Raw genomic sequence first — 56,702 nt, 5'->3', positions numbered from 1 at the left:
GCCGCCAGGGCTTCCTGGACGGCCGTCACGTCGTACACCTTGGTCCGGTGCAGGGTCTCGAGCGCGTCCTCGGCGCTCAGCGCGCACCGGATCGCGCCCGGCACCGCCGATGCGGGCAGCTGCCGCCGGTCCAGGTAGGCGTCGTTCGCGTCCATCTGGCGGCGCAGCATCTCGGCGCGGTAGTCGTCGTCGAGGTATTCGTTCGAGGGCCGGACCAGCGGCCCGTCACTGGCCGGCGTGGCCACCTCGGCGGCCTTCGCGCTGCGGCCCGCACCGATCTCGGCCTTGGTGCACGGCAGAACGTCGACCGCCGGCGGCAGCGAGACAGCCACGGCCGCGGTGGGCTCGGGCTTCGGACCACCGGGCGCCGTGCCCGGAGCGGCGCACGCTGCCAGAAGGAACGGCGCCACGATCGGAAGGTATCGCCCGGAACGCATGGATCCGCACCCTACCGGACATGATCAAGTGCGGCCGGCGTCAGGACTGCCGGCCCGGGGCTCACCGCGGGGGTGCACCGCCGTGTCGTCCAGCGGGCCGCGCGGCTGGATGGCGACACGCGTCCGGCCCGGGAAGACCTCCTCCGTCACGCTGCGCCATTGCGGCTCGGGAATCACCTGCGCTTTCGTGTCACCGAAGGACGTCCAGGCGAGCAGTTCCACACCCAGAATCGGGCGGTCGCCATAATTGCAGACAAGGACGTGAAGCTCGTTCTGAGCGTCCCCTTTCACCGTGGGGGTCGCGTCGAAAAGCTTCACCGACTTCACCCTGACGAGCCTCGCGTGCGCGGTGAGGCGAGAAAGATCGTCGGCCCTGCGCTGCTTGCCGTCCCGATGGGAAATCCACAGCGCGACAATGACCGCGGCCGCGGTGAACAAAGCTCCGAGGGCCTGCCCCACCGAGCTTATCCAGTCGGCGATATTCGGCTCGTCCGCCAGAATCACGCACGACATAGTAAGAGCTAGCACCAAAAGCGAACAGAATTCCCAAAAGAATGCGAGAACGATACAGTCGGTCGCATGATGCATGGCGTGGTCGTGCCGGGCCGGCTCTACGGCACGCAGGCGCCCCTGCTGAGCCTCGCCACCGAGGCGCTGGCCGACCGCGGCGCCGCCCGCAACCCGGCGCCGGCGCTGCTCGTCGGCGGAACGCGCGATCCGAGCTGGCTGCCCGAGATCGCCGCGGCGTCGGGCAAGACGATCGTCACGATCGAGGGCGGCGATCACGGGCTGCGGCCGCCGGGACCGTTGCGGGCCTACACGGACGCGCTCGGGGTCGTCGGCACGGCGATGGAGCGATTCCTCGCCGAGATCGGGTAGCCGAGGGTCAGCGGCGCCCGCCGAAGGTCCACGGGTGCACCTCGACCCGGTCGTACGCCCCGGTCGCGGCGAAGACGTCGCGGATCGCGTACGGATCGTCGAACTGGCCGATCACGGCCGCCCCCTCCCAGTCCTCCGTGTTCTCCGACAGCAACCGCCCGTAGGCGATCAGCCGGTCCCGGTCGAGGGCGGGCTCGGTGCCCGGCCAGTCCGCGAGCGGCTTGGCGTGGGCGAGGATCAGATGACGTTCACGCGGCTCCCCGCGACCCGGGAAGTCCCACATCGTGCGCCCCAGCAGGTCGACGTACCGCCGCACCATGACGGACCGATAGACCCCCGCAAGATAATTCGGTTCCTCGTACGCGAAAACGCGCGCGGCCTCGGCGCCCGCCAGCTCGACGATGTGGACGCTGCCGGTGGCCCCTTCGAGGTCGCCGGTGAGCGTGGGCCCCCGGGCGATCATCCCGTCGGCGTACCGGTCCATGAACGCCCAATGCTCCTTGACGAGCCGCTCCCGCAGCTCCCCGGCGCCGTCCCGGTCCCGGCAGTAGAAGAAGAAATCCACCGGAGCAGGATCGCACGCCGCCGATACCGCATCGAGGGTGCGCTGTCCGCCGATCATGTAGGCGGAATCCACCGACCGAGGCAATGATTCTCCCTCGGTCCTCGCCGAGCATTGGCCCATGACGTTCGACGTGGTCGCGGCCCCGGCCGATCAGGTGCCCTCCTGGCTCACGGCGGTCATCGCCGGTGCGGCGGCGGTTCTCGGGGCCGCGGTGACAGCCACGGCCTCCGTCATCGCCGCGAACAGGAAAGTGCGCGAGATCGAGGTCGCGTATCGGCAGAAGCTGCGCGAGAGCTACCTGGAGAACGCGCGCAAATACACCGAGAGCGTGTACGTCCCGATCGCTGTCGCGCTGACGAAGCTCACGGGCGCCTTCGACCAGTACCGGGTGCACCGCGACGCCAAGAGTCACGACGCGGAGGCCCTGACCGCGTTCAAGGAAGCGATGGCCGACTTCGGCTCCACGATCGACGACCTGCAGCGGCGAGGCGCCACGGCCTTCCTGACGAGCGCCCTGGAAGTCGACCTCCAGGAATTCGTGGCCTTCATCAGCAACTCCCTGACCGCCACCTCCACCGCGCGGCAAGCGATCGTCTACTTCAACATATTCGGGCTCGGCGCGGAGGGCGTTCTCCGGTCACACTTCTGGATCCGGCACGCCCGCCTGATGGACAGCTGGAACATCCTGCCTTTCACGCCGGCGAGCGTGCACGTGGTGCGGGACCGAGTGCTCGCCGCCGACCCGGCGGCCGTCGACTTCGAGACCGAGCTCGTGGCGAGCACGGGCCGCCTGAGGACGCTGGTCAAGGAGGTGACCCTGGGCGCCCAAGCACGCATGTGATCAGGCCACGCCGGCGGCGTCAGTCCTCGCGCCGGGCTTGCCGCCATGCCTGCTCGAACTCGTCGGCGCTGATCTCCCACTGCGGCAGGCCCGGATCGTGGAGGTCGGTCGGCGGGTTGATCGGCCAATCGCCGGCGCCGGTCCTGATCGCGGTGCCGTCGCGGTACACCTCGACCTGGCGCAGCCGGCGGCCGTCGGATCCGAGCTCCTCGAAGTAGATGTTCGGCGGGGTTCCGTCGACCTCGTCCCAGGGGCGCCGCAGGTGCACGACGTCTCGTCCGGCCAAGGCGCCGAAACCGGGCAGGCCGCGTTGCGCGTCGCGCTGGTCGCGCAGGCCGTCCAGGCCCGGCGGCATGACGAGGGCGTCGATGTCCACCTCGTCCAGGCCGTCGTCCGCGAACTGCGCCACGACGTTCGGGTCCTCGACGACCTCCACCTCGGCGAACGTCTCCACGATCCGGGCCGGAGAATCGGCGTGGATCCACCACCACAAGCCGCCCATGCCGTAGTCGTGCACGACCAGGAACCGCGTCTTCACGCCCAAGATTGTGCCGTGCCGGGGTCTGGGCACGCAGTCGGGGCGAATGGAGAAGGTCTTGCGATAGATGGTCGCCCGCGACGTCCTCAGCGCAGCCGCCCCAGCGCGCATGTGATCACGCCGCGCGGGGCGGAAGGAGTCCGCCGAATGTGCTTTGGTGAACGAACGCACCCGGGCGACGAGGAGCTGAGCGTGTTCGACGAAGTGTTTCCGATCCTGACCACTCCGGACCTGGGGCGGTCGCTGGGGTTCTACCGTGATCTGCTCGGCGGCAAGGTGACCTACCAGTTCCCGCCGGAGGGCGAGCCCGCCTACGCCGGCCTGGAGATCGGGTGATCGTGGCGTCCCCGGGCGCCCGGTGAACAGCCCTAGAGGACGAACGTCTCCAGCAGCAGGAACGCGTTCAGGCCGATGATCAGAACCGCCACCGTGGCGGCGCTCGCGGTGGTTGCCGGGTGGTTGACGAAGACGCCCATGATGTCGCGGCGGCGGGTCAGCAGCAGGAGCGGGATCAGCGCGAACGGGATGCCGAACGACAGCACCACCTGCGAGATCACCAGGCTGTCCGTGGGCGGCAGGCCCAGCCCGAGCACCAGCAGGGCCGGCGCCATCGTCACCGCGCGGCGGGCGAAGAGCGGGATCCGGCGGCGGATGAAGCCCTGCATGACGACCTGGCCGGCGTACGTGCCGACGCTCGACGACGAGAGCCCGGAGGCCAGCAGCGCCACCGCGAAGGCGAGCGCCGCCGCGCCGCCCACCATGGTGGCGAGCCCTCGGTGGGCCTCCTGGATCGCGTCGCCCTCGTGGAAGGTCAGTCCGCCTTCGTGGAAGAGCGACGCCGCGACCACCAGCATCGAGAGGTTGATCAGGCCGGCCGCGCCGAGGCCGATCATCACGTCGAGGCGCTGGAAGCGCAGCAGTTCGGCTCGTTCCGCGTCGTCCTTGCAGGCGACCCGCGACTTGGTCAGCGCCGAGTGCAGGTAGACGACGTGGGGCATCACCGTCGCGCCGATGATGCCGCAGACCAGGAGCACGCTGTCGCCGCCGGCGAGCCGGGGCACCAGGCCCGCGGCCACGGCCGCCGGGTCCGCGCCGACGACGAGCAGGTCGTACAGGAAACCCAGCAGGACGATGCCGAGCAGGCCCGCGATGGCCAGCTCGAAGCGGCGGTAGCCGCGCTGCTCCAGGGCGAGGATGCCGAACGCCACCACCGCCGTGATCAGGCCGGCGGCGAACAGCGGCACGCCGAAGAGCAGGTAGAGGCCGATCGCCGCGCCCACGAACTCGGCCAGGTCGGTGGCCATCGCGACGATCTCGGCCTGCACCCAGAGGCTCCGCGAGACCGGCTTCGGGAAGTGCGCGCGGCACAGTTCGGGCAGGTCCCGGCCGGTGGCCACGCCCGCCTTCGCGGACAGGTACTGCACCAGCATCGCCGTGAGGTTCGCGACGACGATGACCCAGACGAGCGTGTAGCCGTACTGGGCGCCCGCGGTGAAGTTGGTGGCGAAGTTGCCCGGGTCCACGTAGGCCACCGCGGCGACGAACGCGGGCCCGAGCAGCGCGACCGTCCCGCGCACCCGGCCGCGGGAGAGCAACCCGCGCAGGTCGGAGGGGGCGACGGCCAGGCCGTCGCCCTTCACCGGGCCCATCTATCCGACCGAGGGGCCGAGGCCGAGCGACTGCGGGGTGCTCGAGTCGGGTGACGGCTGCCGCAGGCCCTCGTCGAGCTCGCCGATCTCGGTCATCAGCGCGCGGCTGCCGCCCCACGGGGTCTGCTCCTCGGCGACCAGGGTGTTGGTGGTGAGCAGCAGGCCGGCCACCGAGGCGCCGTTCTCCAGCGCCGAGCGCACGACGCGCAGCGGGTCCACCACGCCCATCTCGATCATGTTGCCGTAGCGGCCCTGGAGCGCCTCGAAGCCGTCGTCGCGCCCGAGCTCCGCCATCCGGGCGACGGTCTCGGGGCCGGAGTAACCGGCGTTCGTCGCGATCAGGAACGCCGGTTCGGGCAGCGCCCGCCGGACGATCTCGACGCCGATGCCGTAGTCGTCCTTGAGGTCCATGCCGTCCAGGGCGTCCTGGGCGTGCAGCAGGGCCGCGCCCCCGCCGGCCACGACGCCCTCGGCCATGGCGGCGCGGGTGGCCGACAGGGCGTCCTCGACCCGGTGCTGGAGCTCCTTGAGCTCGCTGCTGGTCGGCGCGCCGACCCGGATGACCGCGACCTTGCCGGAGAGCGCGCCGATGCGTTCGGTGAGCACGTCCTCGTCCGCGCCGAAGGTGGCCCGTTCGAGCTCGGCCCGCATCTGGGTGAGCCGGAACGCGATCGCCTCGGGTGATCCGCCGCCGCCGATGACGGCCGTGTGCTCGGCGTCGACGCGCACCTGCGAGGCGCGGCCGAGCTGGTCGAGCGTCATCGTCTCGAGCGTGAAGCCGGAGTGCCGGCTGTGCACGGCGCCGCCGGTGATGGCGGCGATGTCCTCGAGCTTGTGCAACCGGCGGTCGCCGAAGCCGGGCGCGCGCACGGCCACACACTGGAACACGCCGTTGACGTGGTTGTGGGTGAGCATCGACAGCGCGGTGCCCTCGACGTTCTCGGCGATGATGATCAGCGGTCGCGGCGCTCGCATGATCTTGTCGAGCAGCGGCATGAGCTGCTGCACCTTGGTGATCTTCTCGCTGCTCAGCAGGATGTACGGGTCGTCCACGACCGCGGTGAGCCGCGCCGGATCGGTCACCATGTAGGGCGACAGGTAGCCGTTGCCGAACTCGAAGCCCTCGACGAAGTCGACGCTCATCCCGTTCAGCGCCGACTCCTCGACCGTGACGATGCCCTCGTCGCCGACCGTGTGCAGCGCCTTCGCGATCACCGCGCCGACCGCGTCGTCGTCGTTGGCCGAGATCGCCGCCACCCGCGCCAGCTCCTGCTCCGTGGTCACCTCGCGCGCCACCGTCCGCAGCCGCTCCACGAGCCGGTCCACAGCAAGATCAACACCCCGCTTGACGAGTACGGGGTTGGCACCCGCCCCGATCGCCGACATGCCCTCGCGGACGATCGCCTGAGCCAGCACCGTGGCCGTCGTGGTCCCGTCGCCGACCACGTCGTTGGTCTTGATGGCCGCCTCCTTGACCAGCTGGGCGCCCATGTTCTCGAACTGGTTCTTCAGATGGATCTCGCGCGCGATGGTCACGCCGTCGTTGGTGACCACGGGCGAGCCGGTGATCTTCTCGAGGATGACGTTGCGGCCCTTGGGGCCCAGCGTCGACTTGACCGCCTCGGCCAGCTTGTCGACGCCGGTGAGCAGCAGGGTCCGCGCGTCCGCGCCGAATCGGAGTTCCTTGGCCATGAGGGCCTCCTTACAAGCTGTCCGTGGGGTAGCGGTGCCGCAGCATGCCGCGGCAGATACTGGTGTTCGCGTCGAGGCTGGTGCGGGTCAGCCGGGCCTTGCGCAGATGCAGCGGTACGCCGTCGGCGCCGACCGCTTCGCCGGTCCGCGGGTCGATGAGCAGCGGCGCGCCGTCGCCCGCGGGCAGCCCCAGCTCGCGTCGCCGTCGCCGCAACCGCGCCAGCGCCGGCGACGGCGGCAGGCCGCCGAGCACCGCGCCGGCCAGGTCCACGGGGGTCGCGCCCGCGGCGACCAGCGGCCGGCACACCACGTCGGTGCCGGCCAGCACGCTCTTGCGCAGGAAGTCGGCGCGCAGCCGGTCGAGCTCGTCCACCGCCTCGTCGCCGAAGGAGCCGACGAATCCGGCGCGGGCCGCGACCCCCTCGTTGATCGCCTCGGACGCGAAGTGATCGTCCAGGACGATCGTCACAAGGTAGACCTCGTTCAGGGCCGAGACCTGGTCGTACGCGTCCGCCACCATGAGATACGCGAAGTTCGGCGCGCAGAAGTACGTGGGCAGTCGCAGGTGCACCTCGGCGGCGCCGTGCTCGTCGACGGCGGCGGACGCCACGAAGCCCAGCTCGGTGATCGGCTCGTCCAGCTCGGGATCGCGCACCTCCGCCAGCGCGGCGAGGATGCGCGACTCCGTGACAGCGGCGGTCATCCGCCGTCATCCGCCGAGCGAGGACGCCGGCGAGGCTGCCGGCGACGCGGAGCTCACCCCGACCGAGGCGTCCCGGGCGGCCGGTGCCTCGTCGTGGAGCTGGAGCTCCGGCGGCACCTCGATCCCGTACAGCCGGGCGGCGTTGAGCCCGAGGATCTTCTTCTTGGTCGCCGTGGTCACCCGCGGGTAGTCGGAGAACTCGTCACTCGGGTAGTCCCAGTCGACGAAGCCCTCGATCTGCCACTTCGGCTCCCAGATGGCGTAGTCGCTGCCGAAGGTCATCTTGTCCTCGCCGACCCAGAACAGCAGCTCGCCCATCACCTTGGCGAAGAACCGCGGGCGCGCGTGCATGAGCCCGCCGATCACGACGCTCAGGCCGGCGTACACGTTGGGCTCCTGGGTCGCCATGAAGCAGAAGTCCTCGATGCGCGGCAGGCCGACGTGCTCCACGATGAAGTTGAGGTCCGGGAAGTCGGTGGCCGCGCGGTCGACGTCCGACACGTCGAAGGCGTCCTTGTCCAGCGGCCAGATCGTCGGGCCCTTGTGCACGTGGATGTTCTTGATGCCCAGCTCCTGGCACTTCTCCAGATAGCGGTACGCGCCGGGGTCCTTCAGCGTCCAGCCGCGCGAGCCGTTGTTCCACTCGGCGGTGTAGAGCTTCACCCCTATGCTGCCGAAGCGCTCGACGTTCTCGGCGAGCCGCTTGAGGCCGTCGTCGCCGTCGCGCGGGTCCCAGCGGGTGTTCGCGATGAACTTGCCGGGGTGCCTGGCGCCGAGGGCGGCGTTGCGCTCGGTGGTGTTGAAGCCCTCCCGGTACCACTCGGTCAGGTACGTGGGCTGGAAGATCGCCACGTCGACGTACCCGTCGGTGAAGACGTCCCTCATCAGGTCGTCCTCGGTGTAGCTCATGAACTTCTCGATGGGCCAGTGCGTCGATTCCGGCGCCAGGCTCTGGTACGCGTGGAAGCACTCGATCCAGCCCTTGGCGTACTTCTCGGCCCCGGGCACCCAGTTGTCCGGCCCGGCGCTCCAGTAGTGCATGTGGCTGTCGACGACGAAGTACTTCTCCCCGTCCTTCTCGTACACGATTACCTCCCCGGCCGGAGGTCGAAGCCGAGGTACTCGGCGGCGTCCTCGGGGTTGGCGAACATGATGGTGCGGTCGTCCTCGTGGATCATGCGGCCGTAGTGGGTGGACATGCTCTCCTCGAACTGGGCCATGTCGAAGAAGCCGGGCTCCTCGCCGAGCGCCTCGGAGACCTCGTCGTAGACCACGTCCATCCGGTTGGTGGCGTCCACGCGGATCATCGACGGCAGCGGCGTCACCCGCACCCCCGGCTTGGTCTTCATGACCTCGGCGACCACCACGCCGATCTGGTTGTTCATCAGCGTGAAGCCGCACATGTTGGAGGGGCTGCTGTCCGGCTTGAACGGGCTCTGCGCGACCTTGAACTGCGTCATCGCTCCAGCTCCTTCGGGAGGTCCAGGCTGAGGTCCTCGACGATGCCGGCGAAGCGGCTCTTGACCCGGTCCAGCGCGTCCTCGAAGCGGATCGGCTTCGCGTCCGGCTGCGACCACAGCGGCTGGAGGGCCCGGGCCGCGGGGATCGTCCGGCCGACCCACTCGGCCAGCCACCCGTTCATGATCCGCAGGTTGTGCTCGGCGAACTCGCGGTCGTTGGTGAGCAGGTCGAACAGCGCCAGGGTGTAGCGCAGGTCGCGCTCGGAGAAGTCGAACTCCTCGGCGCCCACGATGGTCGGGGTGACGAAGTCGCCGTTGCGCGGCGCCGCCTGCATCACCAGCTGGCTGCGGAACAGCTCGCCGACCAGCGGCTGGAAGACGACGTTGGCGGCGAAGACCGCCTCGGCCCAGTCGTCGATCGCGGTCAGGCGCTCGGCCAGGTCACGCACGCCCTGCCAGGTGGGGTCGGAGTTCCACGTCTCGAGGTGGGCCGCGCCGAAGAAGCTCTCGATCTCCTCGTCGAGGGTGAGCTGATAGAGCGCCAGGTCCTGGGCGGCCCGGATCAGGTGCATGCTGTTCACGGCGATCGCGGTGTTGTGCATGTTGGTCGGGCCGCGGCGGTTGGCGTTCGCGAACAGGTAGAGGCCGAGACCGTGGTCGACGTGCATCCACGCGCCCACGTGCTGCGCCACGAACCGGATCCAGTTGGGGTTCCACTGGTCGAACGCCTTGGCCCGCTTGGCCGCCTCCACGTTCGCGTTCACCTGGCGTACGACGTTGGCGTTGTAGCGGTAGAGCGACAGCTCCCATTCCTCGTTGGGGTCGCGGAACTCGTGCCAGCCGTGCGCCGGCCACTCGTAGCCCCGCCCGCCCGAGCCGGGGCCCCGCTGCGGCTCGGGGCGGTCGCTGCCCCAGGCCTTGAGGACGGTCCAGTCCAGCGGGTAGCCGCCTTGGCCGTCGGCGAACCCGTACAGCCAGCCCTGGGCGAGGTAGTGCCGTGGGTCCGGCTGCACCTCGACCGTGACGTCCTCGTAGTGGGTCTGCTTGCGCTTCTGCGGGACGAAGTAATTGAACTTTCGCGCGGTCGAGTCCGGGAACTGTTTGGCACCGGCCTCGGCGTCGGTGAAGACGGGCTTGGGAACACTACGTTCCGGCGCGGTCGTCATCAGTCCTCCCCACCTGTGGTCGTGAACTTGTCGTAGTAGATGTGCTTCTCGGGCGTTCCCAGCGAGGCGAGCAGCGGCATGGCCGCCTCGACCATCGGGGGCGGGCCGCAGAGGTACGCGTGCGCGCCGCTCAAATCGGCCTCGTGCCGCGCGAGCACGTCGGTGATGAACCCGACCTCGCCGTCCCAGTCCTCGCCGTCGGCGGGCTCGGAGAGCGCGGGCACGAAGCGGAAGTCCGTCAGCTTGTCGCGCAGCGCCTCGATCTCGGCGACAAAGCACAGATCCTTCGCCGTACGGGCGCCGTAGTAGAAAACGGCTCTGCGCTGGACGCCGCGCTCAGCCATCGACCGCAGCAGCGCGAGGATCGGGGCGAGCCCGGCCCCGCCGCCGACGAAGACCAGATCACGGTCCGGGGCGTCGCGCAGCGTGAAGACGCCGAACGGGCCGGTCAGCTCGAGCCGGTCCGCCACTCGCAGCTTCTGGTCGAGGAACGACGAGAAGACCCCGTCCGGATAGACCTTGATGACGAACTCGAGCTCCTTGCCGGACGTGGCGGCCATCGAGAACGACCGGGTGATGCCGGTTCCCGGAACCTTGATGTCGACGTACTGCCCGGGGAAGAACGTCATCTCGGCCGGCTCGATCAGCTTGAGCACGAGGTGCCGGAGGTCGTGCGTCACGTGCGTGATCGACACGACCTCGGCCACCGCGTTCACGATGGGCAGCCCCGAGCGGATCATCTCCTCGTCGAAGTTGAGCAGCTCGATCGTCACGTCCTCGTACACGTGCGCCCGGCACAGCAGCGTGAAGCCCTCCTCCCTCTCGTAGTCGGGCAGCGCGAACGTGGAGTACCGGTCGAGCTCGATGTCGTCGCCGTCGAGCACGAACGACTTGCAGGCGGCGCACTGGCCCTCCTTGCACCCGTGCATGAGCATCAGCCCCTGCTCGGACGCCTGGCGCAGCACGGTGCGCTCCTCGTCGACCTCGATCTCGATGCCGACCGGCTCGAACCTCACCCGGTGCTTGTCGCCCATCTGCTATTCCGGGCGCGCGAAACGTCCGGCGGGCCCGCCCCGCACATAGGAGGCGTGGAACGCGGCGCGCTCCTCGTCCGTCATCTCGTTGAGCAGCACGTTCGGGCTCTGCAGGTGAGGCATCCTGCGCAGGTGCTCGAGCGTCCACATCTTCTTCGGGTCGTCGAGGTGCAGGTGCGGCTGCGCGACCATGGTCGTGCCGTCGTCGCGGACGAACCCCATGTCCTGCACGACGTCCGCCCAGTTCCAGCCGTGGTAGAGCGTCTCCCACTCGCGGGCGCCGATCAGCCGGCCCATGTTCGGGGTGTTGCGCCCCTGGTAGACCGGGCGGAACGCCTCGGCGTCGGTCCAGCGGCAGGTCTCGTGGCAGTAGGTGCGCCACTGGCCGTCGACCTCGGCCATCACCATGTCCTCACGGACCAGGCACGGCACCATGCAGGTCCAGCAGCGGTGCGGGTACTGGTAGTCGACGTCCTCGGCGACGATCGGGTGGTGGCCGTTCGGCGTGCTCAGGCGGTTGTAGTTCTCCCACCACTTGCCGTAGCGGTCGTACCAGCCCGGGTACTTGTGCTCGAACCACTCGAAGTCCTTGTCGGTCATCGGGTCGATCCGCCAGTAGTTGGCCAGCCAGCCGGTCGCGAAGAACTGGGCCACCTCGTGCACGTAGCCCTTGTTCCAGATCTGGTTCCACGCCTCCTCGATCAGATCGTGCGGGATGACCAGGCCGTACTTCTCCAGCGGCACGAGGTAGCTGCGGTAGTAGTCGTCGTAGATCCAGCGGCGCCACATCTCGGCGTACGACTCGCGGTCCTTGCGGCGGTCCTTGGTGCCGTACTCGATGAAGGTGCCGATCGCGGCGTCGACGACCCGGTGGTTGTTCCACCACGCGTACCGGAGATCCCGTTCGAGAAGCTGGTGGTTGCCCTCGTCGGCGAGCGCCATGAGCAGGGTCGCGTACCCGTTGCTGATGTGCCGCGACTCGTCCGACTGCACCGAGTGGAAGACGGTCGGCAACAGGTAGTCGCCGTTCGCGGCGGCCTCGGCCGGCATCGCGACGAACAGCGTGTTGGTGAACGCCGTCTCGGCCACGATGGTCAGGTAGATACTGGCCGCGGTGATCGCGTCGCCGGTGATGAAGCCCTCGGCGAACTGGCGGCCGATCGTGCCGCAGTAGTCGTTCTGGAAGTTGCGCAGGCTCGAGTTGAAGCCGGCCGGGTCGATGTAGTTGTTCATGTACAGGCGCTTGAGGTTCTGCTGGATCGTCGAGTGCCGTACCTCGTCGATCATCTGGATGGCCTGGCCGTTGTGCAGCTCGGGGTTGGGCACGTTGCGGAACAGCAGCGGCATGGCCCGGGCCGCCGAGATCTCCGGCAGCGGGATGATCGAGAGGAACAGCTTCTGCCACTCCAGCCAGCGCTCCTGCACCTGGCGGAACATGTTGCCGCGGATCGCGCCGTCGGAGGCGCCGTAGACCCGGTGGTCCTTCTCCTCCTGCATCGGGAAGTACGACCGCAGCACCTGCTTGAGCGGGTCCTTCTTCTGTGCCTTGCGGAACGTGTAGTCCGTTCCGTAGTGCGAGACCGGCGTGTGGTACATCGGTTCCCAGGACAGCTCCTGGATCTTCTGATGAGCCCTCGCCACGCTCTGCCGACTCATGAGTCAACTCCTCACCTGTGGCTTCGTCCTCTTCAGGGTTTTGTCACAGCTCCGCGCCCGCGGCGGTCTCACATTGAGTCAGGCGGGTCCCCGAGCACCGCGGCGCGCAGCTCGGCCAGGTGGGCTCTGGACCGCTCACCGACCTGACGATCTCCCTCCGCCGCGGGCTCGATGCCCAGCGCGCGCAGCAACGCGGCGGCGGGCGCGCCCGGATCGGCGCCGCCGAGCGTCGGGTGAAGCCCGCTCTCCGCCAGGTGGTGAAAAACGACGTTCACGACAGTCCACGGGTTGAACGTCTCCTCCATCACCCGAGTCCATCGCGCGATCGGGGAATCGGGGTCTCAACATGAGACAGGTGGGGCGGACCGCTCGCGTAACGTGTAACCAGCTCGTAACTCACGTGTCTCCCCTTGGGGGACCCATGACGCAGAATCCCGACCCCAGCCAGCTGGCCAAGACCCGCGAACGGTTCCTCTCCGCCGACGAGATCGACACTCACCACGTACGCGATGCGATCCTCGCCTCGTGGTGGCGGTCCCGGCGGTTCAACGTGGCCGCCGACCGGATAGCCCTGCCCTACCAGCGCGACCCCGACCTGGACACCCCGCTGACCCGCAGTGCCCTGCCGGTGCTGCGGCACCTGCGCGAACACCTCGACGGCCAGCCGGTGAGCATCATCCTGACAGACCCGGCCGGGCTCGTGCTGACCCGGCTCGACGCCGGGCGCGACCTCGACGCCCACCTCGACACGGTCAACCTGGCGCCCGGTTTCAGCTACGCCGAGGAGTACGTGGGCACGAACGGCATCGGCACCGCGCTGGAGGGCGGCCGCCCGATGCACGTGTTCGGCCACGAGCACTACGCCGAGCACCTGGAGGACCTGGCCTGCGCCGGCGTGCCGATCCACCACCCGATCACCGGCAAGACAGTCGGCGCGGTCGACCTCACGTGCTGGCGCCGCGACGCCGACCCGCTGCTGCTGGCCCTCGCCAAGTCGACCGCCGGCCAGATCCAGCAGGCGATGCTGGCCGACAGCGGCGTCCGCGAGATCGCGCTGCTCCAGGAATACCTGCGGACGTGCCGCCGTACCGCGGGAATCGTCTTCGCCCTCAACAACGACGTGGTGATGATGAACGACGCCGCCCGGCACGCCCTCGACCCCGCCGAACAGGCGGTGCTGCTCGCCGAGGCGGCCGAGGCCCTGGCCGGCCGCAACCCGTCCACGTCCCCGATGGTCGAGCTCCCCAGCGGCGTGCGGGCCCGCCTGTTCTGCCGCCCCGTGCACGGCGGCGGTGTGGTCCACGTCAAACTGGCCGAGCACCACCCCGCGACGGCGGCGCCGGCCCCGATCCGCTTCCTGCCCAACCTGGTCGGTTCCGGCGGCCTCTGGCTACGCAGCTGCCACCAGGTGCGAGCCGCCTACACGGCCGGCGAATGGCTGGCCCTGGAGGGCGAGCCCGGCGTGGGAAAACTCGCCCTCGTGCGAGCCATCCACCAGCACGACAGCGCCGGCACCCACTTCGCCGTCATCGACGCCGCCACCGGCGGCCGCACCTGGCTGACAGACCTCCGCCGCGAACTGGAGGCCGGCGAGGGCACCCTGGTCATCCAGCACGCCGACCGAGCCGGCCGCACCGGCCTGCGCGCGCTGTGCCACCTGGCCGCGCAGGCCCCGGCGTCGCTGTGGATCGCCGTGACCTTCCACCGGGCACAGCCCGAGCAGGCCGACCTGCTGCGCTTCTTCCCGACCACGGTGGAGCTGCCGCCGCTGCGCTATCACCTGGAGGACGTGCCGGCGCTGGTCCACTTCTTCCTGGCCAAGCTGGCGCCCGACGGCCGGCTGGTCTGCTCACCCGAGGCTCTGCAGATGTTGAGCCGCTCCAGCTGGCCGGGCAACGTCGGACAGCTCTGGCAAGTCCTGCGCAACATCGTCCAGCATCGCCGCAGCGGGATCATCCTGCCGGCGGACCTGCCGCCGGAGTGCCGCACGGTGAGCCGGCGCTTGCTGAGCCCGTTGGAGGCCATGGAACGCGACGCGATCGTCCGGAGCCTGCTGGACTGGAACGGGAACAAGGTGAAGGCTGCGGCGGCACTGGGGATGTCGCGGGCCACCATCTATCGCAAGATCCATGATTACGGGATTGTGGCCCCGCCAAGTGGGCGAGCGGAGGCGCCGCCGTGACGTTCGGCTAGGCCATAGATGCGTAGGCCGACCGTGTGGAAACCGGTCTGCCCTCGCGCCTGGCACTGGTGCCGTCTCCCAACGTCATCCCCGCGTACACGGGGAGCAGCGGCTGACGACCAGCTGCAGAACGTCGTAGCTGGGATCATCCCCGCATGCGCGGGGAGCGGCTAACGGTAACGGTGCCGCCGTTCATGGCGAACGGGTATACCCCGGTGCGCCGGGAGCAGGTGCGCCAGTGCGTCCGCGACTGGGAGGCCGGTATGGATCATCCAGCGTGCACGGGTAGCAGAGGCAGGCCGACGGGAGCTCGTCGATGTAGCTGGGATCATCCCCGCGTGCGCGGGGAGCAGTCAGTGATGAACGTTTCGTGCTTGCGGATCGCGGGATCACCCCCGCGTGCGCGGGGAGCGGCGATCACGTATCGTGGGCCTCCGACCACAGAGCGGATCATCCCGGCGTGCGCGGGGAGCGGGCCCGCTCGGCTCGGGCCCACCAGTCGGGCATGGGATCATCCCCGCGTGCGCGGGAAGCGGGCCGTCGGGCCTTAGATCATGGGATCATCGCCGCGTGCGCGGGAAGCGGCACTGGCGGCCCTGAGCCGTGACTAATCCCCTGGGATCATCCCCGCGCACGCGGGGTGTTCCCTGGATCGAACTGATCCGGGAGAAACGGGGCGTCCTGCTCCCCGCGCACGCGGGGGTGTTCCCGGCTTGCCGCGGTCGTCCCGATCGGGGATGACCTGCTCCCCGCGCACGCGGGGGTATTCCGGGGATCGACTCCGATTCGATCTCAGCCCCGGCACTGCTCCCCGCGCACGCGGGGGTTTTCCGACGACAAGCAGCATGATGGCGGAACGAAGGTCGCTGCTCCCCGCGCACGCAGGGGTGTTCCGCCGATCCCGAAGCGCGAGGCCAAGAAGATCGTCTGCTCCCCGCGCACGTGGGGGTGTTCCAAGGGCTGATCGTTCCGCGCGCACCCCCGGGGATCTGCTCCCCGCGCACGCACGCGGGGTGTTCCCGTGACGGCATCGTCACCGTTGACGTTCCCGATCATCCCCGCGTGCGTGGGGAGTGGGCGGTGTGGACGTCGAGCGAGTCCTTGTTCTTCGGATCATCCCCGCGTGCCCGGGGAGCGGACGGAGCCCGTGCAGGCCGCCAACGTCTCTACCGGATCATCCCCGCGTGCGGGGAGCGATCCGCGAGGTTGAACCGTGCCGCGTTGGCGTAGGGATCATCCCCGCGCACGCGGGGAGCGGGGGGGCAGCTCCATGCGCTGGGTGTTCGTGAGGGAGGGATCATCCCCGCGTGCGCGCTGAGCGGTTCTTCACGGCGGCCGTGCGCTTCTCGTGCTTCGGATCATCCCTGCGTCCGCGGGGAGCGGTCGACATCCGCCGGAAGCGGTGATCGCCGGACTCCGGATCATCCCCGCGTGCGCGGCGAGCGGGCCTTGGGGGTGGCGGCCGGGCGACGGCCAGCGCGGATCATCCCCGCGTGCGCGGGGAGCGGTCCTTGATCAGCACGCCGCCGGTGTACTTCGGGGGATCATCCCCGCGTGCGCGGGGAGCGGTCCGTCCGGGTCGCCGAGCGTCGCGGCTTCCCGGGATCATCCCCGCGTGCGCGGGGAGCGGTCCACGTGTGGGGTGGCACCTACCAGTACGGCAGGATCATCCCCGCGTGCGCGGGGAGCGGGCGGCGAGGAAGCGGCGAAAGCGCGGTGGTCGGGGATCATCCCCGCGTGCGCGGGGAGCGGGCAGCGGGCCGGACGGCCATGGTGTTCGCCGCCGGATCATCCCCGCGTGCGCGGGGAGCGGGCTAATTGACCTGCAGGAATGAAGATCAATAGTCCGCGTTTTGTTCACTTCCGTTGGCTGCGATCAGTCTACGCTTGTCTTCTTCTACGCCGAAGTGGCGGCACACGCACAGCCTGGTCCGGCACATCGTCTCGATGCCTCGGACCGTAGACGTAGCGACGCTGGGACCCGGTTCAATCGGGGGCCAGCGCGCGGTGTTCTTGACCATCGCGGCGATCTCCCACCGCACTGGCGCGAGATGACGAAGAGGCCCCGTCCACGGTCTCATCGCTCGTCTCGGGTGGTCAGGGATCCCCAGGCGAGGCCATCGTTGATCTCGCGGGCGAGAGTTTCGCCTGTTGCGGTCACCTCGCGGAGCTTCGCCTCAAACACGGCGAGGCGGCGGAACGCCTGCCCGTACACGCGTTGTTGAGCGAGCGAAAGCACGGGAATGGCGAGGCGTCTCACGTCGATGCGGCGCATGCCGCTGCCGGCGCTGGACGCGCGGCCGGCGACGCGCACGTTCTCGGTGCGAGACAGGACGCCGGCCACGAACCAGGGGTCGAACTGCGTGCCGTCGACGCGCACGAGTTGCAGGCCGGGCCCGAGTTCCTCGCCGACCTGCTCGGTGGTGGCCACCCGGGCGACGATCTCGTGACCCGTGACCGGGACGAGGATGTCGTCATGACGGACCACGGGGACGACGTCGCCGTTCGCCGAGGTTCGGGCAAGGCCACTGGCTGGGACGTCGATGGTGCTCCCCCGCGATGCTGGGTCTGATCGCGGTCGTGAACCGGCGCGCTGATGCACGATGACGCTGCCGGACCGGATCAGGTCGGCGAGGCTGGCCTGGGGCGCTCGCGCGAAGGCGGTTGTCTGCGCTTCCTGGATGGCGGGCAGGCTCTCTCGCGTCTGCTCGATGAGCATCTCGAACTCCCTGGCTTTCTCGAGAGTTCGAACGGGGTCGACCGCCAGCGGGCCCGCCTGCGGCAGGTATCGCCACGGCGTCAGGTCGACCTGCCCGTCGAGCACCTGGAGGGCGGAGACGACACGGTGGACGTTGGATTCACTGGCGTCGCGACCTGACAGATAGTCGCGCCACGCCTTGACAATGGGCTGTATCAGAGAGCTGCCCGGCGATGCTGCGGTGCTGTCGATGAACAGAAGGCGGTCGTCGGCCTCCTTCTCCGGATCCGGCTGGGTGAACACCCAAATGTGGAGACTGATGCCGGCGGGGGGCATCAGACCCGGGGGCAGGGCGACAACCGCACGCAGCGTGCCGGTGCGAACGAGCTCAGCGCGGATACGCCGACCGGCCGGCCTGAGCGCGGCGGCAGGAGGCATGAGCACGGCTGCGGTGCCACCGACGCGCAGGTGCGCCAGCGCATGTTGCACCCAGGCAAGTTCCGGCTCGGTTCGCGGGGGTAGGCCGTACACCCATCGGGGGTCATAGGTGAGCTGGTCATGACCCCAGTCGTGGATGCCGAATGGAAAGTTCGCGACGACAACGTCGGCCTTCAGCTCCGGGAAGGCGTCGGCGAGCAGGCTGTCGCCGACGCGCATGACCGGCGGAGCCATCGGCAGATCCGAGCTTCGGGCACGCTGATACACGAATGCCAAGCGCAACAAGGCGATCAGCGCATATTGCTGCTTGATCTCCTGGCCGTAGCAGCGGATCGGGACGCGCTCTCGCAAGGCACGATCGGCAGCCAGGCGGAGAATCGAGCCGGTGCCGCTCGTGAAATCGAGGGTGACCGCTCCGTGGCCCGCGAGGGCCAGCATCAGCTCGGCGACGCCGTCCGGAGTGTTGGCCAGACCGGACAACGACTGAGCCGAATTGGCGTACTGGTTGTGCAGGTACTCGAACGCGACCTCGGGCTCTTGTTCCCGGCTAAGTTGACCCGCTGCACGCAGCACGGTGGCGAGCTGTGACGTCCATCGATGCGGCAACACCGTCCCGATCAGCTCGGCCAGATCGCGATCGAGTGCGCGGAGCTCCGTCAGGATCTGCTTCGGGGTCGGCAGCGTGTCCTGCTTGTCGCCCGGGAGGTCCTTGCTGACCAGCAGATAGGCGCCACAGGCGACAAGTGCGTCTTCGAGCTGGGCTGCTGGTTGATAGTTCTCGATGTATCGCCAGGCGAGTTGCTCCGGGCTGGCCTGGTGCAGCTTGCCCTGCTTTCGCAACCACTGTTCGACTGCTTCCGCATCGAACTGGGGACTGCCCGGGGTCCCAGCCACCGGAGGCGGAAAGTCGGCGTAACGACGGCGCCAGTTACTCACTGCCGGTCTGCCGACGTTGGCCAGCCGCGCGATACCACTGGCGGTCAGGGTGGGGCCACCGCCGGCCGAGCCTCGTGAAGGTGTCACGGGTGAACGCTAGCACGCCGCATATTTCTGTGAACCGACTTCACGGGATGTGTATGCTGTCATTGGCTCACACAGACGCTGGGAGGTCCCATGGGACGGCGCGGCCACAGCACGACTATCGGCAAGTTCGCCAAGCTCCACCACGACCGCAGGGTTTCGGAGATTCGCAGGCTGGGCGTGATGCTCCGCGGGGAGCAACGCGCCGCTGACCCTCCGGAGAGCCGGTCGGTGATGACTCCACCCACGGCTCCGCACACCCGCTAATTAGCTGGCGCGCTCACTTCGCAACAGACAACTCGAGGAGGATCATGAACACGATTGGCTTCGTCCGCATCGACGCCTACGCAATCGTTCACGTCCGGGACGAGACCGTCGCTCTCGGCAGTCCCGCATCTCGTCGACGGTGCGCGACGGTGGGGCTGCCGTGACTGGGTCCCGCCCGGCGACTACGCCCGAGTGCGCCTCGATCCGGCACTCGGAGCGGCCATAGCAGCGGCTTACGTGGCCGCGCCGACGTTGGATCAACAAGCTGTCGCTTCGTACGATGCGTTTCGGCGTGAAACGGTACGACAGTACGAGTATCTCGTGGGCCGCCCGGAATTCGGGGGACTCGGGGTGACCGTCCGCGTCATGGATGTCGACCCCTACACCAAGGCCGGCACCATGATTGACGACCTGGCGCACCGTACGCTCAAGGTGTTCGCCACCGCTGCCACCGACAATCCTCATCCGTACCTCAGCGACGCCGAGAACGACATGTTCCGCGCGGTGCACGACGCGTTCGGCCACGCGGCCATCGGCCGGGGCTTCGACCGCCACGGCGAAGAAGCCGCCTGGCTAAAGCACAGCGGCATGTATTCGCGACTGGCCCGGCGTGCCCTGACCACAGAGACTCGGGGACAGAACTGCGCGATGATCTTCCACCACCGGTACGAACGGTTCCCCGAGCAGAAGGCGGCCCTGTTGCCGCGCGCCTTCAGCGATCCGAGAACGGTGCGGCTTGCGGGCTTGCCGTCCGGCTGACTCGGCCAGCCGGCTACTCCCTCGCGCCCCCGCTGAGTCGAGCAATCTCCCGCCGGATGGCCGATGCGGCAGGGTGCTCCGGGTCGTCGATGCCGTTTCCACTCTGCAAGAGCGCATGCAACTGGCGTAGAGCTCGGCTGTGTTCGCCGAGTTCTGCGTGGATACGGATGGCCCGCAGTCGGTAGTCGACGACCACGAGGTCTTCGTCGCCGTGCTGGACCGCGCGGTCGTTCGCGAGCCGCCGCCATTCCTTGGCGGCGGCTCGGAAATTGCCGGCTGCAGCCAACTTCTCGGCGTGCTCTCCGGCATTCCTCGCGTCGACATCCGGGTCCGCACCGTCCCACGTCCCGTGCTCCTCGCGCAGCGGCACCTGGCCGACCACCGCGGCGTACGCGCGTACCGCATCGGGCTGATTGCTGACCGCACCGGGGATCGGCGGCAAGTTTCGAGCAAGGGGCGCCAACATCGCATACACCTCGGCCGCGCTGGCCGGACGGTCTTGTGGGCGCCGCGCCATCAACGCGTGAACCAGGTCGTCAACGACGTTCGGAATCTCCGGGCGGAGATCGGCCGGGCGGGGCGGGGAGTCCTGCATCTGGCGCTGCACGGTGATCGTGGTGGTGGGGCCGTCGAAGGGCGGATTGCCGGTAAGCAGGTGGAAGAGCGTGGCGCCGAGCCCGTAGAGGTCCGTGCGGTGGTCCGTGCGGCTTCCTTCGATCTGCTCTGGAGCCATGTAGCCGAGGGTGCCCAAACTGTCGCCGCTCTGCGTGATTCTGGAGTAGCGTTCGTCTCCGTGTACGGCGGCGAGGCCGAAGTCGAGCACCTTCACCGCGCCGTTCGGCTCCAGCATGGCGTTGCCCGGTTTGATGTCCCGGTGGATCAGGCGGATGCGCCGGGCCGCGATCAGGACGCTGCTGATCTGGGCGCCGATGGCAGCGACCCAGGCAACCGGCAGAGGGTGATGTTCCTCGACCAGATCGGAGAGAGCGACGCCTTCGATCTTCTGCAGTACGAGGTAGAAGCGCCCCTCGTGCTGACCGAAGTCGTAGACGGCGGGTACGCCAGGATGAACGAGGCCCGCCGTCAACAGCGCCTCTCGCTGGAATCTCTTCGCCAGCTCCGCGTCCATCATGGATGAGGAGATCAACTTGACGATCACTTCACGGTTGAGCACCGTGTCCCGCGCCTGCCAGACCTCGCCCATCCCCTGGTGCGCCAAGGGAAGACGGCTCATCCGGTATCGATTGTTCAGGTGCACGCCCGCCACCACGCGCTGAGCGTAACAGCCCGGTGCGGCTGAAGACTTGCCCTCACATTGGACCATCGGACGTTCCTCCGACTCCCGCCCATCCGACCGGACATATCTTTGGAAACTGTGTTCACACGTTGCGTTCAAGGTGGTGCCCGTGCGATGGTGAACCGGCCCGTGGTGAGTGCTCGATCAAGGGAGGGTTCATGGCCGAGTTGGCCATCGACCGGGGATTCCTGCCCGCCTATGCGAAGCTGCAGCGGCCGGTGCAGCATGCGGTGCTCGCCGCGATCGAGAAATTCGCCGCGCACACCCACGCCGGCCTGCATCTGGAAAAACTCGCCGGTGCAAGGGATCCCAACGTTCGCACTATCCGGATCGACCAGTTCTATCGCGGTGTCGTGCTCGCTCTCGGCCGACAGCGATATGCGCTGCTCAACGTGCTGCCCCACGACGACGCCAACGCCTTTGCGACAAGCCGGCGGTTCACCGTCAACCAGGCGATCGGTGTTCTCGAGGTTCGCGACCAGGCAGGCATCGAGGAGTTCACCCACGCCACCCCGCCGCCGGCCACGGGCACCCTGTTCGACCAGATTTCGACGGCGGACCTCAAACGGCTGGGCGTGGACGGCGACCTGATGCCGTTGCTGCGGCTGATCAGTACCGACAAGCAACTGGAGAGCCTGGCTGCGCTGCTCCCCCAGGCCCAGTTCGATGTCCTCAGCGGCCTGGCCAGCGGGATGTCCGCTCAAGACGTCTGGGCGGAGATGGCCGAACGAATTGTCAGCAACGCGGATCCCGACGATCTGCTCACGGCCGCCCAGCGCACCCCGGAACGGATCGCCTTCGTCTCGGGTCCGGTCGAGCTGGCCGCCGTCCTCGCTCACCCGTTCGACGTGTGGCGCACCTTCCTGCACCCCACCCAACGCGACGTCGCCTACCGCCCGGCTTACACCGGCCCCGCCCTGATCACCGGTAGCGCCGGCACCGGCAAAACCGTCACCGGCCTGCACCGGGCGGTCTTTCTCGCACGGCGACTGCCCGAAGACGGATCGAAGGTGCTGCTCACCACCTTCACCCGTTCGCTCGCCGACGCTCTCGGTAGGCAGCTACGTCTCCTTACCACCGACCCCGTTGTACTACGCCGGATCGACGTCGTCGGCGTCGACAAGCTGGCGCACCAAATCGTCACCCAGAACGGCAAGAAGATCACCGTTGCCACCGACGCGATCACAGACCCGCTGTGGGAGGAAGCCGCCGAAGCCGGCCCCACTCAGGTGACCCGCACCGGCGCGATCACCCGGGTCAGTGGCGCCTTTCTCAAGCGCGAGTGGGAACAAGTGATCCTGGCCCAGCAGCTGACCAGCGCGGAGGCCTACCGCGAGACTCAGCGCAAGGGCCGGGGTGCCGGGTTGCGCGCAGCACAGCGCGATCAGGTCTGGAGCGCGATCATGGGCGTGGTCGCCAAGCTGTCCAAGCTGCGCATGCGGACCCACACACAGCTCGCCGACGAGGCGGCGATCATCGCTGGACGTGCGCCGAGCTCCTACCGGCATGTCGTCGTGGACGAAGGCCAGGACCTGCACCCCGCACAGTGGCGTCTGCTTCGCGCGCTCGTTCCTGCCGGGGAGAACGACATGTTCCTGCTCGCCGACCCCTATCAGCGGATCTACGACAGCCAGGTCTCGCTGACAAGGCTCGGAATCCCGGTGCGTGGCCGGACCCGCAGACTGACCGTCAATTACCGCACGACCCACGAGATCCTGGACCTGTCGGTGAAGGTTCTCGACCCCGACGCCGTGGTCGGGTTGGACGACACCCCGGACACCCTGAGCGGCTACCGATCGATCACGCGGGGCGGCATGCCGGAGTTGACCAGCCACCCGAATCGCGACGAGGAGTTCGAGGCCTTGATCGAACGCGTCGGCACCTGGCTGGAACAGGGCGTCGAACCGCACGCCATCGGCGTGGCCGCCCGCAGCGGAAGGCTCGTCAAGTCCATCACCACCACGCTGGCCGGCGCCTACATCCCGGTCGCCGACGACAAGCAGGGCATCGACGGCGTACGGGTCGCCACCATGCACGGCATGAAAGGGCTGGAGTTCCAATGCCTGGCCGTGGTCGGTCTTGAGCTGGGGGTGCTGCCGTCGGTCAACGCGGTGACCTCGGCGGCCGAGGACCCGCACGCCCACCGGCAGGACATGCAGCGCGAACGGTGTCTGTTGTTCGTAGCGCTCACGAGGGCGCGGGACGTGCTCTACCTGTCGCACAGCGGCCAGCCCAGCGAACTGCTCCCGGCGCTGGCATGAGCACCGTCGGACAGAGCGGGCCGGGGCTGAGCGATGCAGCCCGCTCGGTGTGGGGAAAGACCGACCGTACGGGCCAGTCCGTAGTCGGCTGGCTGCCGCTGTGGCGGCACCTCGCAGACTCGGCCGATGTAGCTGGTCGCTTGTGGGACCACTGGTTGAGTCTCGCCGTACGCCGCCGTATCGCCGATGAATTGCCCGGTGGCGACGCCGGAGGGCGCACCTTGGCGATCTGGCTGGCTGGAGTGCACGACATCGGCAAGGCGACGCCGGCCTTCGCCGTCCAGGCATCCTTTCACGGCCGCTCCGCCGGCCTGGTGGAGCGGATGCGCGACCGCGGGCTCGACTTCGACCACGAGCGGATCTGCGCCGGCCGGAAGTGGGCCCGCCACGACGCGGCCGGCCAGATGGTGCTTGCCGACTGGCTACGCGAGCGTGGCTGGATCGATCCGCACCCGTACGCCGTCGTCGTCGGCGGACACCATGGCCTCCCGCCGACCGACGAGATGCTGGAAGCCATCGCGATCCGTCGCAACCTGATCGGCGACGAAGCGTGGCAGAAGGTTCAGGACGAACTGCTCGCCTGGATGACCGACCGGTCCGGCGCCAGCGATCAGTTAGAAGCTTGGGCGGGGGCACCGCTATCGCAACCGGCACAGGCAGCTCTCACCGGGCTGGTCATCATGGCCGATTGGATTGCCAGCAACGAGAAGTTCTTCCCGTACCTGTTGGACACCTCGGACCACGACCGGCTTCGCGGCGGGTGGGAGGAGGTCGACCTGCCCGTCCCGTGGCAGCCGACCGTCCCGCCGGCCGGTGTGGCCGAGCTCTTCGCCACCCGCTTCGCCCTCCCCTCCGGTGCGGTGCCGCGTCCCGTGCAACAGATTGTCACCGAACTGGCCACCAGCATGCCGACCCCCGGCATGCTCATCGTCGAGGCGGCCATGGGAGAAGGAAAGACCGAAGCTGCACTCGCAGCGGTGGAGATCCTCGCCCAGCGCATCGGGGCCTCCGGCTGTTACCTGGCGCTGCCGACCCGGGCCACCAGCGACGCCATGTTCGGCCGCATGCTGTCCTGGCTGCGCCGGCTACCCGATGCCCAGGTCGGCCGCGGGGATCGCGACGTGCGGCTCGCCCACGGCAAGGCCGCTCTCAACACGGAGTACGACCGGCTGCGCACCGCCTCATTGCCGAGCTCCATCGCGGAAGACTCCGGCGGCGTGAAGGTCGGCGTGCACATATGGCTGGCCGGGTCGAAACGAGCTCTGCTCTCCAGCTTCGTCGTCGGCACGATCGACCAGCTGCTGTTCGCTGCGCTCCGCGGCAAACACCTGGTGCTGCGCCACCTCGGACTGGCGGGGAAGGTTGTCGTCATCGACGAGGCCCACGCCTACGACGTGTACATGGGACGGTTCCTGGACCGGGCGCTGGAATGGCTCGCCGCGTACGGCGTACCGGTCGTTGTGCTCTCGGCGACCCTGCCCGCGCACCGGCGTGCGGAACTGCTGGCGGCGTACGACAACGGCCGGCTCGGTCCACCTCCCCCGCTCACCTGGCGAGACCGCGGCAAACCGAGGATCGATCCGTACGCGGATGTGCGCGCCGACATGCGCTATCCCCTGATCACCACCTCGGCCGAGGGGCGCGGCGCCACCATGACAAGTTGCGCCGATTCCGGGAGAGGCAATCAGGTACGTCTCCGCCGCCTCGACGACGAGCCGGCGGCATTGATCAGTCTGCTTCGCGAGCAGCTACGCGACGGCGGCTGCGCCCTGGTAATCCGCAACACCGTCGCACGTGTCCAGCAGACCGCCGAGGATTTGCGCGCGGCATTTGGCCCGGAAATGCCGGTGGCGGTGGCGCACTCGCGCTTCATGGCGGTGGACCGGGCCGCGAAGGACCGCTGGCTCACCGACACGTTCGGGCCGCCCGACCGCGCTCAGCGGCCACATCGGCACGTCGTGGTCGCCAGCCAGGTCGCCGAGCAGTCCCTGGACATCGACTTCGACCTTCTCGTCACCGACCTCGCACCGGTCGACCTGGTACTGCAACGCATCGGCCGACTGCACAGGCACCCGCGCGGTGACCGCCCGGCCGCGCTGGCAACGCCGACCTGCTGGATCACCGGGGCTGACTGGGCTCACGAGCCACCCGAACCGGTCCGCGGCTCGCGTCTGGTCTACCAGCCCGCCATGCTCCTCCGCAGCGCCGCTGTGCTACTGCCGCATCTGGACGGCGAACCGCTGCGGCTGCCGGCCGACATCGCGACGCTCACCCAAGCGGCCTACGGCGAGACGGAAGTCGGTCCGCAGGCGTGGCAACCGGCGCTGGCCGACGCCGAGGCGAAACAGCGCGAGGTCTTCACGGCCAAGGAGTTGAAGGCTGATGGCTTCCGCCTCGCCGGCGTCGCTGCCCGCGGGACACCGCTGATCGGCTGGCTGTCCGGCGGAGTGGGTGACGCGGACGACCGGACAGCGCGCGGGCACGTCCGCGACACCGACGGGGAGACCCTGGAGGTTCTGCTACTGGTCCGGACCGAGGACGGTCTGGTTGTCCCGCCATGGATCGACGGGGGTGGCCTAGTCGTGCCCACCGCCGGCGAGCCCGACTGGCGGCTGGCCCGGCAGGTCGCCCGCTGCACCCTGCCCCTCCCCCGATCTATGACGGACGTCGACGTAATCGACGAGGTCATCGACGCGCTGGAGCGTCGAGTTGATGTCAGCGCTTGGCAGGAGAGCCCTTGGCTGGCGGGCGAGCTCGTCTTGGACATCGACGGAGGTGGTCACGCGCGGATCGGTTTCTTCGATCTCCACTATGACTCTCATGAGGGTCTCCGGGCCATGCGAAATGACTAAGAGAGGCGATTCGCTTTGACGACAACGAGTAACTCCGACGGGTTCATGTTGATCGATAAGCCTTGGATCCCGGTGCTGGATGGCGCGGGTCGACGCCGCGAGGTGTCGCTGCGCGGGCTGTTCGAGCAGGCCGGTGAGATCCGCATGATCGCCTGTGAACTACCTACTCAAACGTTCGCGATCCTGCGCTTGGCGCTGGCCGTCCTACATCGCATCACCGGCGGGCCGAACGGCGAGGCGTCCTGGCAAGCCCTGTGGCGGGACCGGCGGCTGCCCCTGACCGACCTGACCGACTACCTCGACGAATTCCGTGACCGGTTCGACTTGCTGCATCCGCGGCATCCCTTCTACCAGGTAGCCGACCTGCGGGCGGACAAGGAGAACACCTACGGTCTGGAGCGGCTGATCGCCGACGTACCCAATGGCATGCCCTTCCTGACCACCCGGGCCGGCCCCGGCATGGAGTCGATCTCCCCCGCCGAGGCAGCCCGATGGCTGGTGCACTGCCAGGCGTACGACCCGGCCGGCATCAAGACCGGAGCAGTTGGTGATCCCCGGGTGAAGAAGGGCAAGGGTTACTCGATCGGCGTCGGCGCGGTCGGCAACCTCGGCGGCGTCTACCTGGAAGGCACCACTCTGCGAGAGACCCTGCTTCTCAACCTCGTGCCGATCGCCCCGAACTGGCAACGATCCGACGAGCGGGATCTGCCGGTGTGGGAGCGCGAACCGCAGAACGCCGCCGAGGAAGCCGACGCGACGCGCGGCCCGTACGGCCTACTCAGCCTTTACACCTGGCAATCACGCCGCATAAGGCTGTTCGGCGACACCGGCGGCATCAAGGGAGCGATGATCGCCATCGGTGACCGGCTCGACTGGCAGGACCGCCACCTGCTGGAACCGATGAGCGTGTGGGGGCGCAGCGCACCACGGGAACGCGAGCAGAAACGGACTCCGATCTACCTGCCTCGCCCGTACGACCACACCAGGGCCTTGTGGCGAGGACTGCAGACCCTGCTGCCCCCGCCCCTGCCGTCCGCCGGGAAACCGCCGCAGCGGCTCTCGGCGACGGTGCTGCAATGGCTGGCCCGGCTGACCCGCGACGGCGTGATCGGTCAGGACTTCCAGGCCCGGCCCCATGCCGTCAGCATCACCTACGGCACCCAGCAGGCAGTCATCGACGAGGTCTTCTCCGACACATTGACCATGAACGTGCTGCTGCTGGTCGAGGACTCGCCACTGCGGACCACGGCTGTCGACGCCAGCGCCGACGCCGAGGCGGCAGTCCGGGCGTTGCGGGGTCTCGCCACGAACCTGGTCCGTGCCGCCGGCGGTCCCGACGATGGCGGCGACGCCGATCGCGCGGCCGAGCGGGCGTACGCCGTACTGGATCAGGTCTTCCGTGAATGGCTCGCCCGACTTGGTCCGGAGAGTGACCCTGCCGCCGAGCGCGCGGCGTGGCAGGACCAGGTGCGGCAGGTCGTGGCCCGCATCGGTCGCCGGATGGTCGAAGCAGCTGGTCCCGCGGCCTGGGTGGGCCGGACCAAGGAAGACCGCAACGGCCGGGAGGTCCACTACTCCAGCTTCCAGGCCGAGACGTGGTTCCGCCGCGACCTGGCCAAGGCGCTCTCCATGACGACCAGTACGGATCAGGAGGTACCAGCGTGACCACGATGGAAGCCGGCCCGCCGGCTGCACAGGCGCGTAAACAGAAGGGAAGGACGCGGCGCACCGAGCTTGGCGGCCACGTTGCGCGTACCGTCGGCCGATTGCAGGCCCGGTTGCTGTGCGATCCACCGCAGCCCCAGGCTGTCAGCGCCCTGGCTCGGCTGCGGCGCGCCATCGGCCGGGAGCCCGGCTTCGACTACACCCTCGAGGATTATCTGTACGTCCCGGACGAGTTCCTCGACGCGCGGCAGACCGAGACAGCCGCCGACGTGGAGTACGCCGTGCACGACGCGGTGAGTCTCTATGCGCTGCACCAGCAATCGCGTCGGGAAAAGATGCACATCGACGGTCACGGGCTCGGCCGGGCCGTGGCCGAGCTTGTCCGCGCCTCGGACGGACCGGACGGCGTACGCCGCCGCTTCGCCGCTCTTGGCACAGCCAGCACGTATCAGGAAAGCATCTATCACCTCCGTGGGCTGATCACCATGTTGCGCGGCCATCAAATCCCGCTCGACTACGGCCTGCTCGCCGAGGACCTGTGCACCCTGCGCCGCCCTAGCGACCGGCAGCAGGTGCAGGCCATCTGGGGACGCGAGTTCTTCCGTAGCCGCCCGCAAACCGACTCCGACTCCGACAATTCCGAGGAGAGCCCAGCATGAATCGCGCCATCATCGACGTCTACGCCCTGCACACCGTGCCGCCGAGCAACCTCAACCGCGACGACACCGGCTCGCCGAAGACCGCCGTCTACGGCGGCGTGCGCCGGGCTCGGGTCTCCAGCCAGGCATGGAAGCGTGCGATCCGGCTAGCCTTCAGAGACCTGCTCGACCGTTCGCAGCTCGGCGAACGGACCAAGCGGGTCGGTGAGTCCCTGGCAGAGCGCATCAAGGTCCTCGACCCGGAGTTGTCCGACCAGGAAGCGTCGGCGATGGCTTCTGAAGTGTTCGCCGCCGCCGGCCTCGCCAAGGCCGAGAAGAAGAAGAGCGAGGCGGCGAACGCCGAGTCCGGCTACCTGCTGTTTCTCAGCCACCGGCAGCTGGACAACCTCGCCGGTGCGGCGCTGGAAGCCGCCCGCACCGGCATCCCGCTGGACAAGAACCGATTCAAGGCCCTGGCGAAGAGCGACCACTCCGTGGACATCGCCATGTTCGGCCGGATGGTCGCCGACATGACCGACATCAACGTCGACGCTGCCTGCCAGGTAGCCCACGCCATCAGCGTGCACGCGGTGGACAACGAGTTCGACTACTTCACCGCGGTCGACGACCGGAAGGAAGACGTGGCCGAGACCGGCGCCGGCATGATCGGCACCATCGAGTTCAACTCGTCCACCCTCTACCGCTACGCGACCGTCGACGTAAATGCCCTGCACGAGACGCTCGGCTCGGCGACGGCCACCCAGGCCGCGGTCAAGGCCTTCCTCATCGCCTTCACCCGCAGCATGCCCACCGGCAAGCAGAACACCTTCGCCCACCGCACGCTGCCCGATGCGATCGTCGTACGGCTGCGCGACACGCAGCCGATCAACCTGGTCGGCGCCTTCGAGACCCCCATCCGGGAAACCCAAGAGGCCGGGCGAATCAAACTGGCCGCAGCCGCCCTGGCCGCACACACGACGGCGGTCGAGGGCGCCTACGGCGAGCAGCCGGTCGCAAGCTGGGTCACCCAGGTCGGTGAGCAGACCTCGGTGCTGGCCGACCTCGGCAAGGCGACCACCCTGGACGAGCTGGTGAACGAGGTCGCCGAGCGGGTCGAGCTGACACTCGGACAGCCGGCATGACCGTCCTGTTGCTCAGACTCGCGGGTCCGCTCCAGTCATGGGGTTCCTCCAGCCGCTTCGCCAGGCGGGGCACCGACACCGCGCCGACCAAGAGCGGAGTCATCGGCATGCTCGCCGCCGCAAAAGGCATTCGCCGTACCGAGCCGCTCACCGAGCTGCTCGGGCTGGAGTTCGGGGTTCGGCTGGACCAGCCAGGTCAGATCCTGCGGGACTTCCAGACCGCCCGTTCCCTCGACGGACGGGACAGTGCCCCGCTGACCTACCGCTTCTACCTGTCCGACGCGACATTCCTCGCCGCGGTCCACGGCGACGCGGCGCTGCTCCAAGATCTCGCGCACGCATTGAGTCGCCCCCGATACCCGCTCTATCTCGGCCGCCGTTCGTGCCCGCCGGCCGGGCCGGTCAGCCTCGGCGTGCACGACACCACCCTCGACGACGCCCTAGACTCGTGGCCCTGGCTGGCCGCCGAGCGGCTCCGGCGCCGTGCCGGCCCGAGCGTCCGGCTGGAGATCGTCCGCGATGCCCGCCCGGGTGAGCAGAGCACCGAAACCCTTCCCGACGAACCGGTCACCTTCGATCCCGCGCACCGGCAGCACACTTGGCGCTCGGTGCTGCGCCGCCACGTGGACGTCCCCAACGACCTCGCGGAACGACCCGGCGCAGCCGACCATGATCCGTTGAGCCTGCTGGGAGGCTGACCATGTTCCTCACCCGATTCCAGATCAACCCGGCCCGTCGTGGGGCACGGAAGCTTCTCTCGTCGCCACAGGCCATGCACGCCGCGGTTCGAGCCGCATTCGCTGAGCCTGAGGATTACGAGCGCGCGGGCAGCCGCACCCTGTGGCGACTCGACACGCCGACCACCGCAACCGTCTATCTGTACGTGGTCAGCCCCGGTCGTCCCGATCTCACCCACCTGGTCGAACAAGCCGGTTGGCCGACGACCTCGGCCTGGGACACCCGTGAGTACGATCCGCTGCTTGCGACGCTGCGACCCGGTCAGCGCTGGGCGTTCCGGCTCACCGCCAATCCGGTCCACAGCGGACGTCAGACTCCTGAGGCCAAGGAGACGCAGCGCTTCGGCTACCTCCGAGAAGGGGAGCAGCAGGAGTGGCTGCTCAAGCGTGCTGCTCGATGCGGGTTCACCGTGGCAGCGCAGTCGGACGGGCGGCCGAATCTGCGCCTGCACCGGCGGCAGACGCTGAGTTTCAAACGTGGGACACACTCGGTCACGCTGACCACAGCAACGTACGACGGAGTACTTGAGGTCACCAACGGAGACGACTTCCGTACAGCCTTGGTCAGCGGCATCGGGCACGCCAAGGCGTACGGCTGTGGTCTGCTCACCCTCGCCGCCGTCGACGGAAGATGAAGTCCTCCGGGGCGACGCCTGCCGAACTCGCCGACCTGAGCCGTGCCGAGGACCGCATAAGTTTCCTCTATCTCGAGCGCAGCGTCATCCACCGCGACAGCAACGCGATCACAGCGACCGACGACCGCGGCGTCGTGCACATCCCCGCCGCCACTATCGGTGTGCTGCTGCTCGGACCCGGCACCAGCATCACCCATCAGGCGATCTCCTTGCTCGCCGACCACGGCGCCACCGCAGTCTGGGTAGGCGAGCGCGGCGTCCGCTACTACGCCCACGGCCGTTCCCTGGCCTCCTCCAGCCGGTTGCTGAACGCCCAAGCGGCTGCGGTCAGCAACCGGATGAGGCGGCTGGCCGTGGCCCGCACTATGTATGCGATGCGCTTTCCGGGCGAAGACACCGGCAGTCTCTCGATGCAGCAGCTACGAGGCAAAGAAGGCGCGCGAGTACGCCGGATCTACCGCGAGAACGCTAAACGGACCAGCGTGGCTTGGAGCCAGCGCGAGTACGACAAGGCGGACTTCGCCACCGGTGACCCGATCAACCAGGCGCTGTCGGCCGCGCACACCTGCCTGTACGGGATAGTGCACGCTGTCATCGTGGCCTTGGGCGCGGCTCCCGGCCTTGGATTCGTCCACACCGGCCACGAGCGGGCGTTCGTGTACGACATCGCCGATCTCTACAAGGCCGAGATCACCATCCCGATCGCCTTCGATCTGATCGCGGAAGGCTCCACCGACATCAGCGCCGACGTGCGCCGCCGAGTGCGCGATCACGTACACGACGGCGCCCTGCTGGAACGATGCGTTCGTGATATTCGCATGCTGCTGCTCCGGCCCGAAGGCGTTGGCGAGGTCGAAGACGAAGAAGCCGTCCGGCTCTGGGACGATGAAGGCTTCGAAGTCGCCGCCGGTCGCAACTATGCCGACATCGGCGACGTGGACTTCTGATGACCGTCATCATCCTCACTGCCTGCCCACCGGGTCTCCGTGGGCACCTGACCCAGTGGCTCCTGGAAATCTCCGCAGGCGTCTACGTCGGCCACATCAGCACACGCGTCCGGGACCGTCTCTGGGCACGAGTGGTCGAGATGGCAGGACCTGGTCGCGCGCTGCTGGTGTACCAGAAACGCGGCGAACAGCGACTCTCCTTCGCCGTACACGACCATCATTGGGAGCCGGTCGATTTGGACGGCGTGACACTGATCCGCCGTCCGGGAAACTCACCGTTCAACCCGGCTTTGCCAGCCGGCTGGAGCAAAGCCGCCGAGCGTCGCCGCTTCGGCCGCCGCGGCAGGCCGTCATAGGCCATGCCAGGGCAACAGGAGTGAACAAAATCCGCACTCTTGATCTTAAAACCTACAGGTCAACAAGTCTCTTCCCCGCGCACGCGGGGGTGTTCCCTGGCAGGACCGCATCGCCAAGGCCTACGGCTACTCTTCCCCGCGCACGCGGGGGTGTTCCCCGTACGCGCACCTGTGGGACTCCACCCGCTGCCTCTTCCCCGCGCACGCGGGGGTGTTCCCGAGATCCCCGGCTCCGCGGACAGCTCGAAGGGCTCTTCCCCGCGCACGCGGGGGTGTTCCTGACCCGGCGGCCCGGTCTCAGGTGGTGACGGCCTCTTCCCCGCGCACGCGGGGGTGTTCCGCAGGCCAAGTACCTCGAAGGCCCGATGCACGACCTCTTCCCCGCGCACGCGGGGGTGTTCCCGGGTAAGCGATCTTGTCGAGGACGCTCGTTTCCTCTTCCCCGCACACGCGGGGGTGTTCCCGAGGCGATGCCCTGGTCGATGAACCGCTGGTACTCTTCCCCGCGCACGCGGGGGTGTTCCGGTCCAGGAGCGCGTCTGGACGTACGAGATGGACTCTTCCCCGCGCACGCGGGGGTGTTCCGGGGTTTGGTGGCCTGGGTGAAGTCGAGTGACACTCTTCCCCGCGCACGCGGGGGTGTTCCGCATCCAGCATGTCGCTCACGGCAAACACTTGACTCTTCCCCGCGCACGCGGGGGTGTTCCGGTCGAGCTGGGGCCGTGGAACGACGAGCGGATCTCTTCCCCGCGCACGCGGGGGTGTTCCCAGGTTCGCCACCGCCCAGCTCTATGGGAAGACCTCTTCCCCGCGCACGCGGGGGTGTTCCGGTTACGCGCACAAAGCCCTTGAGGCAATGATTCTCTTCCCCGCGCACGCGGGGGTGTTCCCGGAGACCCCGCCATGACCGACCAGAAGACCCCCTCTTCCCCGCGCACGCGGGGGTGTTCCGGAATTCGATGCCGTTGCGCACGACGACGGCGCAGCACTCTTCCCCGCGCACGCGGGGGTGTTCCGCCTCCGATCAGCCGAGCGCGCCGGTGCCGGTCCTCTTCCCCGCGCACGCGGGGGTGTTCCGTTGGAGCCGTTCGCCCGGCCCGTCGCATCCGGCTCTTCCCCGCGCACGCGGGGGTGTTCCCCGGGCAGGCCGCGCGCCCACCGGTGCGAGCCTCTCTTCCCCGCGCACGCGGGGGTGTTCCCGGGCCGCCACCACCCTCGGCCCCGCCGCAGCCCTCTTCCCCGCGCACGCGGGGGTGTTCCGTCGACCGTGTAGGGCACGCCGAGCGTGGTCCGCTCTTCCCCGCGCACGCGGGGGTGTTCCGAGGCGTACCGGCTGCTGAACCAGCGGATCAGCCTCTTCCCCGCGCACGCGGGGGTGTTCCTTTCCTTCGAGGCTGCCGGCGATGAACGCGGCACTCTTCCCCGCGCACGCGGGGGTGTTCCCGATCCGCCCGCCGACGCGTGGGCGGATCTGCACTCTTCCCCGCGCACGCGGGGGTGTTCCCCGGTACAGGCGGCACTCGCGCAGCTGGGCCTGCTCTTCCCCGCGCACGCGGGGGTGTTCCGAAGACGTAGAGAATCGCCGCGTCGCGACGCTGCTCTTCCCCGCGCACGCGGGGGTGTTCCGGTCGCGCAGTCTGACGGCGCCGGGTGGAGCGCCCTCTTCCCCGCGCACGCGGGGGTGTTCCGTGCCGGAGTCCGGCCGGCGCATCCCGTCGGCCCTCTTCCCCGCGCACGCGGGGGTGTTCCCTTGGGCAGGTTCGGGACGGAGATCGAGTTGCCCTCTTCCCCGCGCACGCGGGGGTGTTCCTGGGGCAACCGCTGTCGGCCGGTGGCGAGGCAGCTCTTCCCCGCGCACGCGGGGGTGTTCCGGGTGCTCTCCTCGCGATGGAGTGTGGGGAAAACTCTTCCCCGCGCATGCGGGGGTGTTCCCGGAGGAACTGCTCGGTCGGCATGATCCGGAAACCTCTTCCCCGCGCACGCGGGGGTGTTCCCACGGTGCCGTCCCGCACCCGGACCCAGAGATCCTCTTCCCCGCGCACGCGGGGGTGTTCCCGCGCCGCCGTCCACCGTCACCTCGACGTTGGTCCTCTTCCCCGCGCACGCGGGGGTGTTCCCTGTGCTCCCCGCACTCTTGGTCTTGCCAGGACCTCTTCCCGCGCACGCGGGGGTGTTCCGGATGCCCACCACATCGCCCTCGGCGAGGATCGCTCTTCCCCGCGCGCGCGGGTGTTCCACAGCCGACCTGGTACGTGCAGAACGAGGCCGTCTCTTCCCCGCGCACGCGGGGGTGTTCCGAAGTGACCACCAACCACACGCGCTTCGGCGGGCTCTTCCCCGCGCACGCGGGGGTGTTCCCTGGCCAGAGCCGGTCGCGGTCGAGCCGCCGCCCTCTTCCCCGCGCACGCGGGGGTGTTCCGATCGCGGTGTAGGTGGCCGAGTCGGGCATCGCCTCTTCCCCGCGCACGCGGGGGTGTTCCCTCGAAGCCCTGTGTAGCCCAGGTGTAACCACCCTCTTCCCCGCGCACGCGGGGGTGTTCCCAGGCCGGCCGCCTCACCTCCCTACTCGGCGAGCCTCTTCCCCGCCCACGCGGGGGTGTTCCGCTGACGTCGAGCTTGCCGCCGTAGCGGCCGACCTCTTCCCCACGCACGCGGGATGTTCCGTCCTGCAAGATCGGATACGGGGCGTCACACCCCTCTTCCCCGCGCACGCGGGGGTGTTCCCGTGTCCCCGGCGTTCGAACCCTGGTAGTGGAACTCTTCCCGGGGGTGTTCCGACGCTCGTCCCCGCCAACGAAGTTGATCTCGGGGAAGAGGCGCCGCCGGTCGTGGCGTTTGAACCGTGAGCCGGAACACCCCCGCGTGCGCGGGGAAGAGGCCGCGCGCCCGGGGGTGTTCCCCCACACCTGGTTCTGCACGGGAGCGATGGTCGTCTCTTCCCCACGCACGCGGGGGTGTTCCGACGTACTCGATCCGGTAGCGGCGCCCGGCGACCTCTTCCGCGCGCACGCGGGGGTGTTCCAGCGTTTGGTGTCGGTCTCGTAGGTCATTATGCCCTCTTCCCGCGCACGCGAGGGTGTCCGAGCGCCAGCTGTTGATGCTTTCGGTGTAGGTACTCCTCCCCGCGCACGCAGGGTGTTCCCAACCACTCGACGTCGCGGACCATCTGCTTGACCTCTTCCTCTCGCACGCGGGGATGTTCCGCGGAACCGCGCCGCAATGTTCAAGGCGTACGACTGTTCCCCGCGCACGCGGGGGTGTTCCGGCCGCACTCAAGTCGCCGGTCTTCCGGCAAATCTGCTCCCCGCACACCCGGGGGTGTTCCTTCGGCGTTGGTCGTGCCGTACGCCTGCGCGACTGCTCCCCGCGCACGCGGGGGGCGTTCCGTACCATCCGATAGTTCGCAAGGGCGCATGCATTTGTTCCTCGCGGGAGACGCAAGCCCGGCGGCCGACTCCGATCGTCGCGCAAGCGAAGGGAATCAGCAGGGCGCGCTGCCATCAACACGGCACTGACTTGTCCCGCGCACGCAGGTGATCCGATGAGCGCCGTATCGGTAATGACTTGGTCGGTCCCAGTAAAGTCACGTCGTGCGGCCGCGGCCGCCGGACGAACTCAGCCGCGGGTTCGAGTCCCGCCTGGACCACTTCGCTGATCCGGGAGTGATCATCTGACCCCACGTCACGGCGGAGGGCACGGGGCGGTCAGTCTCGGGGCCGTCGCGGCTGCGCTTCTCCCCGCACGGAACACCGCATTGCCGGGTCGCCCAGTGCGACACCCGGCACGTTCTGTCGACTCGGGGACGGCAGGCTACGTCGGCTGATCGGGGCGGACGGTCCGTTCCGGCACCGGAGCGTCGACTGCGCTGAGCGACGGAACATCGACGAGGTCGGCCTCTTCTGGGCCGGAGGCGCGGGCGTCGTTCAATACTTCCGGCGGGACATGCTTCTCCAGGAAGCGCCTCGCCATGCGGGTTGACGGGTGGATCGCGATGGTGGCGACCACGATGATGCTCGCGATCACCAGCCAGCCGGCGGCGCCCCAATTCATCGCGAGGAAGGTGAACACCGCCGGCGCCCACACCTTGCCGAGAGTGCCCGTCAGGTTGGCCGCTCCCTGGTAGGCGCCCCGCTGGCGGGGGTCCATCAGCTCGGCCTCGAACGTCCAGCCTGCCGCCGAGAGGTAGAGCTCCGCCCCGGTCACGGTGACGTGGCCCAGCCAGACCAGGGCGATGGTGACCCAGCCGACGGTGTCGTGGGTGACCATCGTGATCAGGCAGGAGATCACGAAGAAGGTTGATGACACCCGGACCGCGCGCAGCGCTGTGGGTATGCCGGTGACTCCGCGGGCCGCCACCATGGGCAGGAAGATGCACATCACCGTGTTGGTGCCGAACAGGAAGGCCAGCAGCACCCGGGGCGCGTCCGTCTGCTCGACGAGCCACAGCGGGATCACGACGTTGAGCAGCACCTGGTTGGTCCAGAAGACCCCTTCGAAGAAGGTGGTGAGAAGCCAGCCGGGGTTGCGCAGCGGGCCGGGGCCGGGCACCTTCACCTTGCGTTCCGACGGCGTGCGCTCGTCGTGCCTGGCCCGGGGCAACCGGCTGATGGCGGTGGCGTTCACCAGGAAGGCCGCGGCGGTGAACCAGGGCAGCGCGTGCAGGACGTCGTTGGAGTGGAAGGCCAGCGCGACGCCGCCGACGAGGGAGCCCAAAGTGAAGCCTAGGTTGAGCGCGGAGTACATGTAGGCCCGCGACTTCACGCGCTCGCCGGGCGGCAGGACGTCGATCGTGTAGGCGCCGTGCGCGGCGCCGCCCAGGGCGCCGAGGACTTCCATGACGATGGCCATCGCGACGTAGCCGCGGAAGTCGGTGATGAGGGGCCAGACCGCGAACATCGCCGCCTGACCGGCGGCGCTGACGGCCCACATCCTCTTCGGGCCGAAGCGGTCGACCAGCTTGCCCATCGGCAGCGCGGCCAGGAACGCGGCGATGCCCGCGCAGGTCAGGCCCAGTCCGACCTGGGCGGCGGACAGGCCGACGATCTGGGTGAAGAAGACCGCCGAGCCCGTCATGAAGGCGCCCTCGCCGAGGGCGAACAGCAAAGACTGGGCGGAGAGCCGTCCGGCCAGGGGTGACGGGGGACGCATGTGGCGGAGGACAGCGGCGGCGATCACTCGGACAGTCTCCGGGCCCGATCGACCGATGTCGCGCCATTTTCGCGCCGAGGTGGGCGAACCGGACGATCAGGGCAAGGCGGCGGCGCGGACGATCAAGGCGAGGCGGTGGAACGGCAGGGCAAGGCGAGGCGGCGACGCGGCCGATCAAGGCGAGGCGGCGACGCGGCCGATCAAGGCGAGGCGGCGGAACGGCAGGGCAGGCACAGGCGGATCGGTCCCCACTGCTCGTCGAGGAAGTCGTCCCAGAAGCTGGTTCTCGGCGCCGCCCGCGTGACATCGGCGCCGCACAGGGCGGGACGCCCGTCACCGGGTACGGCGTGCCCGACGATCTCGCGGAGCGGCACAGGGCGATCGGCGCGCACCGCCTCGACGTAGCGCGTGTCAGCGGGAGTCAGCGCGAGGAGGAACGGCTTCCGCACAGACTGAGGGTACGCCGCCGCGCGGATCGGTATGGTGCCCGCGGAGGCCTTACGTGACGCGGGCGGCCAGGAACTTCGGGGCCATCTCGCAGTAGCTGTCGGTGACCAGTTCGGCGATCTCCGTCCAGTCGGTGTGGTCGCCGAGGACGACGGCCGCGACGTTGTGGCCCCACCCCGCGCGGAAGAACGGGAAGCCGCCGGCGGTCAGGCCGAGCAGGTCGTCGAGGGGCACGCGGAAGGTCATCACGGTCGGCGCCTCGCCGTCGACCAGGTACGGGGCGTAGACGGAGAAGCGGTCCGCATCGGGGATGTAGACGTGGGCGATCGTGCGCTTGCGGATCCGCCAGCGCACGCCGATCCAGGCCGGTTCCTCATAAGCCTCGGGGAGCCGCCCGCAGATCGCCCGCAGCCGGTCGAGGATTTCCGGTGGCACGTCTCCGGGGCCCGACATGGCCCCGACCATACCGGCTTCCGGCTCGAGGGTCAGGCCGCAAGCCGGTCCGGACGAACGGCCCACCCCGGCTACGCCGGCGGCCGCGAGGGCGACCGCCGGCGGCAACGTCAGAGGACCAGCTTGCCGTTCACGGCTCGGGGCCAGGTCTGGTACTGCGACGAATAGAGGCCCTTGCCCACCCAATCGGCGTCGGTGCGGACGGGGTTGCGCGGGGTGTAGGCGACGAAGTTCGAGGCGTCGTCGGTGCTGCCGGTGCCGTCGTAGCGGGCCACGGCCGGGTACGGGAAGACCGGGCGGGTGCGGGCGGCGCTGGTGGCCACGATGCGGCCGGGCTGCTTGCCGGTCTCCACCCAGGACATGACGGGGGTGAGGACGTCGAAGCTGTTCGGGCCCTCGCCGCCGCCGCAGTGGGCCATGCCGGGGAACAGGTAGAGCTTGGCGAAGCTGTCGGCGTTGCCGACGGACCTTCGCAGGGCGTCGTAGTAGATGAGCGTGCCCTGCGGGGAGATGTGCTGGTCGTTCCAGCCGTGCCAGAGGATCAGCTTGCCGCCGCCGCGTTTGAAGGCGTTCAGGTCAGGGTCCAGGGCTGCCATGTACGACGAGGACGGCATCACGGTCTTCCAGAACGACTCGACCGTCAGACGAAGATCGCTCAGCTGGTACGTGGGGCGCGGGTTGTTCGGCTGCGCCAGGTACCGCAGGTACGACAGGGCGAAGTTCTCGCTTGCCACCGTCTGGCCCTGCGCGGCCGGGATGAACAGGGTCCATTCGAGCTCGGAACCCCATTCGTGCGAGATGTACGGCTCGAGCCGCGCGCCCGACGACGTGACAGCACCGTCGTGCAGCTTGCGCACCACCGCCGCCTCGGCCGCTGAGAGGCAGGTGGACGGGTCCTGGCCGGCCTTGCAGGTCAGCGTCGACGGGTTGAAGCGGCACAGCCTCGGGTCGTCGATGAGGCCGTCCCGCAAGCCGTCGATCGTGTCGCAGGCGGCCAGGACGGCGGTGTGAACGAGCGGCAACTTGTTGGCCAGCAGGATGTAGTTGCCGTTCGCGTCCTTGTTGGCGAGCACGTTCCAGGCGTGGTGGAAGGTGTTCTGCACGGCCATGTTGCTCGCGGGCGCGCCGGCCGCGATGCCGTCGAAGTCGTCCGGGTAGCGCTGGGCCGCCATCAGGGCCTCGCGGCCGCCGTCGGAGCAGCCGGTGAAGTACGAGTAGCGCGGCGCCTTGCCGTAGAAGGCTTTGATGAGCGCCTTGGCCGTCTGCGCGGTGACATGCACGCCGCGGTACGCGAAGTCGATCTGCGCCTGCGGGTTGTTCGCCGCCCACGAGCCGTCGTTGCGGCCCTGGTGGCCCATGTCGGTGGTGGCGCTGGCGACCGCGCCGTCGGTGACCGGCTCGCAGCCGGCGGCCTGGCCGTAGTTGATGGTCGCGTTGCCGCAGAGGCCGCCGCAGCCGGTCTGCACGTAGCGCTGGGTCCAGCCCTCGGTGGGCAGGCGGACGACGAACGTGTCGGCCGGGGCGATCGTGCCGCGCACCTCGCAGTAGGGCGCGGGCGTGCCGGCGGTGACGACGGTCGCGGACGCGATGGTGACGGGGGCGTCGGTGGCACGGCTCAGGTCGACACCTCGTACGGCCGCGCAGTCGATTCTTGGGGTCAGGGCTCGCAGGTCGGCCGGCCCTCCGGAGGGCGGGGCGGTGGCGGCGAAAGCGGACGCCGCCACGAGCACGGCGGAGAGCAGAAGGGGGGACGGACGGCGCATGGGCTCACCTACTCACGGAAGAGACGGGGGAACACGCGGTGGGCATTGCCTTCGTAGACCTTGTAGCGATCGGTGTCGGAGAGGCCGAGGGCGTCCACGTAGCGGCGGGTGTCGTCGAAGTAGTGGCCGGTCTCGGGGTCGACGCCGCGCACGGCGCCGACCATCTCGGAGCCGAACAGGATGTTGTCCACGTCGATCACCTTGAACAGCAGGTCGATGCCGGGCTGGTGGTAGACGCAGGTGTCGAAGAAGACGTTGGTCATGACGGCCTCGTCGAGCGGTGGCCGGCCGAGCATGTCGGCGAGCCCGCGGAAGCGTCCCCAGTGGTAGGGCACCGCTCCCCCGCCGTGCGGGATGATGAAGCGCAGCCCGGGGAAGCGCCGGAACAGGTCCGACTGCACGAACTGCATGAACGCGGTGGTGTCGGCGTTGAGGTAGTGCGATCCGGTGGCGTGGAAGCTCGTGTTCGTCACCGCCGACACGTGCACCATGGCGGGGACGTCGAGCTCCACCATGGCCTCGTAGAAGGGGTACCACGACTCGTCGGTGAGCGGGGCGGACGTCCAGTGCCCGCCGCTCGGGTCGGGGTTGAGGTTGCAGCCGACGAAGCCGAGCTCGCTGACACACCTTCGCAATTCGGCGATCGAGTGGGCGATCGGCACGCCGGGCGACTGCGGGAGCTGGCAGACGCCGGCGAAGTGGTCCGGATAGAGGCCGGTGACCCGGGCGATCAGGTCGTTGCACGCGGTCGTCCAGGCCAGGCTGACCGTCTCGTCGCCGAAGTGGTGGCCCATCGCCGACGCGCGCGGGGAGAAAATGGTCAGGTCGACGCCGCGCTCCCGCATGAGGCGCAGCTGACTTCCCTCGATGGACTCGCGGATCTCGTCGTCGGAGATCTTCGGGTACGGGGGTGCCTGCCGGCCGGAAGTGAACGCCTCCTGCTGCCGCGCGCGCCAGTCGGTGTGCGCGGCGGGGGCGGTGGTGTAGTGGCCGTGGCAGTCGATGATCACGCGCCGGCCTCCTCGACGGGCACGACCGGGGTGCCGTGGGTGTGGAAGGTGTCGATGGTCTTGAGGCCCCACGCCTGCCCCTTGGCCCGCTCCTCGCGCGTCCAGCTGATGGTGCGCCAGTCGGGGGCGAGGATCAGCCGCGCGCCGGCGTTGCAGATCTCGATGCGATTGCCGCCGGGCTCCCACACGTACAGGAAGAAGGTCTGCTGGATCGCGTGTTTGTGCGGGCCGGTCTCGATGTGGACGCCGGCGTCGAGGCAGACGTCGGCCGCGCGCAGGATCTCCTCGCGCGTGTCGGTGGCGAAGGCGACGTGGTGCAGGCGCCCGCGGCTGCCGGTCCAGTCCTCGGTGTAGACGAGGTCGTAGGTCTTGTTGCCGAGCGAGTACCAGATGGCCTGCGGTGAGCCGTCGTCCTTGACGATCTGCTCGGTGCAGCGGGCGCCGAGCGTGTCGCGCAGGTAAGCGCTCGTTTGCGGCACGTCGGCGGTGAGGTAGTTGACGTGGTCGAGCCGGCGGAGATTCGCGCCCCGGCCTGGGTACTTCGCGGCCTGGTTCTTGAGGGCGGGCCGGTCCGGATCGCCGGCCTGATACCACTCGGCATCCCAGTACAGGCCCATCTCGTGGCCATCGGGGTCGGTGTAGAGGAAGACCTCGCCCAGGCCGGGGACATCCTTGACCGATCGGTCCGTGCCGACGCTCTCGCGGAGGCGGTCGAGGGCCTGCGGGCTCGCGGCCCGCAGGTAGGTGCGCCCGATGCCGGCCTGGTCGTGGCGGACGAGCCGGACGGTCCAGGACTGGTAGTCGTCCCAGGTGTGCAGATAGACCGAGGACGCGTCGCGGTGCACCTCCCGCAGGCCCATGAGGTCGACGAAGAAGTCGCGCGACTCCTCGAGCACCGCCGTGCGGAGCTCGATCGGCCCCACGTGGGCGATGTCCCGGCGCCGGTCCGGGTCGTGCGTGACGCTCATTCGGTTGCCTTTCCGCTGCGCGGCCACACCAGGCCGTCGGACAACTTGCGGGCCGTGCGGACCACGCTGCTGCGCACCAGCCGGGTCTGCGGGCCGGTCCCTTCGAGATCGACGTACGCGTCGAAGAAGCCGCTCGGGTGCTCGACGCGCACCAGGCGCTCGGCGGCCTCGCCCCGCGCGCGCAGGGCCGCGGCGACCGACACCGCGCCCAGGACGCCGATGGCGGCGTGCACCCGGTGCGGGATGAACGTGCGGGTGGTGACCGTGCCGCCCTGGCGCGGCGCGGAGACGATGCTGACCTTGGGGACGGTCTTGTCGCGGACGTCGCCGAGGCCCATCGCCTCGCCGGCCGCCAGGCGAAGGGCCTCGACCTTGGCGCGCAGCGCGTCGTCGGCTTCGAGCCGCTCGGGCGGCTCGTCGCCGTCGATCCCGAGATCGGCGGCGCGGACCACGACGACCGGCATGCCCGCGTCGACGGCGGTCGCCTCCACACCGGCGAAGAAGTTGACGAGTGTTCCGGTGGGGAAAAGTGGCGCGTCGCCGCCGGGGAACGCCAGGTCGATCGGAGCAGCGGGAAAAGGGGTACCCGCCATGACGGTGTCGCCGTCGTAGCGCACTTTGTCAGCGGGCGTTCGCACTGTGGCCTCGGCGAGGCTCTCGGTAGGGTTCATGATCCGGATGCGCACGGTGGTGGTCTCGCCGGCCGGGGCGACCAGGCCGCGCTCGATCGCGAACGGGCCGACACCGGCCAGGAGGTTGCCGCACGTTTGCGCGTCGGTGACGATCGGCCGGTCCGGCACGATCTGGAGGAACAGGTAGTCGACGTCGGCGTCCGGCGACGGGGACGGGCTCACCACGGCGACCTTGCTCGTCAGCGGATGGCCGCCGCCGAGGCCGTCGATCTGCCGCTCGTCCGGCGACCCCATGATGCGCAGCAGCAGGTCGTCGCGCTCGGCGGGATCCGCGGGCAGGTCGGAGGCGAGGAAGTAGGCGCCCTTCGAGCTGCCACCGCGCATCTGCATGCACGGGATGCCATCGGACTCCGTCATGGCAGGTCGTCCACGTATTCGACGCCGAGCTCGGCGAGCAGGGGGCGCAGCTTGTAGAGGTCGACGCCGAGCGTGCCGCTCGCGAGCTTCTCGCGCTTCGCGGCCTCGCTGTCGAGACGCCGGCGCGCGGCCGCCACCACCGCGGGGCCCCGGGCGATCGGCAGGGCGAGCACCCCGTCGTCGTCGGCCACGATGACGTCGCCCGGGTGGACGATCTGGCCGGCGGCGACGACCGGCACGTTGACCGATCCGGGGCTGGCCTTCACGGTGCCCTGCGCGTGCACGGCGCGCGACCAGACCGGGAAGCCCATCGCCCGCAACGTCGCGATGTCCCGTACCCCCGCGTCGGTCACCAGGCCCACGACGCCGCGCGCCATCAGCGACGTGGCGAGCAGGTCACCGAACATGCCGTCGGTCGACGGCGAGGTGGTCGTGACCACCAGGACGTCGCCGGCGCGGCACATCTCGACGGCGGCGTGGATCATGAGGTTGTCGCCGGGATGGCACGAGACGGTGATCGCCGAGCCGCCGATGGCGGCGCCCTCCTGGCGGGCCTGGATCGCCGGGCCGAGCAGGCCGATACGGCCCGCGGCCTCGTGCACGGCGGCCACTCCCGCGTCACGCAGGGCGGCGATGGTCTCGGGTTCGGCCCGGCTGACGTTCCGGACGACGTAGTGCGATGCCACGCGTGCCTCCTTCATTACGGCCATGTCTACGGCCCGTTAAGAACGTAGTCAAGATTGTCTTCCAAATTGTTGACAATATGGGTAACGTCCGCGGCGTCGGCCCGCTTCGTCGGCTCCTTGGAGGACCCATGCTCCGCCGTTCATTCGCCTTAGCTCTCGCCTCCGCCCTGTTCGCCACCGCCGCGTGCGGTGGCGAGGGCGGGGACGCTGCCACTTCGTCCGACGGCACCACCGCGCTCAAGGTCGGTGTCATCCCCATCGTCGACGTCGCGCCCATCTACCTGGGCGTCAAACAGGGCTTCTTCAAGTCCGAGGGCCTCGACGTCACTCTCGAGACCGCCCAGGGCGGCGCGGCCATCGTGCCCGGCGTCGTCAGCGGCCAGTTCCAGTTCGGCTTCAGCAACACCACCTCCCTGCTGCTGGCCGCCTCGCAGGGCCTGCCGCTCAAGGTGGTCTCGGCCGGCGTCGCCTCCACCGGCGAGCAGGGCAAGGACTTCGGCGCCGTCGTGGTCAAGAAGGACAGCCCGATCAAGACGGCCGCCGACCTGGCCGGCAAGCGCGTCGCCGTCAACACCCTCAAGAACATCAATACCACGACCATCAACAAGGTCGTACGGGACGCCGGCGGCGACCCGTCCACCATCAAGTACGTCGAGCTCGGCTTCCCGGACATCGCGGCGGCCGTGGCCAAGGGCGACGTCGACGCGGGCCAGGTGGTCGAGCCGTTCCTCACCATCGCCACCGGCCAGGGCGACCGGCAGGTCGTCGCCAACTACGCCGGCACCGACCCGGACCTGATGGTCGGCATGTACTTCACCTCGCAGCAGTTCCTCGCGAAGAACCCCGAGGTGGCCAAGAAGTTCACGGCGGCCATGGCCAAGTCGCTCGACTACGCCTCGAGCCACGGCGACGAGGTCCGCGCGGTCCTCAACGACTACACCAAAATCGACCCCGAGGTGCAGAAGAACATGGTCCTGCCGAAGTGGCCCAGCGCCGTCGACAAGGACTCGGTGCAGGTGCTGTCGGACCTGGCCCTCAAGGACGGCCTCATCACCAAGCAGCCGGACCTCGGGACGCTGCTTCCGTGACCACGCTCTCCGCGCTCGCCGGCCGGGTCGCGACCCGGCCGGCTCCCCTGACGAAGTCCCGGCCCGCGGCGCTCGGGATGCTCGGCGTCGCCCTCGCCGTCGGCCTGCTCGAGGCGCTGCCGCGGCTGGGCATTGTGGACAGCCGGTTCCTGCCGCCGTTCAGCACGATGGCGCGCTCGCTCGCCGGCCAGCTCACCACCGCCGAGTTCTGGACCGCCACCGGCCAGACCCTGCGCGGCTGGGCGCTCGGCCTCGCGATCGCGATGGCGGCCGGCATCGCCGCCGGCGTGGTCGTCGGCAGCGTGCCGCTGCTGCGGGCGCTGACCGCCTCCACCATCGAGTTCCTGCGGCCCATCCCGTCGGTCGCGCTGATCCCCTTGGTGGTGCTCATCTACGGCAGCGAGATGCCGTCGGCGCTCGTGCTCGTGGTGTACGCGTCGTTCTGGCAGGTGCTCGTCCAGGTGCTGTACGGCGTCGCCGACGTCGACCCGGTGGTCCGCGACACCGCGCGCTCGTACCGCTTCTCGCGCCGCGCCGTTGTGCGGACCGTCGTCTGGCCGACCGCGATGCCGTACGTGGTAACGGGTTTCCGGCTCGCGGCGTCGGTCGCGCTCATCCTGGAGATCACCGCCGAGCTCATCATCGGCGTGCCCGGCCTCGGCCGCTCGATCGGCGTGGCGCAGAGCTCCGGGGCGGTCGCCGAGACGTACGCCCTCGTGCTCGTCGTCGGGGTCATCGGCGTGCTCGTCAACGTGCTCGCGCGGGCGGTGGAGAGGCGCGCCCTGCGATGGCACACCTCGGTGCGGGGGGACTTGTGAAACGCGTACTGACCACCCTGGCCCTGCCCGCCGTCCTGGTCGCCGCCTGGTGGTTCGCGTCGGCGCACAGCACCAGCTTCTTCTGGCCTCCATTGCGGACGATCGTCGAGGCGTTCCCCGAGACGTGGACGGCCGATCCCTGGCTGCACGACGTGCTGCCCAGCCTGGCCCGGCTCGCGATCGGCTACCTGATCGCGCTGGCGGCCGGTGCCGGGCTCGGCGTGGCGATCGGGTCGTCGCGCACCCTGCGCGAGATCTGCGAGCCGGTGCTGGAGTTCCTGCGCGCCGTGCCGCCGCCGGTGCTCATCCCGGTCATCGCGCTGTTCGCCGGCTACACCGGGTGGACCTCGAAGATCATCACGATCGCGCTGGGCTGCGTGTGGCCGATCCTGCTCAACACCATCGAGGGCGTGCGCTCGCTCGACGAGGTGCTGCGCGACACCGCCCGCTCGTACGGCCTCGGCCGGGTCGCGACGCTGTGGCACGTGGTGCTGCGCGGCGCCAGCCCACGGATCGCCACCGGCGCGCGGCAGGCGCTGTCGATCGGCGTGATCCTCATGGTGATCAGCGAGCTGTTCGGCGCGAACCGGGGGCTGGGCGCGGCGATCGTGCAGTTCCAGCGGGGCTTCGCCATCCCGCAGATGTGGACCGGCATCATCCTGCTCGGCCTGATCGGCGTCGCCCTGTCGGCGCTGTTCCGCCTGGTCGAGCACCGAGCCCTGGCGTGGTACCGCGGGCTGCGCCAGGCCGAACGAGGAGCGTAGAGCGATGAGCGTCATCCTGGACGTCGACGGCCTGGCCAAGACGTACACCGGCCACGGCCGCGAGGTCGAGGCGATCCGCGACCTCACCTTCCGGATCCACAAGGGCGAGCTGGTCTGCATCGTCGGCCCGTCCGGCGCCGGCAAGACCACCCTGCTGCGCTGCGTCGCCGGCCTGCTCGGCGCGTCCGGCGGCACGGTGGTCCTCGACGGCTCCACGGTGACCCAGCCACCCCCGGGCATGGCGGTCGTCTTCCAGGAGTACGGGCGCAGCCTGTTCCCCTGGCTCACGGTCCGCAAAAACGTGGAGCTGCCGTTGCGCGAGAAGGGCCTCGGCCGCGCCGAGCGCACCGCGAAGGCCGACGCCGCCCTGGACGCGGTGGGCCTGCGCGACAGCGCCGACGCGCACCCGTGGCAGCTCTCCGGCGGCATGCAGCAGCGCGTCGCCATCGCACGCGCCATCGCGTACGAGCCCAGCGTCCTGCTGATGGACGAGCCCTTCGCCGCCGTGGACGCGCAGACCCGCGCCGACCTGGAGGACCTGGTCCGCCGGCTGTGGCACCAGCTCGGCGTCACGGTTCTGTTCGTCACGCACGACATCGACGAGTCCGTCTACTTGGGACAGCGGGTGCTGGTGCTCTCCAACCGCCCCACGGTCGTGCTGGAGGACGTGCCGATCGACCTGCCGGACGAGCGCGACCAGCTCGGCACCCGCTCGTCGGCGCGCTTCGCCGAGCTGCGCAGCCACGTCTACGAGCTCATCCAGCAGGCGAAGAAGGGCCACCGCCCGGAGCCGGCCGGCGTGTGACGGGACTTTCGCCCCTGGCCTGTTCCCCGTACGGCGGGGACAGTGACCGCATGGAGAAGATCTCGCTGACGAGGCTGGCCGCCGACGAGGCGCTCGCCGCCAGGGACGCGTCCAGCGGCCGCGGCGGGCACACGGTCTTCGGCAACCACGCGACCAGCCTGCGGCAGACCGTCCTCGCCCTCGGCAAGGGGCAGATGCTGCACGAGCACAACAGTCCCGGCGAGGCGACGGTGCAGGTGCTCAGCGGCCGCGTACGCCTCGCCTCCGCGGACGAGACGTGCGACGGGGACACCGGCGACCTGCTCATCATCCCGGATGCGCGGCACAGCCTCGAGGCCCTGGAGGACAGCGTCGTGCTGCTCACCGTGGCGATGCGGCGCTGACGGCTGTCCGGCGCCTCCGAGATGCCCTTGGTGCTTCTCCCTAGGCGGGGGGAGAACCCGCTTCCCGCGCCCAAGGAGGAAAACCGTCGGTAGTCTTGGCATCTGTGATCGACGCCGCCCACGTCGCCGCGATCGAGCGGGCCTACGAGCTCGTCGAGTCGGCGCAGGGCGAGCTGAGCCCCGCCGAGGTCGACGCCGCGGCGGCGCGGATCGGGCGGGCCGAGTGGTGGGACGTCCAGGTGCTACTGCACTTCGCTCGCTCACTCGCCGTACGGGAGATCGGGGGTGATGACGCTCCTCACGTGCGCGCCATGCTCGACGTAGCGCAGGCCCTCGGCGAGCCGGCCCTGCACGCGCTGGCGCTGGCCGTGACCGCCGCGCGACGGGCCGACGCCAAGCCGTCGCCGTCGGTGGGGCCGGAGAAGTCGGTGGGGCCGGAGGAGTCGCCGGGCGGTCCCCTGGTGCGGGCGGTGGGGCTGCTCGACGAGGCGGACGGCCCGGTGGTGCACCGCGTGGCGGCCCTCATCGAGGTCGCGACCGTGGCGCACGCCATGGGCTTCTGGGAGCTGGCGCTGGAGCTGTACGACCGCACGGCCGAGGTGGCCGGCGCCGGCGACGATCCGCGCTGGGCCGCCACGCTCCGGCGGCAGCGCGTCGTGCTCGAGCTGAACCGCGTCGAGCTGGTGCTCGACTGGGCCAGCGCCGAGGCGATGGTCGGCGACTGGGCGTCCGCGGGGGCGCGCGCCTCCGCGGTGACCGGGACGACCTCGACGGACGGCTGGCCGCCGAGCTGGGTGCGGCAGTACGACGGCTACCTCCGGCTGCTCGCCGAGTTCCAGGGGCTCGCCGGCGCCAACCGGGGCGACGCGTACTCCTCGCTCTGCACGGCGATCCGGGCGACCCGGGAGCGGGACTTCGCCCGCGCGGCCGTGGCGGCGGGTGGGCTGGCTGAGCGTTTCGGGGTGGCCGCCCCGCTGAACACCCGCCTGCTCGCCATGCAGATCGCCGCCCGCGACCCGCGGTGCCCCGAGGCCGCCGCCCGCTTCGCCGACGAGCTGGTGTGGCTGCGCTGGAAGGAACGCCTGCTGCGGATGGCCAACATGCGCGAGGCCATCAAGGCGGAGCGCCGCCGCCGCGAGCACGAGCAGCTGCGCCGCGAGATCGTCACCGACGACCTGACCGGGCTGGCGAACCGCCGCGGCTTCCAGTCGTACCTGGCCGAGCAGCGCGGTGCGGACAGCGACTACGCGGTCATGATGGTCGACGTGGACCGGTTCAAGCAGGTCAACGACACCTTCGGCCACGACGTCGGCGACCAGGTGCTGGCCCGGGTCGCCGCGGTGCTGAGTTCCGCCGTACGCCCGCAGGACCTGGCCGCCCGCCTCGGCGGCGACGAGTTCGTGGTGATCCTCGCCGGCGTGCGCCCGCAGGTGGCCCGCGAGCGCGCCGAGGGCGTCCTCGACGCGGTACGGCATCATCCCTGGCACGAGGTCGCGCCCGGCCTCGCCGTCGAGGTGAGCATCGGCCTGCACCACGGCAGCCACCGCGAGCTGCCGGCCCTGCTCGGCGACGCGGACCGCAGCCTGTACGCGGCCAAGCACGGCGGCCGCGGCCGGGTGGCCGAAAACGCGGCCTAGCACGACGGCCACGGCCAAGTGGCCGACAACGCCGCTCCGGGAGGCTAGCCGGCGCGCAGGTGCTCGCCGATCAGGCCGGCCAGCTGGGCGCGGGAGGTCACCTCCAGCTTGGGAAAGATGCGGTAGAGGTGTGAGCCGACGGTCCGCGGCGACAGGAACATCCGCTGGCCGATCTCGCGGTTGGACAACCCGTCGGCCACGAACCGGGCGATCTCCAGCTCCTGGGCCGACAGCACGCCCTCGGCCGGTGCGCCGCTCGACGCGCGCATCTCGCGTCCGGCCCGGCGCGCCCACGGTGCGGCGCCCAGCACCTCGAACGTGTGCCGTGCCGTCTCCAGCGGCAGCCGCGACTCGCTGATCCGGCGCTGCCGTCGCAGCCAGCTGCCGTACTCCAGGTCGATCCGCGCCGCCGCCCACGGCGACCTCGCCTCCCGGCGGGCCCGCGCGAAGAGCTCCTCGTCCCCGTCGAGCAGCGCCCGGGCGTACATGTCCCGGGTCTCGGGCATCGCGTCCCGCAGGCCGCACCTCAGCGCCGCCTCGGCCAGATGCCCCACGGTCTCCGCTCGCCGGGGTCCCTCCCTCAAAGGCAGCAGGACCGTGTACGCCTCGCGGAAGCGCTCGGCACCCAGCAGCGCGACGCCCCGCGCGAACCGCGCCGCGCCCGCCACCAGCGGCCCGCCCACGATCTCCGCCTCGGCGGCGTGCCGTCCGGAGCTCTCGCCGTCGCCGCGCACCGCCTCGACCAGCGCCACGGCCGCCGTCGCGCACCCCTGCCACACGGGCTGGCCGGTGCGCTCGGCCAGCACCCGGCACTCGGTCGCCGCCTCCGCGACCGCGGCCCAGTCCCCCGCCCGGCGCGCCGCCTCGGCTCGCAGCCCCAACACGTGCACGAGCAGCCCGAGGCGCCCGGTCCGGCGCAGCCGCGCCGCCTCCGCGGCGAGCAGGTCGCTCGCCCGGACCGCGTCACCCCGGGCCAGCACGGTCAGCGCGCCGGCCCAGCCCTCACCCTCCCGCCCCTCCGCGGGGGCGCCGGCCACCGCCCGCACCGCCGTGGCGCGCGGATCGTCGTCCGCACCGAGCGCCGCGAGCACGGCGAGCATCTCCTCGGCGGCCGTGCCGTCCCCGGTCGCCAGGGACAGCGCGGCCGCCGTCGCCAGCGCGTCGAGCGCCGCGCCCACGTCACCGGAGGCGGCCAGTTCCCCGGCCGCCCCCGTCACCGCGCCGAGCGCGTCGTGCGGCCGCGCCGCGTAACGCGCCCGCAGGGCCCGTAGGCCGGCCCCGCGGCCGTGGTCGAGCAGCGACTCGGCCCGCTCCCGCCATCCGCGTTCGAGGGCCCGGCCGGCCTCCTCGACCAGGCCACCGCGCCGCAGCACCCGGCGCCGCTTCCGGCGGCGTTCCCGCTCCCGTTCGATGATCGTGCTCATGGGGCGAAGCTACGAGCGCTCAGGGGCGGTTCAGTGACCATCGAGTGACACCGGCGGTCAGCCGCCCGTGATGCTCCAGTGCCAGGGCTCCGACGGAAGGTTCACGAAGCCGTACTCGTCGGCGTGGATCTGCAGCCACTTGAAGGCCGGGCTCTTCGACGTGAGCGTCCTGCCGCCCGAGGTGATGTCGATGGCGAGGCCGATCTCGTGCAGGGAGCGGCCCGGGATGGCGGTCGGGACGCGGCACGACGAGGACGGGGCCGTGTAGACGTCGGGACAGCCATTGATCTTGCGCAGCTCGATCTGGCGCTGCTTGGTGCGGAAGCCGCCGCCGGAGAGGGCGATGCCGGCCTTCTTCGCGTCGTCGACCATGCGCTTGTACGCGTACGCCACGTTCTTGTGGACGGTCGTGCCGTAGACGACGGTCGTGTCGGCGGTGGTGAAGGCGGGCCGGACGGCCGTGACCACGTTCTTGCTGACGGCCGCCGCCTGGCGGGCCAGCTCGGCCGGGGTCTTGAGCGCCGCGATCTTCTGCTGCGTGACGGCGACCGCCGCGGAGGCCGTCGTCACGCCGTTGTTCGCCGCGGTGAGCGCGGTCGTGGCCGCCGCCGCGGAGGACCGGGCGGTGGTCAGGGCCGTCGCCGCGGTGCGCGCCTGGGTCGTACGCAGGGTCAGGGTCTTCTGGGCGGCCGTGACCGCGTTGCGGGCGCGGGTGACCGCCGTCTTGTTCCGCGGCTTGACCTTCGTCAGGTTCTTCTTCGCCGTCGTCACCGCCGTGCGGGCGGCCACGACGCGCTCCTTGGCGGCCTTGTCGGCGCCGGTCGCGGCGGTGACCTGCTTCTCGGCCGCGGCCAGCGCCGCCGTGGCCTTGGTGACCTCGGCGGTGCGGGTCGTCACGGTGGTGCGCTGGGTGGCGAGCGTCTGGCGCAGCTGCGCGCCGGTCGCGGTCACGGTGAGGCTGCGGTACATGAGGCTGGACCAGCTCTGCGCGGCGGCTGGTACCGCCGCCTCGGCGGGGGCCTGCAGGCCGGTGGTGGCGAGGGCGGCAGCGACGATCGCGGTGGTGACGGACCGTCGGGCTCGGGTGCGGATCTGACGTTCGGGCCGGGTTTCCTGTCGTTTCGTCACCCGGCGAGGATGGTGTCGCCGGGGTGCAGCCTCCGGGCCGTTCCGGGTGCGAACGAGGTGTCAGGGCGCCAGCACCACCACCTTGCCGCTCACCCTGTTCTCCTCCACGTCGCGGTGGGCGTCCCGGATCCGGTCGAACGGATAGACGGTCACCGGCCCGAGGCTCAGCTCGCCGGACGCGATCCGGTCGAGGCTGTCCTGCAGCACGGCGGGCGGCAGCGAGGTCGCGTCGCCGCCGTAGCCGGTGAGCCGCACGCCGTCCGGCAGGTAGCCGATCGGGTAGAAGTCCGGGACGGTCCACTGGTTGGAGAGCATGCCGGCGAAGCAGACCGTGCCGTGCACCCGCGTGGCGGCGAGCGTGTCCGGCAGCGTGGGCGTGCCGACCAGTTCGAGCGCGGCGTCGACCCCGTCCGGGTAGAGGCCGCGCACCCGGTCGGCGATGTGCCCGTCGTCGAGCAGGGCGTGGTCGGCCGCCAGCTCGGCGAGGCGGGACCGCTGCCGGGTGGTCGCCAGCACGGTCGCGCCCATGCTCCGCGCAAGCGCCGCGGCCGCGTACCCCAGGGCCGAGGTGCCTCCCCGGATCAGCAGGGTCTGCCCGGCGCGCAGGTCGAGGCCGGTGGTGAGGGAGCCGTACGCCGTCTGGAGCGTCTCGGGCACCGCGCCGAGCGTCGCCCAGGGCAGCGACGAGCGGAACGGGATCACCTGCCGTCGTGGCACCACCGTGTACTCCGCGTAGCCACCGTCGAAGGCGCGGCCCATCCCGCCCATCATCGCGGCGACCTGCTGTCCCGGCCGCAGGTCGGTGCCGGGCGCGAGGTCGACGACGCCGGTGGCCTCGATGCCCGGCACGATCGGGAAGCGCGCGTTCTCGGCGTAGCCGAGGCGCAGGTGCAGCTCGGAGCGGTTGACGCCGAAGGCTCTGACCCTGATGCGCACCTCGCCGGGCCGTGGTTCGGGCAGCGGCAGGTCGCGGATCTCGAGGTTGCCGACGGGGCCGGGGGATGTCAGGACGATCGCTCTCATGCCCCATAGTTTCCACGGAATTAGATTCCATGGAAACTAAATGGGTACGATGTGCGGCGTGACACAGAAGGTGCGCTGGGCGCACGACCTCGTCCGCCTGGAGATCGTTCTCTGGGACCACGTCGACGCCCGCCTCAAACGAGACCACGACCTGCCGCTGTCGTCCTTCGAGACGCTGTGGGTGCTGCGCGAGCGCGAGACGGCGCGCATCGGCGACCTGGCCCGCGAGCTGCGCATCACCATGGGCGGGGCCAGCAAGCTCGCCGACCGGGTCCGCGCCGCCGGCCTCATCGAGCGCACCACCGACCCCGGCGACCGGCGCGCCAGCTCCCTGACGCTGACCACCGAGGGCCGGGAGATCCTGGCGAAGGCCACCCTCACGTACGACGCGGCCGTCGCGGAGCTGCTCGACAGCGCCGGAGTGACGGACGCGGAGGTCCGCGCGACACAGAGCGTCATCACCCGCCTCCTGATGTCCACCCCGCCCACCACCGCGTGACCACCGATGTGGCCCTCCCCCACCGTGGCCGCGCGGGCGCCGTTTCACCGGCTACCGTTCCCCGACCGACCGGCGCATGCCCCGCGCCGGTCCCCGGAGGGAGGACCGATGACTACCGCCGACCGTGCCGCGCGTGCCTGGCTCGAGGCCACGGCCGTGCTTGCCGGGCTTCAGCCGGACGGCTACTTCCACGAGACCGCGCACGGCAGCGCCGAGCTCGTCACCGGCGCGCCCTCGCCCCAGCTGAACGGCGTCATCGGGATCACCCGCGACCCCGACGCCGGGGAGCTGGCCGAGCTCGCCGCCTCGCCGCGGCTCGGCGCGGTCTCCTGGGCCGTCCAGGTGCGCGGCGACGACCCCGGGGACCGGATCGAGCGCATCGCCGCCGCGCACGGCCGCAAGCACCGCCGGGCCGTGCCCTTTCTGCTCAAGGAACTCTCCGCCGCGGACGCCCACCCGGTGCCCGGCGCCCGCCGGCTCACCGGCGCCGACAGCCCGGTCTACCGGCGCACGATGGCCGCCGGCTTCGAGGCGCCGGAGGAGGCCCTCGCGCTGCTGACCGCCCCCGCCGTGCTCGACCTGCCCTCGATGACCGGCTACCTGCTGGAGGCCGGCGGCGTCCCGGTGGCCACCGGGTTCGGCGTCCTCCACGGCGACCTGGTCGGCGTCTTCAACATCGCGGTGCCGCCGCCGTTCCGCCGCCGCGGCCACGGCCGCGCCGCCACCGCCGCGGTGCTCAGTGACGCGTACGCCCGAGGGGCCCGCACCGCGTTCCTGCGCGCCACCCCCGACGGCCTGCCCGTCTACCTGAGGATGGGATTCCACGCGGCCGAGAACTGGACGGTCTTCTCATGAGCGACACGACGTTCGCCGGCGAGGTCCGAGGTGCCTTCCGCCGGGGCGACAGCGCCGAGGTGGTGCGGCTCTGCCGGACCGCGCTCGCCGAGGCCCGCGCCACGGAGGTCGAAGCCCTCTACGGCCTGTCGCGGGTGGCGATCCGCTCGGGCGACCTGGCGGCCGCCGCCGACCTCGCCACCCAGTCGTTGCAGGCGGCCCTGCGCGCCGGCGACCGGTCCCTGGAGGAGCGGCCCCGGCACGTGCTCGCCGCTGTCGCCCGCCTCTCCGGCGACCTGGCCGGCGCCCGCGAGCTCTACCTGGCGAGCATCCGCCTCAACGAGGAGCTGGGCCGGGCCGAGACCGTCCTGACCGAGCGCCACAACCTGGCCTTCTGCGAGCTGCGCCTGGGACGGCTCGGCGCCGCCCGCGAGCTCTTCGCCGCCAACCGCGCCGAGGCCGAGCGGCACGGCTGGACGTCGTTCCTGCCGTTCGCCGCCATCGCCGACGCCTGCCTGGCCTCCGCCGAGGGCGACCACGCCCGGGCGGCCCGGCTGATCGCGGCCGCCGACGCCGCCTTCGCCGCGCGCGGCCAGGTGCCGGACCCTGACGACGCCGCCGAGCTCGACCGGGCCCGCACCGACTCGGCGGCCGCCCTGGGCGAGCGGGAGTTCGCCGAGCAGTACGACAGCGGCCGGCGGGAGGTATCCCACGGCCCGGACGGGACCCCTGACTGAGAGCAAGCGCCTCCGACATCTCAGGGAGATCTGCCATGCCGACCTTCAAGAACGATCCCGTCGACTCCTCGACCGACTCGACGGCCGCGGCCGTCCGGGCGGAGAACACCAACACCACGCCGAACGCCGGGCCCGGCGTGCACGCGAAGAGCGCGGCCGCCGCCGTGCTCGGCGAGAGCAGCACCTGGCACGGCGTCGCCGGGATCACGCAGAGCAAGACCGGCGGGGCCGGCGTGTTCGGCTCCGGCGACGCGGGCGGACCGGGCGTGATCGGCACGAGCAAGACCTGGGTGGGGGTCTTCGGCGAGACCTTCGGCACCCAGAACGGGCCGGCCGGCGTCTGGGCCGACGGGCACGAGGGCGGTTCCGGGGTCAAGGGGCACACCAGCTGCCCCGGCGCGTTCGGGGTCGCCGGCTTCCACCTCACCAACAAGGGCCCGGGCATCTTCGGCCAGGGCAACCCCGCGGGGCTCTTCGAGGGCGACGTCCGGGTCACGGGCGCGCTGGTCGTGCAGAACACCGACGTCCTTCAGCGCCTCGGCGCCCTCGAACAGCAGGCGGGCAGCGCGGCACAGCTCGGCACCCAGCTGCGGGCGCTGGAGCAGAAGGTCACCGCCCTCCAGGCCCAGGTGGCCGGCCTGCAGGGTCAGCTCAACACGGCGGTGAGCAACCTGACCGGCCGGATCACCCTCGCCGAGTTCGCCATCAGCCAGCTCAAGGCCGTGGTCCTGGCCGGAGGCTGACCGGTTCTTACCTTGCCCGAACATCGGGCGCCGCCCGGCGCGGGCACAATGGGCCGGTGAGCGCGAAGGGGCTGGTGCTGGTCGTCGAGGACGAGCGGCCGATCGCCGATCTCGTGCGGCTCTATCTGGCCCGCGACGGGTTCGGCGTGCACGTGGAGCACGACGGCGCGGGTGGGCTGGCCGCGGTGCGGGCGCTGCGGCCGGTCGCGTGCGTGCTCGACATCGCGCTGCCGGGGCTGGAGGGCACCGAGATCTGCCGGCGGATGCGCGAGGACGGCGACTGGACTCCCGTGGTGTTCCTGACCGCCCGCGACGACGAGGTCGACCGGATCCTCGGGCTCGAGCTGGGCGGCGACGACTACCTGACCAAGCCGTTCAGCCCGCGCGAGCTGGTCGCCCGGGTGCGGGCGCTGCTGCGGCGCGCGGCCGGCCCGGGCGAGGGCGATCGCGTGCGGGCGCTCGGGCCGGTGTCGCTCGACCCGGCCCGCCGGGTCGTGACCGTCGACGGGCGGCCGCTCACGCTGACGGCCACGGAGTTCGACCTGCTCGGGCACCTGCTGCGCCGCCCGGGCCGGGTCTTCACGCGCGAGGAGCTGCTCGCCGGCGTGTGGGGCTACGCGTCGCACGCCGGCACCCGCACGGTCGACGTGCACGTCGCGCAGCTGCGCGCCAAGCTGGGCACCGCCGCCGATCTGATCCGCACCGTCCGCGGTGTCGGATACACCGCCGATGCCGGGGCCTAGTACTGCAACGGCACTTGTAGTTTGTGGTGCGTGCCCGA

At 70.1% G+C, this 56,702-nt stretch carries 51 protein-coding genes and 2 CRISPR repeat arrays (1 of these 53 running past the window's edge); of the genes, 25 read left to right on the top strand and 26 right to left on the bottom strand.

The features are described from left to right. Together Ade02nite_RS30215 and Ade02nite_RS30210 are read right to left on the bottom strand one after the other, a co-directional pair. A protein-coding gene (locus Ade02nite_RS30215; protein ID WP_203771320.1) for a hypothetical protein crosses the window boundary here: on the bottom strand, positions 1-410 show its 5' portion. The gene continues 187 nt to the left of window position 1, outside the view; 410 of the gene's 597 nt are visible here — the first part of the coding sequence; its start codon is at positions 408-410; its stop codon lies off the left edge, out of view. A 51-nt stretch (positions 411-461) separates the two neighbouring features. After that, the gene (locus Ade02nite_RS30210) at positions 462-941 is read right to left on the bottom strand and encodes a hypothetical protein (RefSeq protein ID WP_203771318.1); all 480 of its coding nucleotides are present in this window, start codon (positions 939-941) and stop codon (positions 462-464) included. A gap of 75 nt (positions 942-1,016) precedes the next feature. Here Ade02nite_RS30210 and Ade02nite_RS30205 point away from each other — a divergent pair, with 75 nt between their 5' ends. Beyond that, positions 1,017-1,316 (top strand): hypothetical protein, encoded by a 300-nt coding sequence (locus Ade02nite_RS30205; RefSeq protein ID WP_203771316.1) that lies wholly within the window; start codon positions 1,017-1,019, stop codon positions 1,314-1,316. A 7-nt stretch (positions 1,317-1,323) separates the two neighbouring features. Here the strand turns inward: Ade02nite_RS30205 and Ade02nite_RS30200 are convergent, their stop codons facing one another. After that, a complete protein-coding gene (locus Ade02nite_RS30200; RefSeq protein WP_203771314.1) occupies positions 1,324-1,881 on the bottom strand; it encodes a YciI family protein in 558 nt (185 codons plus the stop codon). Between the two features lie 118 nt (positions 1,882-1,999). Here Ade02nite_RS30200 and Ade02nite_RS30195 point away from each other — a divergent pair, with 118 nt between their 5' ends. Continuing rightward, the gene (locus tag Ade02nite_RS30195; protein WP_203771312.1) at positions 2,000-2,722 is read left to right on the top strand and encodes a hypothetical protein; all 723 of its coding nucleotides are present in this window, start codon (positions 2,000-2,002) and stop codon (positions 2,720-2,722) included. Positions 2,723-2,741: 19 nt separating this feature from the next. Here the strand turns inward: Ade02nite_RS30195 and Ade02nite_RS30190 are convergent, their stop codons facing one another. After that, positions 2,742-3,260, bottom strand: coding sequence for a hypothetical protein (locus tag Ade02nite_RS30190; protein WP_239169177.1), 519 nt, complete (start codon positions 3,258-3,260; stop codon positions 2,742-2,744). 192 nt (positions 3,261-3,452) lie between these two features. Between Ade02nite_RS30190 and Ade02nite_RS30185 the strand changes: the two genes are divergently transcribed. Then, positions 3,453-3,596, top strand: coding sequence for a VOC family protein (locus tag Ade02nite_RS30185; RefSeq protein WP_203771310.1), 144 nt, complete (start codon positions 3,453-3,455; stop codon positions 3,594-3,596). Between the two features lie 32 nt (positions 3,597-3,628). On the opposite strand, the gene Ade02nite_RS30180 is transcribed toward Ade02nite_RS30185, so the two are convergent. From Ade02nite_RS30180 to Ade02nite_RS30140, 9 genes are all read right to left on the bottom strand, one after another. Further along, entirely contained in the window at positions 3,629-4,909 is a 1,281-nt protein-coding gene (locus Ade02nite_RS30180) for an Nramp family divalent metal transporter (RefSeq protein ID WP_203771309.1), read from the bottom strand. Next, positions 4,910-6,601, bottom strand: a complete 1,692-nt coding sequence (gene groL, locus Ade02nite_RS30175; RefSeq protein WP_203771307.1) for a chaperonin GroEL — start codon at positions 6,599-6,601, stop codon at positions 4,910-4,912. It lies immediately after the preceding gene. A gap of 10 nt (positions 6,602-6,611) precedes the next feature. After that, positions 6,612-7,304 (bottom strand): iron-sulfur cluster assembly protein, encoded by a 693-nt coding sequence (locus Ade02nite_RS30170; protein WP_203771305.1) that lies wholly within the window; start codon positions 7,302-7,304, stop codon positions 6,612-6,614. 6 nt (positions 7,305-7,310) lie between these two features. Further along, entirely contained in the window at positions 7,311-8,390 is a 1,080-nt protein-coding gene (locus tag Ade02nite_RS30165; protein ID WP_203771303.1) for an amidohydrolase family protein, read from the bottom strand. Between the two features lie 2 nt (positions 8,391-8,392). Then, positions 8,393-8,764, bottom strand: a complete 372-nt coding sequence (gene mimD / locus Ade02nite_RS30160) for a propane 2-monooxygenase effector subunit MimD (protein ID WP_203771301.1) — start codon at positions 8,762-8,764, stop codon at positions 8,393-8,395. After that, positions 8,761-9,930, bottom strand: coding sequence for a ferritin family protein (locus Ade02nite_RS30155; RefSeq protein WP_203771299.1), 1,170 nt, complete (start codon positions 9,928-9,930; stop codon positions 8,761-8,763). Before Ade02nite_RS30155 ends, mimD begins: the two co-directional genes overlap by 4 nt. Further along, the gene (locus Ade02nite_RS30150; protein WP_203771297.1) at positions 9,930-10,964 is read right to left on the bottom strand and encodes an FAD-binding oxidoreductase; all 1,035 of its coding nucleotides are present in this window, start codon (positions 10,962-10,964) and stop codon (positions 9,930-9,932) included. The genes Ade02nite_RS30155 and Ade02nite_RS30150 overlap by 1 nt, the downstream gene beginning before the upstream one ends. A 3-nt stretch (positions 10,965-10,967) precedes the next feature. Further along, the gene (locus Ade02nite_RS30145; RefSeq protein WP_239169176.1) at positions 10,968-12,620 is read right to left on the bottom strand and encodes a ferritin family protein; all 1,653 of its coding nucleotides are present in this window, start codon (positions 12,618-12,620) and stop codon (positions 10,968-10,970) included. A 68-nt stretch (positions 12,621-12,688) separates the two neighbouring features. Next, positions 12,689-12,925 carry a hypothetical protein gene (locus Ade02nite_RS30140; RefSeq protein WP_203771295.1) on the bottom strand — a complete coding sequence of 79 codons (237 nt, stop codon included), beginning with the start codon at positions 12,923-12,925 and terminating at the stop codon, positions 12,689-12,691. A 116-nt stretch (positions 12,926-13,041) separates the two neighbouring features. Here Ade02nite_RS30140 and Ade02nite_RS30135 point away from each other — a divergent pair, with 116 nt between their 5' ends. Continuing rightward, the gene (locus tag Ade02nite_RS30135; RefSeq protein WP_203771293.1) at positions 13,042-14,802 is read left to right on the top strand and encodes a sigma-54-dependent Fis family transcriptional regulator; all 1,761 of its coding nucleotides are present in this window, start codon (positions 13,042-13,044) and stop codon (positions 14,800-14,802) included. 2,077 nt (positions 14,803-16,879) lie between these two features. Here the strand turns inward: Ade02nite_RS30135 and Ade02nite_RS30130 are convergent. Further along, on the bottom strand, positions 16,880-18,961 hold the full coding sequence (locus Ade02nite_RS30130; RefSeq protein ID WP_203771291.1) for an N-6 DNA methylase: 2,082 nt from the start codon (positions 18,959-18,961) through the stop codon (positions 16,880-16,882). A gap of 630 nt (positions 18,962-19,591) precedes the next feature. On the opposite strand from Ade02nite_RS30130, the gene Ade02nite_RS30125 reads away from it, so the two are divergent. Then, complete coding sequence (locus Ade02nite_RS30125) at positions 19,592-19,984, top strand: hypothetical protein (protein WP_239169175.1); 393 nt, start codon at positions 19,592-19,594, stop codon at positions 19,982-19,984. 13 nt (positions 19,985-19,997) lie between these two features. On the opposite strand, the gene Ade02nite_RS30120 is transcribed toward Ade02nite_RS30125, so the two are convergent. Then, complete coding sequence (locus Ade02nite_RS30120; RefSeq protein WP_239169174.1) at positions 19,998-21,254, bottom strand: serine/threonine-protein kinase; 1,257 nt, start codon at positions 21,252-21,254, stop codon at positions 19,998-20,000. 185 nt (positions 21,255-21,439) lie between these two features. On the opposite strand from Ade02nite_RS30120, the gene Ade02nite_RS30115 reads away from it, so the two are divergent. The 9 genes from Ade02nite_RS30115 to cas2e are packed head-to-tail and all read left to right on the top strand — an operon-like array spanning position 21,440 to position 32,514. Beyond that, positions 21,440-23,542 carry a UvrD-helicase domain-containing protein gene (locus Ade02nite_RS30115; RefSeq protein ID WP_203771285.1) on the top strand — a complete coding sequence of 701 codons (2,103 nt, stop codon included), beginning with the start codon at positions 21,440-21,442 and terminating at the stop codon, positions 23,540-23,542. Beyond that, positions 23,539-26,394, top strand: coding sequence for a CRISPR-associated helicase Cas3' (gene cas3 / locus Ade02nite_RS30110; RefSeq protein ID WP_203771283.1), 2,856 nt, complete (start codon positions 23,539-23,541; stop codon positions 26,392-26,394). The genes Ade02nite_RS30115 and cas3 overlap by 4 nt, the downstream gene beginning before the upstream one ends. A gap of 45 nt (positions 26,395-26,439) precedes the next feature. Then, a complete protein-coding gene (casA, locus tag Ade02nite_RS30105) occupies positions 26,440-28,059 on the top strand; it encodes a type I-E CRISPR-associated protein Cse1/CasA (protein ID WP_203771281.1) in 1,620 nt (539 codons plus the stop codon). Positions 28,060-28,064: 5 nt separating this feature from the next. After that, the gene (gene casB, locus Ade02nite_RS30100; protein WP_239169183.1) at positions 28,065-28,718 is read left to right on the top strand and encodes a type I-E CRISPR-associated protein Cse2/CasB; all 654 of its coding nucleotides are present in this window, start codon (positions 28,065-28,067) and stop codon (positions 28,716-28,718) included. Beyond that, the gene (gene cas7e / locus Ade02nite_RS30095; RefSeq protein WP_203771277.1) at positions 28,715-29,839 is read left to right on the top strand and encodes a type I-E CRISPR-associated protein Cas7/Cse4/CasC; all 1,125 of its coding nucleotides are present in this window, start codon (positions 28,715-28,717) and stop codon (positions 29,837-29,839) included. Before casB ends, cas7e begins: the two co-directional genes overlap by 4 nt. Then, positions 29,836-30,537 carry a type I-E CRISPR-associated protein Cas5/CasD gene (gene cas5e / locus Ade02nite_RS30090; RefSeq protein ID WP_203771275.1) on the top strand — a complete coding sequence of 234 codons (702 nt, stop codon included), beginning with the start codon at positions 29,836-29,838 and terminating at the stop codon, positions 30,535-30,537. The genes cas7e and cas5e overlap by 4 nt, the downstream gene beginning before the upstream one ends. 2 nt (positions 30,538-30,539) lie before the next feature. Then, on the top strand, positions 30,540-31,211 hold the full coding sequence (gene cas6e / locus Ade02nite_RS30085; RefSeq protein ID WP_203771273.1) for a type I-E CRISPR-associated protein Cas6/Cse3/CasE: 672 nt from the start codon (positions 30,540-30,542) through the stop codon (positions 31,209-31,211). Beyond that, entirely contained in the window at positions 31,208-32,158 is a 951-nt protein-coding gene (gene cas1e, locus Ade02nite_RS30080; protein WP_203771271.1) for a type I-E CRISPR-associated endonuclease Cas1e, read from the top strand. The genes cas6e and cas1e overlap by 4 nt, the downstream gene beginning before the upstream one ends. Next, entirely contained in the window at positions 32,158-32,514 is a 357-nt protein-coding gene (gene cas2e / locus Ade02nite_RS30075; RefSeq protein ID WP_203771269.1) for a type I-E CRISPR-associated endoribonuclease Cas2e, read from the top strand. The genes cas1e and cas2e overlap by 1 nt, the downstream gene beginning before the upstream one ends. Positions 32,515-32,582: 68 nt before the next feature. Continuing rightward, a CRISPR array of direct repeats spans positions 32,583-34,691; the repeat unit is 28 nt; unit sequence CTCTTCCCCGCGCACGCGGGGGTGTTCC. A 91-nt stretch (positions 34,692-34,782) separates the two neighbouring features. Continuing rightward, a CRISPR array of direct repeats spans positions 34,783-35,117; the repeat unit is 28 nt; unit sequence CTCTTCCCCGCGCACGCGGGGGTGTTCC. Positions 35,118-36,324: 1,207 nt separating this feature from the next. Here cas2e and Ade02nite_RS30070 read toward each other — a convergent pair. The 8 genes from Ade02nite_RS30070 to Ade02nite_RS30035 form a co-directional block, all read right to left on the bottom strand. Further along, a complete protein-coding gene (locus tag Ade02nite_RS30070; protein ID WP_239169173.1) occupies positions 36,325-37,662 on the bottom strand; it encodes an MFS transporter in 1,338 nt (445 codons plus the stop codon). Between the two features lie 200 nt (positions 37,663-37,862). Further along, the gene (locus tag Ade02nite_RS30065) at positions 37,863-38,111 is read right to left on the bottom strand and encodes a hypothetical protein (RefSeq protein ID WP_203771265.1); all 249 of its coding nucleotides are present in this window, start codon (positions 38,109-38,111) and stop codon (positions 37,863-37,865) included. Between the two features lie 49 nt (positions 38,112-38,160). Then, positions 38,161-38,562, bottom strand: coding sequence for an MmcQ/YjbR family DNA-binding protein (locus Ade02nite_RS30060; RefSeq protein ID WP_203771263.1), 402 nt, complete (start codon positions 38,560-38,562; stop codon positions 38,161-38,163). A 110-nt stretch (positions 38,563-38,672) separates the two neighbouring features. Continuing rightward, the gene (locus Ade02nite_RS30055) at positions 38,673-40,325 is read right to left on the bottom strand and encodes a tannase/feruloyl esterase family alpha/beta hydrolase (protein ID WP_203771261.1); all 1,653 of its coding nucleotides are present in this window, start codon (positions 40,323-40,325) and stop codon (positions 38,673-38,675) included. Between the two features lie 8 nt (positions 40,326-40,333). After that, positions 40,334-41,335, bottom strand: coding sequence for an amidohydrolase family protein (locus Ade02nite_RS30050; protein WP_203771259.1), 1,002 nt, complete (start codon positions 41,333-41,335; stop codon positions 40,334-40,336). Then, positions 41,332-42,303, bottom strand: coding sequence for a VOC family protein (locus Ade02nite_RS30045; RefSeq protein ID WP_203771257.1), 972 nt, complete (start codon positions 42,301-42,303; stop codon positions 41,332-41,334). Before Ade02nite_RS30045 ends, Ade02nite_RS30050 begins: the two co-directional genes overlap by 4 nt. Then, positions 42,300-43,352 (bottom strand): PrpF domain-containing protein, encoded by a 1,053-nt coding sequence (locus tag Ade02nite_RS30040; protein WP_239169172.1) that lies wholly within the window; start codon positions 43,350-43,352, stop codon positions 42,300-42,302. Before Ade02nite_RS30040 ends, Ade02nite_RS30045 begins: the two co-directional genes overlap by 4 nt. Further along, complete coding sequence (locus Ade02nite_RS30035) at positions 43,349-44,038, bottom strand: 4-carboxy-4-hydroxy-2-oxoadipate aldolase/oxaloacetate decarboxylase (RefSeq protein ID WP_239169171.1); 690 nt, start codon at positions 44,036-44,038, stop codon at positions 43,349-43,351. Before Ade02nite_RS30035 ends, Ade02nite_RS30040 begins: the two co-directional genes overlap by 4 nt. Before the next feature lie 128 nt (positions 44,039-44,166). Between Ade02nite_RS30035 and Ade02nite_RS30030 the strand changes: the two genes are divergently transcribed. The 6 genes from Ade02nite_RS30030 (at position 44,167) to Ade02nite_RS30005 (ending at position 49,533) form a co-directional block, all read left to right on the top strand. After that, positions 44,167-45,126, top strand: coding sequence for an ABC transporter substrate-binding protein (locus Ade02nite_RS30030; RefSeq protein ID WP_203771253.1), 960 nt, complete (start codon positions 44,167-44,169; stop codon positions 45,124-45,126). Then, complete coding sequence (locus Ade02nite_RS30025; protein WP_239169170.1) at positions 45,123-45,944, top strand: ABC transporter permease; 822 nt, start codon at positions 45,123-45,125, stop codon at positions 45,942-45,944. Before Ade02nite_RS30030 ends, Ade02nite_RS30025 begins: the two co-directional genes overlap by 4 nt. After that, positions 45,941-46,708, top strand: a complete 768-nt coding sequence (locus Ade02nite_RS30020; protein WP_239169169.1) for an ABC transporter permease — start codon at positions 45,941-45,943, stop codon at positions 46,706-46,708. The genes Ade02nite_RS30025 and Ade02nite_RS30020 overlap by 4 nt, the downstream gene beginning before the upstream one ends. 4 nt (positions 46,709-46,712) lie before the next feature. Next, entirely contained in the window at positions 46,713-47,513 is an 801-nt protein-coding gene (locus Ade02nite_RS30015; RefSeq protein ID WP_203771249.1) for an ABC transporter ATP-binding protein, read from the top strand. Between the two features lie 50 nt (positions 47,514-47,563). After that, the gene (locus tag Ade02nite_RS30010) at positions 47,564-47,896 is read left to right on the top strand and encodes a cupin domain-containing protein (protein ID WP_203771247.1); all 333 of its coding nucleotides are present in this window, start codon (positions 47,564-47,566) and stop codon (positions 47,894-47,896) included. A 104-nt stretch (positions 47,897-48,000) separates the two neighbouring features. Beyond that, a complete protein-coding gene (locus Ade02nite_RS30005; protein ID WP_239169182.1) occupies positions 48,001-49,533 on the top strand; it encodes a GGDEF domain-containing protein in 1,533 nt (510 codons plus the stop codon). Positions 49,534-49,577: 44 nt separating this feature from the next. Here the strand turns inward: Ade02nite_RS30005 and Ade02nite_RS30000 are convergent, their stop codons facing one another. The 3 genes from Ade02nite_RS30000 to Ade02nite_RS29990 are packed head-to-tail and all read right to left on the bottom strand — an operon-like array spanning position 49,578 to position 53,108. Further along, positions 49,578-50,957, bottom strand: a complete 1,380-nt coding sequence (locus Ade02nite_RS30000; RefSeq protein ID WP_239169168.1) for a LuxR family transcriptional regulator — start codon at positions 50,955-50,957, stop codon at positions 49,578-49,580. 57 nt (positions 50,958-51,014) lie between these two features. After that, positions 51,015-52,085, bottom strand: a complete 1,071-nt coding sequence (locus tag Ade02nite_RS29995) for a M15 family metallopeptidase (protein ID WP_203771243.1) — start codon at positions 52,083-52,085, stop codon at positions 51,015-51,017. A 60-nt stretch (positions 52,086-52,145) separates the two neighbouring features. Next, positions 52,146-53,108: a zinc-binding dehydrogenase gene (locus Ade02nite_RS29990; protein ID WP_203771241.1), complete on the bottom strand. Its 963-nt coding sequence runs from the start codon at positions 53,106-53,108 to the stop codon at positions 52,146-52,148. Between the two features lie 58 nt (positions 53,109-53,166). On the opposite strand from Ade02nite_RS29990, the gene Ade02nite_RS29985 reads away from it, so the two are divergent. The 5 genes from Ade02nite_RS29985 to Ade02nite_RS29965 all read left to right on the top strand — a co-directional run bounded on the left by Ade02nite_RS29985 (position 53,167) and on the right by Ade02nite_RS29965 (position 56,664). Further along, a complete protein-coding gene (locus Ade02nite_RS29985) occupies positions 53,167-53,607 on the top strand; it encodes a MarR family winged helix-turn-helix transcriptional regulator (RefSeq protein WP_203771239.1) in 441 nt (146 codons plus the stop codon). A 108-nt stretch (positions 53,608-53,715) separates the two neighbouring features. After that, the gene (locus tag Ade02nite_RS29980) at positions 53,716-54,462 is read left to right on the top strand and encodes a GNAT family N-acetyltransferase (RefSeq protein WP_203771237.1); all 747 of its coding nucleotides are present in this window, start codon (positions 53,716-53,718) and stop codon (positions 54,460-54,462) included. After that, positions 54,459-55,178, top strand: a complete 720-nt coding sequence (locus Ade02nite_RS29975) for a tetratricopeptide repeat protein (protein ID WP_203771235.1) — start codon at positions 54,459-54,461, stop codon at positions 55,176-55,178. The genes Ade02nite_RS29980 and Ade02nite_RS29975 overlap by 4 nt, the downstream gene beginning before the upstream one ends. Positions 55,179-55,213: 35 nt before the next feature. Next, the gene (locus Ade02nite_RS29970) at positions 55,214-55,921 is read left to right on the top strand and encodes a hypothetical protein (RefSeq protein ID WP_203771233.1); all 708 of its coding nucleotides are present in this window, start codon (positions 55,214-55,216) and stop codon (positions 55,919-55,921) included. Between the two features lie 56 nt (positions 55,922-55,977). Then, positions 55,978-56,664, top strand: coding sequence for a response regulator transcription factor (locus Ade02nite_RS29965; RefSeq protein WP_203771232.1), 687 nt, complete (start codon positions 55,978-55,980; stop codon positions 56,662-56,664). Positions 56,665-56,702 lie beyond the last annotated feature (38 nt).

Source organism: Paractinoplanes deccanensis, assembly GCF_016862115.1.
In the GTDB taxonomy this organism is placed as follows: Bacteria; Actinomycetota; Actinomycetes; order Mycobacteriales; family Micromonosporaceae; genus Actinoplanes; species Actinoplanes deccanensis.
Note: the sequence above shows the minus strand (reverse complement) of the source record. Positions and strands in the feature narration are given on the sequence as shown.

Excerpts from the sequence above, each read along its gene's own strand:
- Ade02nite_RS30010 (WP_203771247.1), top strand. The coding sequence starts at position 47,564 with ATGGAGAAGATCTCGCTGACGAGGCTGGCCGCCGACGAGGCGCTCGCC.
- Ade02nite_RS30040 (WP_239169172.1), bottom strand. The coding sequence starts at position 43,352 with ATGACGGAGTCCGATGGCATCCCGTGCATGCAGATGCGCGGTGGCAGC.
- Ade02nite_RS30205 (WP_203771316.1), top strand. The coding sequence starts at position 1,017 with ATGATGCATGGCGTGGTCGTGCCGGGCCGGCTCTACGGCACGCAGGCG.
- Ade02nite_RS29970 (WP_203771233.1), top strand. The coding sequence starts at position 55,214 with ATGCCGACCTTCAAGAACGATCCCGTCGACTCCTCGACCGACTCGACG.
- Ade02nite_RS30150 (WP_203771297.1), bottom strand. The coding sequence starts at position 10,964 with ATGGGCGACAAGCACCGGGTGAGGTTCGAGCCGGTCGGCATCGAGATC.
- Ade02nite_RS29990 (WP_203771241.1), bottom strand. The coding sequence starts at position 53,108 with ATGAGAGCGATCGTCCTGACATCCCCCGGCCCCGTCGGCAACCTCGAG.
- Ade02nite_RS30060 (WP_203771263.1), bottom strand. The coding sequence starts at position 38,562 with ATGTCGGGCCCCGGAGACGTGCCACCGGAAATCCTCGACCGGCTGCGG.
- Ade02nite_RS30045 (WP_203771257.1), bottom strand. The coding sequence starts at position 42,303 with ATGAGCGTCACGCACGACCCGGACCGGCGCCGGGACATCGCCCACGTG.
- Ade02nite_RS29980 (WP_203771237.1), top strand. The coding sequence starts at position 53,716 with ATGACTACCGCCGACCGTGCCGCGCGTGCCTGGCTCGAGGCCACGGCC.
- Ade02nite_RS30030 (WP_203771253.1), top strand. The coding sequence starts at position 44,167 with ATGCTCCGCCGTTCATTCGCCTTAGCTCTCGCCTCCGCCCTGTTCGCC.
- Ade02nite_RS30000 (WP_239169168.1), bottom strand. The coding sequence starts at position 50,957 with ATGAGCACGATCATCGAACGGGAGCGGGAACGCCGCCGGAAGCGGCGC.
- Ade02nite_RS30155 (WP_203771299.1), bottom strand. The coding sequence starts at position 9,930 with ATGACGACCGCGCCGGAACGTAGTGTTCCCAAGCCCGTCTTCACCGAC.
- Ade02nite_RS30055 (WP_203771261.1), bottom strand. The coding sequence starts at position 40,325 with ATGCGCCGTCCGTCCCCCCTTCTGCTCTCCGCCGTGCTCGTGGCGGCG.
- cas1e (WP_203771271.1), top strand. The coding sequence starts at position 31,208 with ATGAAGTCCTCCGGGGCGACGCCTGCCGAACTCGCCGACCTGAGCCGT.
- cas6e (WP_203771273.1), top strand. The coding sequence starts at position 30,540 with ATGTTCCTCACCCGATTCCAGATCAACCCGGCCCGTCGTGGGGCACGG.
- cas7e (WP_203771277.1), top strand. The coding sequence starts at position 28,715 with ATGAATCGCGCCATCATCGACGTCTACGCCCTGCACACCGTGCCGCCG.
- cas2e (WP_203771269.1), top strand. The coding sequence starts at position 32,158 with ATGACCGTCATCATCCTCACTGCCTGCCCACCGGGTCTCCGTGGGCAC.
- Ade02nite_RS30125 (WP_239169175.1), top strand. The coding sequence starts at position 19,592 with ATGGATGTCGACCCCTACACCAAGGCCGGCACCATGATTGACGACCTG.
- casA (WP_203771281.1), top strand. The coding sequence starts at position 26,440 with ATGTTGATCGATAAGCCTTGGATCCCGGTGCTGGATGGCGCGGGTCGA.
- mimD (WP_203771301.1), bottom strand. The coding sequence starts at position 8,764 with ATGACGCAGTTCAAGGTCGCGCAGAGCCCGTTCAAGCCGGACAGCAGC.
- cas5e (WP_203771275.1), top strand. The coding sequence starts at position 29,836 with ATGACCGTCCTGTTGCTCAGACTCGCGGGTCCGCTCCAGTCATGGGGT.
- Ade02nite_RS30115 (WP_203771285.1), top strand. The coding sequence starts at position 21,440 with ATGGCCGAGTTGGCCATCGACCGGGGATTCCTGCCCGCCTATGCGAAG.
- Ade02nite_RS30070 (WP_239169173.1), bottom strand. The coding sequence starts at position 37,662 with ATGCGTCCCCCGTCACCCCTGGCCGGACGGCTCTCCGCCCAGTCTTTG.
- Ade02nite_RS30140 (WP_203771295.1), bottom strand. The coding sequence starts at position 12,925 with ATGGAGGAGACGTTCAACCCGTGGACTGTCGTGAACGTCGTTTTTCAC.
- Ade02nite_RS29975 (WP_203771235.1), top strand. The coding sequence starts at position 54,459 with ATGAGCGACACGACGTTCGCCGGCGAGGTCCGAGGTGCCTTCCGCCGG.
- Ade02nite_RS30195 (WP_203771312.1), top strand. The coding sequence starts at position 2,000 with ATGACGTTCGACGTGGTCGCGGCCCCGGCCGATCAGGTGCCCTCCTGG.
- Ade02nite_RS30145 (WP_239169176.1), bottom strand. The coding sequence starts at position 12,620 with ATGAGTCGGCAGAGCGTGGCGAGGGCTCATCAGAAGATCCAGGAGCTG.
- Ade02nite_RS30170 (WP_203771305.1), bottom strand. The coding sequence starts at position 7,304 with ATGACCGCCGCTGTCACGGAGTCGCGCATCCTCGCCGCGCTGGCGGAG.
- Ade02nite_RS30015 (WP_203771249.1), top strand. The coding sequence starts at position 46,713 with ATGAGCGTCATCCTGGACGTCGACGGCCTGGCCAAGACGTACACCGGC.
- Ade02nite_RS30180 (WP_203771309.1), bottom strand. The coding sequence starts at position 4,909 with ATGGGCCCGGTGAAGGGCGACGGCCTGGCCGTCGCCCCCTCCGACCTG.
- Ade02nite_RS30135 (WP_203771293.1), top strand. The coding sequence starts at position 13,042 with ATGACGCAGAATCCCGACCCCAGCCAGCTGGCCAAGACCCGCGAACGG.
- casB (WP_239169183.1), top strand. The coding sequence starts at position 28,065 with ATGGAAGCCGGCCCGCCGGCTGCACAGGCGCGTAAACAGAAGGGAAGG.
- cas3 (WP_203771283.1), top strand. The coding sequence starts at position 23,539 with ATGAGCACCGTCGGACAGAGCGGGCCGGGGCTGAGCGATGCAGCCCGC.
- groL (WP_203771307.1), bottom strand. The coding sequence starts at position 6,601 with ATGGCCAAGGAACTCCGATTCGGCGCGGACGCGCGGACCCTGCTGCTC.